Origin of the sequence: Paenibacillus sp. JSM ZJ436 (genome assembly GCF_044383795.1) — a bacterium.
GTDB classification, from domain to species: Bacteria; Bacillota; Bacilli; order Paenibacillales; family Paenibacillaceae; genus Paenibacillus_AQ; species Paenibacillus_AQ algicola.
Genome location: NZ_JBISEO010000023.1, coordinates 1 through 48,261 on the forward strand (window position 1 = coordinate 1; position 48,261 = coordinate 48,261).

Genomic DNA, 48,261 nt, shown 5'->3' on the forward strand with positions numbered 1-48,261 from the left:
GCTCAGCGGCTTTCTTTGGTCCAATTTCATCACTTCATCTTACCGCTTCTTCTTTGAATGCTTTGTCGTACCGGTTCATTGCTTCTCATCCCCTCGTCAACTTTCATTTTATTTCATACGAGGGTGTTTTTCGACTGCATTTTTATCGTAGCACTCCAGATCGATTTCAATCCACGCACCCGCGTGGGGTGCGACGTGGAAGAAGGGGACGAGGATGCTCTTGTCTATATTTCAATCCACGCACCTGCGTGGGGTGCGACGACCTACACCATTGAGCGGCTTTGGCTTTTTTCACATTTCAATCCACGCACCCGCTTGGGGTGCGACGGACATGACGCCACTGATAATAATTTAGTGATCCTAATTTCAATCCACGCACCCGCTTGGGGTGCGACTTTCTCTCCGATTCGCGATGTGAAATCTCCGAAATTTCAATCCACGCACCCGCGTGGGGTGCGACTGTAACCTCATCCAGCATAGGTTGATACTTTGCAATTTCAATCCACGCACCCGCGTGGGGTGCGACTCGCCACGGGGAGCACCCAGGTATTGAGCTGCCTGCCATTTCAATCCACGCACCCGCATGGGGTGCGACCTCCTTTGGTTTTGCGGCTTGCCGCCATCGAGTCATTTCAATCCACGCACCCGCATGGGGTGCGACTCTTTAGTGCTTGTTTGCGTTCCCAGATACTTTTGAATTTCAATCCACGCACCCGCATGGGGTGCGACACAGGGGGAGCTGCTCCCGATTATCAGAGCAAAATTTCAATCCACGCACCCGCATGGGGTGCGACCACTACAGTGTTCAATGCTATCTCGGCTGTTGTATTTCAATCCACGCACCCGCATGGGGTGCGACTGGACTGTGTAACCGTGTATCCGTACTCGCGCAAATTTCAATCCACGCACCCGCATGGGGTGCGACGTGCACCCATATCATACAACCCGAATGACTGTTTTTGATTTCAATCCACGCACCCGCATGGGGTGCGACGCGGAGGATCTGGCGCTGTGCGAGGCGGCAACATTTCAATCCACGCACCCGCATGGGGTGCGACTGCCGTTCACGCTTTTTTTACACATAACCTACTGATTTCAATCCACGCACCCGCATGGGGTGCGACAACAGACAATTGCTTTTGTATGTCCCAGGGGATGCTATTTCAATCCACGCACCCGCATGGGGTGCGACAGTTTTGGCTTTATCGTAATCCTCTCTGTTATAATTTCAATCCACGCACCCGCATGGGGTGCGACATGAATATTGGTGTAGGGTTGTCTATTTATAACAATTTCAATCCACGCACCCGCATGGGGTGCGACTTAACCAGGCTTGGAACATTCAAAACCAAGGAGATTTCAATCCACGCACCCGCATGGGGTGCGACCTATTTCACTTGCCAACATTTTAGGTGGCTCCGAATTTCAATCCACGCACCCGCATGGGGTGCGACGTGAGCCGATTAATCCGGTACCTGTTAATATTCTCGCCTTCCAATATCGAGAAACCGCATGGGGTGCGACGTGAGCCGATTAATCCGGTACCTTTGTTCAGCCTATTTCAATCCACGCACCCGCATGGGGTGCGACCGGCGGGCTATATTCTGCATCCGGAATTCAATTTCATTTCAATCCACGCACCCGCATGGGGTGCGACCTGCTACTGTTTGGGTTATCGCTGCATCCATTTTGGATTTCAATCCACGCACCCGCATGGGGTGCGACCGCTATGAGTTATGTAAATTTATGAATCTTTTACAAATTTCAATCCACGCACCCGCATGGGGTGCGACCTACTTTGATAGTTATAATCGGCCTGGGCAATCTATTTCAATCCACGCACCCGCATGGGGTGCGACACGGATAGCGAACGCACTATGATTTTAGAGGTGCAGGATTTCAATCCACGCACCCGCATGGGGTGCGACGATGTGCAACCTCTAATCCGGACCGGGGATGATATTTCAATCCACGCACCCGCATGGGGTGCGACCAGGGTAATGCAGGAAAAAATGAACAGGTATGAATTTCAATCCACGCACCCGCATGGGGTGCGACCTTTTTTAGTGTGTTTATAAGTGTTCATAAGCAAAATTTCAATCCACGCACCCGCATGGGGTGCGACTTATCCGGCGCACCGCCGGATCATGCCCACGATATTTCAATCCACGCACCCGCATGGGGTGCGACGTTTATCCACGTTACATACCTCCCATTACGACCAATTCATTTCAATCCACGCACCCGCATGGGGTGCGACCGTCAGATACACGTTTTCATCGTAGGCGATTACGCATTTCAATCCACGCACCCGCATGGGGTGCGACTTAGTGCCATATCAAACGCCTCCTATCCGGTCGAATTTCAATCCACGCACCCGCATGGGGTGCGACGAATAAGGAGGCGGCTAACGTGCCGGATCAAGACATTTCAATCCACGCACCCGCATGGGGTGCGACAAATAATTTCATGGTGTCATATCGCCTGGCATTATTTCAATCCACGCACCCGCATGGGGTGCGACTTCCTGATCGGCTTGATCTGCGGAATCGTGTTTTTATTTCAATCCACGCACCCGCATGGGGTGCGACGCATGCAGTGATTGCGGCAAAGCATGATAGAGAGCAATTTCAATCCACGCACCCGCATGGGGTGCGACTTGAACGCCATTTTGAAGAGAGCGGAGGGGCGCATAATTTCAATCCACGCACCCGCATGGGGTGCGACCCGTACTGCGATTTAATAGTAAGTTTGCCGTTCATTTCAATCCACGCACCCGCATGGGGTGCGACGCGCTTCGGGTGACGACACCTTGGTACTGTACATCATTTCAATCCACGCACCCGCATGGGGTGCGACAGCCTTCGCTCAAGCCCTTGAATATAAGTTTGATTAATTTCAATCCACGCACCCGCATGGGGTGCGACGCGGTTCTGTCTGGTTTTTGATGCAAGACATTCATTTCAATCCACGCACCCGCATGGGGTGCGACCGTCCAAGGCCAATTAATTCTCCGGTTTCTCGTTGCATTTCAATCCACGCACCCGCATGGGGTGCGACGACAGCCAAGAATTGCCGCGCAGAGCCATTTGGATTTCAATCCACGCACCCGCATGGGGTGCGACGCGAGTGTTTGAAGTCGGGACAGAGGTAAATCGCAGAATTTCAATCCACGCACCCGCATGGGGTGCGACATCACACCAGTAATCAATGGGGTTAAGCATAAGATTTCAATCCACGCACCCGCATGGGGTGCGACTCAGGATTGTTTAATGATAGCACAATACTAGTTATTTCAATCCACGCACCCGCATGGGGTGCGACCACCTGCTACAAAATTTCTGTCAAAATTAACCTTTGATTTCAATCCACGCACCCGCATGGGGTGCGACACGGCGCCGTATACGTACCATTGCGCGCGGTCGGCATTTCAATCCACGCACCCGCATGGGGTGCGACAAATACAAACTTTGGTAACAATGATTTAGTCTGATTTCAATCCACGCACCCGCATGGGGTGCGACGTTCATGATTTCGCTTTACTCTTCTCTTTCGGAGATTTCAATCCACGCACCCGCATGGGGTGCGACATGGCGAGGATGTTCCTCAGTCTTATGCAGAAAAATTTCAATCCACGCACCCGCATGGGGTGCGACTCCGTCCCACCTACAATATAATCCTATTTCAAATTATTTCAATCCACGCACCCGCATGGGGTGCGACTCGAGCTGGCCCTGAGTGACCGCAAGGGGAGTACATTTCAATCCACGCACCCGCATGGGGTGCGACTCCGGCGGTGAACTGGCCGTGATCGAGGGGCCCATTTCAATCCACGCACCCGCATGGGGTGCGACTCATTACACCCTATCAACCAAACTGGTGTTCCAGTATTTCAATCCACGCACCCGCATGGGGTGCGACGGAAAACAACCGCGAAGAAACGCGCCGTAGGGTCATTTCAATCCACGCACCCGCATGGGGTGCGACGAAGTGTATGTGACGGATGAAACGGCATAGGAGATTTCAATCCACGCACCCGCATGGGGTGCGACGTATATCCCATAAAAGTAGTAGTCGTATTTGGAATTTCAATCCACGCACCCGCATGGGGTGCGACTGATCCAACAGAAAAACGGTATGAGGATATGCCGATTTCAATCCACGCACCCGCATGGGGTGCGACTAGGAGCTGCCCATTCAGCTATAGATAGTCTGATTTCAATCCACGCACCCGCATGGGGTGCGACCGGTGGATATTGAGGTGACAAGTCATGTTTAGCTTATTTCAATCCACGCACCCGCATGGGGTGCGACCCCCTAAATGTGGTATGCCCCACGTCTTCAAGTGAATTTCAATCCACGCACCCGCATGGGGTGCGACAAAGCAGCAACATTCGTACCTTCATCAAAAAAAATTTCAATCCACGCACCCGCATGGGGTGCGACACGGTACCAGGCCGGGCGCAGCGATTACCCGGGAGATTTCAATCCACGCACCCGCATGGGGTGCGACGGATTACCTGACCCGGATGAACATCAAGCAGGAAATTTCAATCCACGCACCCGCATGGGGTGCGACAAGAGTATGCGTTATCGGGTATGAGGGTAACGGGTATTTCAATCCACGCACCCGCATGGGGTGCGACTTATAATCCCACAAGATAAGCGCAAAGGTTTAAATATTTCAATCCACGCACCCGCATGGGGTGCGACCGTATTCTGAAATTGATTTATGTAATCAATGGTTGATTTCAATCCACGCACCCGCATGGGGTGCGACTAATGCTGCCTATATTGATCCCCCATTTTGGAATAAATTTCAATCCACGCACCCGCATGGGGTGCGACGGTTTTACACTTTCTTTGATTGTGCCCGATATTATTTCAATCCACGCACCCGCATGGGGTGCGACATGGAGCAATCAGTGATAGTTATGCTTTACCGTCTATTTCAATCCACGCACCCGCATGGGGTGCGACTAGTCCAGGGGTATGCTAGTTGAGATAGTTGAAATATTTCAATCCACGCACCCGCATGGGGTGCGACCGCGATTTTTGGTCAAATCAACCATAAATCGACTTCTAATGCTACATAAATTAAATTAAAAACTAATTATAGTATTTTTTTTACAGTTAAAATATGGATAAAGATGATTTAATATGGATATTTACAGGTGCGAATGTCTTGGGGAAATCATGTTCACTTGAGGTTCGCACCTGTTACAACTACCCGTTAAATAATGAGAGGTCCCTCCAGATCTATGGATTCCTTCACGCCAATGTGCTCCACTTTGTTCTTGTATTGGTTTCCGAGCTGGTAAAATCGTAGACTATCTTGTTTCTGATCAATAACTTCGATCAGCTTGTACCTAAGTGCTGTAAACTCCGCCGCATCGACAAGACACTCGAACACAGAGTTTTGAACACGTTGTCCATAGTTTTGGCATATCTTTGATACTTGCCTCAATCTTTTCTGACCCGCACTTGACTTGGTACTTACATCATACGTAATGATAAGCAGCACACTCTACACCTACTTCCATAAGAATGGAGGATACTCGTCAAGATCATTGCGAAGATGCCTGGCTAATAGCAAAGCTTGTACATGAGGTACTAATCCCCACGATATTTTTTCACCAAGGTAAGGATGAGTCATTTTCTCCTGCTTTTTGGTCTGCCATGCTGTAAAAAACTTTTTGCGTCCCGCATCCGTCATCAATACCGCGCCGTTTTCTTTGACATAGAAATCGTCTGGCTGGATCACTTTTTTGTTGATTAGCGATAACACGAATTTATCTGCATACACTCCTCGTAATTCTTCCATCATATCCAGGGCCAAGGAGGCTCTTCCTGGACGATCACGATGAAGAAAACCTACATACGCATCTAATCCCACGCCTTCAATTGCTGATGTCATGTCTTGTGACAGTAGTGTATATGCTAAAGACAGCATTGCGTTTACTTTATCCAGAGGCGGTCTTCGAGAACGCGAGCGAAAATAAAAATCTTCTTTCTGCTGAAGAATCATCTCGTCAAAAACCTGATTATAGCTTAATGCCGCTTGTCCTTCTAACCCTCTCAGCCTATCCAAGTCAGAACATTGCCGAATTTCCTTAATTAAGGAAGATAGATGGTTAGAAATGTGTTTAAATCTCTCAATATCCACTCTCAATGGATAATCTCGAGTCATTCGTTCTAATATCCACTTGTTGTTATACAGCTTTCCCACAATAAAATTCCGGGCAATCAAAGCAGATTGCGTTACATCATGAGAAAGTAAGTACTGCTTCTTTCTTAAAATAACGTTTCCTTTACTCGCACCTATAACTCTGGCAAGAAATCGTCCATTCATACTCATAAACACAAGCGAAATATGCCTGTCTGCACAGTATGCCATAAGTGCCGGACTTGCTCCGGTGTACCCGAATGCAATGATGGATTCAAGATTATGTAATGGAAGTCTACCCAGCTGATCCTCTTTTCGAGTAAGCACGATGTTATCTCCATCCAGTGAAAGATACACATCCGGTTGAGTAACAAAGACTGTATTTAACAGCTTCTTCATTCCCGAATCTTCCCTTCAATGTAGCTTTTAACTGTTTTCTTGCTCATGACCTCTGGAAGACAAATGGATTGAAGCGAGCAGCTCTGACAATAGGAACCTGTCTTCACCTTCGGGGTGTTCCTCTGTACATACAAGGCATACATCTCTTCTACGATACGCTTTACCCGATCTCTCATTTCCAAAGTAAACGAGATTTCGATGCGGCGCCGTATCTCATGATAAAACAAGTACCCTCTGGGAATTGAACATAGCAGCATCTCTTCCAAACAAATCGCTTGTGCAGTAAGCTGGAGAAGATCGGCATCATTCCACTTTGGCTTTCCTCGTTTATATTCAACAGGACAGGCTAAGTACGTTCCGTCAGCTCCATGAATTTGAACACCAGCTTCGTCTTTCATAAATTCCACAACGTCACAGATCCCGGAAATCTTCAATGACTCTGACTTCACAGGCATTGCTCTAACGATCAATTGATTCCCTCGTTGCTCTTTAATGAAAGGCATGTCCACCTTTTCGTGCACATGCTGACCTTGTATGGTTTTAACATTCTCTTCCCATTGCTGTTCAATATGGATCAACGCCCATTGTCTTTTACAAAATTGATAGTGTTGAATGCCTGACAGCATTAAATACTCATCATCAGATTCCATCAATGACATCAACGCGCAGTCCTTCAAGCTCATAAATTTCAATGGAATAATCCTCAAACTGTCTCGGTTCTTCCGTTTTAGACTTTACGACCAGAGAACGGTGAACCTTGGCCGATGAATACTGCCCCATTTTGGAGTTATGTGTCCACCAATACACTTTATGAACTTCCATGCTTCCTTCCGGTCTTGCTGCAGAGGCATCGTTTTCAAATAAGGTTACAAGTGCCTGCTTGATCTTATCGGCATCTTCTGGAGTAAAGCCTGTCTTCTCAGCCAGCTGTGTGTTAATAGATCCGTAGAATACATATACGCCAAAGTCAACGCGATGCTTCATGCCCATCGTATCAGAGCCTCTGTCTTTGCCCGGCTCGGAGTTAACGCTCTTCGTAATTTGCATACTTGTAATATCGATGGGATCAACGCTGCGTGCCGTATGAATGGAGACCGGCCCTCTCACGCCTACAGATACTGACCCGGATTTATCGGAACTCTTGAACGCGAACACTTGCCCGAAGCTGCGGACATCCATCCATTCACGGCAAGCAGCCGCTGCAAAATCCTCCTGCTGGCTGCTACTCTTGGCCTTAATAACTTCACGTAATTCCACACTAGCATCCGCCCGCTCCCGCAAGCTGTTATATTCGTCGGATTTTCGATCATTGGATTGCACAAAAATCGTTTCACCCATGTCTTGCAGACGATTTCTGATTTTACGCTTGATGGCTACATCAGAAATCTCTCCGTACCCATCATAATTCTGTCTCGGCCTGTTGCCATTCAGAGGATCTCCATTAGGATTAGCACTACGCACGGACAATACAACCGCAAAATCAATTTTGGAATCTAATGTTCTCATCTTTATCTCTCCTATTCGTTGGATGCTTCTTCAGCATCGTTCAGTTTATCTTTCTTTTGATAAAGCTCATGCCGCTGGCTGTAGAAACCTAGCAAATATAACCCTGACAACGGCTTATTTGTAAAATCATCCACCGGAATTCTTGACGCTACTTCGTCAATAATCTTTGAATAATAAACGGCCTGAGACCCCAAACGCGCTTGATAGGGCTGGAGATTATCTTGTATCGTCTTCCATGTTCTTGCAGGATGCCTCGAAAATGAATTCATGTAACGCAGTGCATTGCTTGCTCGGGATTCGGAGGATCCAAGCGCCCTTCTCTCTAGTACATCCGCGACAGCAAGCAGCCGGCCAAACAAATAATCGCGATGGTTATAATCTTGATCTAATGCCAAATGTATCTTCTCCTTTCGGTTGATTAATGCACAGGTGATGCTTAACGTTTTCTCCCATTCCCATTTCTCCATGCCCGCTGGATTAGAGGCGCGATGAAATGCACTTGTAACAATATCTCTCGGAATGGGGGCGCAGTCTATAATGCATGGCAGTACTCGTTCCATAAGCCCCTTCACGACCTTATCGTTAGCTTTCGTACCATACGCTGCGACCGCGATGTCTTTCGTGGCTGGGGCGCCATAGAATTGAATAAACTCGCCTTCATCATTTTTACGATAGCGGTGAAGCCATGCACATTCTGTATGCCATTTCTTCAGACGGTCCAAGTAAATTTCTTTATTCATATTACGATAGTAAAGAACAGCCATCCTTCCGGTTGTTGCAGAATCGAGTACTAGAATGTTCACGTCCGCTTCAAAGGACAAATCATTCTTATAGCCTTCTAATGCCTTGGAAACCTCTTGTGCAATAGCTTGATGGGTATTAGATATTGCCCTTTGTGCAGGCAGCGGAGAAGGATTCAGCGCAAATGTGTCTTCTGCCGGATGAGGAAGATCTATAGTGTCATTTCCCCATACTAAGAACACTCGCTGCTCAATCACTTCACCTTGTCGTTGAATCAACCATTTTAAAGCGTTGTGAGCTTTCTGGGACACTTCGTAGCTAATGCCGGCTATCTCGCTGGCAATCTGAAATCGCCCTCTAAATGTAAAACCTGTGGTGTCGTTTGCCGAGATTAATTTAGCTTTATCCGCAGCATTTCTGATTTTGTTCGCATGCCTCTCGGTTATTGGCAATCTCTTTCCGGTCACATAGCAAAGATCTTCTCCGCTCAAGAGTTCACTGTAAAAATGTATAAAAGATTCATACATCGCTGTATCCTTCCACACATCCTCCAGGATCTCGTGCGGCGAGTACACATTGAAGCGAACAAACGCACTCTCCGGTGTTCCTTGTAACACCGTAAAAATCTCCGGCTTGTCAGGGTACAGACTTTCATACTTCTTATCCCATTTTTCGATTAACCGATTATTCGCATCTACAGCTACAACTCGATGTTTGATTAAATCCTGCATCAGCTGCCCTTTGCGCAGGTATTGATAGATGCTTTTTACCTTGCTGGTGGCGTAGGAAGATTCAGCCCATTCCTTGAGTTGATCAATATAGCCTTGATACGATTCATCATCTTTCACATCATCACTGTACAGACTCAAATCACCAGCCACATAACTAAGCTTGTCATGAAGAGGATAAGGTGAGATCACCTTTCCTGCTCGGCTTGCGGATTTCTCCGTGCACGGAATCAGCGTGTTAGCATCATTTTTACTTATCACTTCAGCGGAATGAAATCGCCCGTCTTCTGTGATATTTACCTGAATATGAGCATTTTGCGTAGTATGAGAAACAGGGAGAAGAGTGTAGCTTCGATTGAATCTGGAAGCTGATACGCCGACAAGATCGGTATTCGATTCATAGGTTTGATAGAGATTCAACAGCCAGCTCATTCCTGCCCCTCCTTCAATGTCTCATACAAATCATGGACAGATTCAATGGAAGAGGCCCCGAACGGTTTGGGCTGCATCTCACGCAAGACGCGCGTTTGCGAGCATTTCTCCGGTCGAGTAAAGGTAATTACCCCATCCTTCATGACGGGATTCCACAGCCTAACTTTCATATTCCGTTCCCCGGTTTCATCGGGGTAGCTAAGCCCGTGTACCATGGTACCGAAATGCAGCTCTTTACACTCGTCATAAAATCCTGGTCCGGAACCGAAATCACAAGGCTCTACGTATCCTTGACACTCCCGGGTACCCAAAAAAATATCCCGACGGCCTCCCGCTTTAAGCGCTCTCTTCATAATGTTGTGATGCTTCTCTTCGTTACGGTCATACTCCAGGTCTGGACGATGGAGATTAAACTCAAAATATGCCCTCACCTGATAGCGTACATCTTTCAAATATGTATAGTTTGCAAGAGTGTTCCCTCCACTGTAATCAATTGGCCGAACGCCCTTGGACTCCATACAAATCGGATTCAGCACACGTACAGCATCTACATAAACCGTTAACGTCGGCTTCCAATATATGCTTTCGACAATCCCTTTCAAAGCTTGATAGGTTGGCACTTGATAGGAGAGCTTCTCACCTCCGAGCTTGGTTAACGGATCCGTGAACAACGCGTAGTGTCCGTGTACAACGAACTCAATCGAATTCCTCATAGTATGGTTTTCACCTTCTTTCTCTCAATATATTATTTTACTCAAGTTCCAGTATAAACCAAATATTATCAAAAGTAAATATCGTTATACATTATATGAATGTATTTTGTCTATTTGGCAGTTTGTGATACGATGAAGTGGTCTTCCTGCTTCTGCTATTGAAGCAGGATGTGGATTGAAATATATATTGTATGACGTGAAAAGCCTATCTATATAGATAGGTTTTTTAATATAACTGGATTTCAAACCCACTATCATTACTTACGTCTAGTCCAAATTTCTCGTGATAAGCACTCTCTTTAAGTACGAGTACCTTGCCGTCAAGGTAGCTCACGAGACCCCCGTACTGATTGAGCTGGCGTAGTTCTTGATCATACACTTGTATGCTATAACGTTGAGCTAGGCGGAGCATGAGTGATAATTCATTGATGTTTCGGTCTCCATTCAAATCAGCAACTAGTTCTTTTCCCTTTTGATCATAGGGTACAATGACAGATGTCGTCTGATTATCAATAACGTCGAAATGCTGCCCTGCCGTCCTGCAGCTATTTAATAGAAATAAAGATGGGTAACACTTGTGTTTACTATAATAGCCTTCAGCAAATAGATTTTGAGTTCGAGGCGCTGCCAACAGCGTCATCATCGTTGTATTATGTTGGGGTACAGGATAGTCCAGTTGTCCACTCATTTCTTTGTAAAACTCCCGAAAGTATCGTGTCATTGCTGCGGCTGAAAGAATACTTCCCCCATGATAAGCAGGATCTTCCTTCATATCGATCAAAATACGTTGAGAAATCTCTCTCCCTTTTCGTATTTCCGGGAGATTATCCAGCTTCTCCTCCAGATGATGTATGATATATACTTCGCCCTTATCGTTCTCGCCATGGCGGTTACATCTGCCTGCTGCTTGAGCCAGTGAGTCTAATCCTGATAAAGAGCGAATCACACGTTCAAAGCTAATATCTACCCCCGCTTCAATTAAAGGGGTGCTAATACATATCACTTTGTCTTTGCTCCTCAGCCGTTCCTTAATCTCAGATAGAATTTCTGTTCGATGAGCCGGACACATTGAAGTGCTGAGATGATAAACATAAACCGAAGGCCTCAAGGATTGCAGCAACAGAAACAGCTTCTTGACTGCTGATTTCGTATTAAGAATGACGAGTGTGCTATTACAATGGATCATCATTTCCTCAACAAATGCGTACAGCCTATCATTAGTCATCGCCTCTGATGTACGATCTATAACTTCTACTCTCTTGAAGGCGACAGCTATACGATTCAAATCCGGGATTATTTCTGCATGGGCACCGATAGAGAGCTTATGCTCTACGAAATCCAGGGCAGGTTGTGTTGCAGTACACAACACAAGGCTGGATCGCCCATAGTCCCGAAGAAAATGAAGCGCTTGATTAAACAATGACACACAGGTAACCGGAACTTTCTGAACTTCATCGAACACAATGACAGACTCGCTTAATTGGTGAAGCCTTCGAATGCTCCGGCTGCCCGAATCATAAAAGACGTTGAGAAATTGCACCATCGTTGTAAAAATAACAGGAACATCCCAGTTGTCCTTAGCCAGCTTCCATTTTTGCTTGATATCGATTCGTCCTTCGACATCCTCATCATCCGCCAGATCTTGTTCAATGACATTAGAGTGGTGTTCCAGAACATTCGCGTCATCCTCTAGAATTCGCCTTACTTCAGCAGCATTCTGTTCAATAATTGTCGTGTACGGAAGCACATATATAATCCGTCGTTTGGAGTGAGTAAACGCATGCTTGAGAGCATATCTCAAGCTCGCCAGCGTTTTCCCTCCGCCAGTAGGAATTGACAATGTATATATGCTCGAAGCTTGTTCCGCCGCACGGTCACAATGCTCCGACATCTCACGTCTGAGATTATGGATAGTTCCATCAAGCATGGAGAATGAGCTCAGCCTATGTTGTAACCGTTCATAGTACCCCTTAAATAATGTTGAATACTGAATCGTTGCAGATTCGGCCTCATCTTCTTCAAATCTCCGAGTATCGGTGCGGTCTGCATCAATTAATACGCTGAATACATACTTGGTTAAAAACATAAGTCTGGCTTCCACAGTTAACGTAGATGTCACAGCCAGGTAATCCTCCAACTCTTTAGCTGCGCAGTCCACGTAAGAGGTAAAGGCCTCTCGAGTCATTACGCGCTCAAAAAACAAGGATTCGCTAAGCTCGTATTCTTCCAAGCTCTTCTCTTTGACACGCTTTAAATAATCCGATTCCAGATTGGGCGTCAAGAAATCATGAAGATCAGAATGGTGACTTATAATTGCGTTGCCTACGATTTCTGCCAGTATGCCGGTAAATTGATGAATATGTTGCTCATGATACAATTTGTAAAGAAGCTTTCCACCTGCAGTAGAATGATCTACACTACCTCTTCTTGGAGGCGTGTCTGGATGTTCAAACGCATTTTGCAGGTAAAGCCGAAACGCTTCACTGAACTTCCCCATGTCATGCAGCATGCCAGCCAGCCCGGTGATATGACGAACACCGATTTTCTCACCCATCATTTCTGCCAATCGCTGCACACCCCGCAAATGTTCTTCTACCGACTGGTGTGCACCATCCCGAGCTCGAAAATGAGCAGCATAATTCATTGTACTCTCCCTCCTGACCAGACCCATCCCTCTCTCGTCTCCCTATATCCTAACTTTATCCATTCGCCGCACCTTGTCACCAAACACATGTTCCCCTCACTCCCCATACAGCCCGCGCCAGCGCGACAGCTTCTCCTGCATCATCTTGCGGTAGCTACGGGGCTCCAGGATTTCGGCGTCCGGGCCGTATTGGTTGACCCAGTTCAGGAATTCACGGTCGTGGTTCAGGGTGACCTCAAACAGCAGGCTGCCATCCGGCAGGTCTGTCATTTTGGGCCGGACGAACATTTCTTCCTCTTTGATGTAACGGGCAACCTCGCGCGAAAATTTGACTTTGAAGGTGATCTGCCCGGTTCCGCGCTCAATGGACCAGGTGTGCTTCATGTAGTTGGCCAGATTGAAGTCTCCTTTTTCAAAAGAACGCGCGGTGACCTCCAGTTTACGGAACCGGCTGAGCCGGAAGGTGCGGATCTGCCCTGCTAAATGGCAATAGCCAATGAGGTAAAACCGCTGATCCCGCGGAATCAGATAATAAGGATCAATCTCCCGCTCAGTCAGCTCATTCCGGCTTTGAGTATGGTAGGTCACGCTTAACGTCTGCTCTGCCAGTATGGCCTGAATCACAGGGAGCAGGTGGTTGGGGCTGTCCTCCCGGTAGGCCGGGGAGCCCATCTGAATAATGTCTGTCACATGCTTCAAAATGTCCTGATTCCGCCGCTTCTCCCGGGTCCGGGCAGCCATTATTTTGTCATAGGCGCTCTCAAAGCCCGGCGGAAGCTGGGTGTGATCCAGGATTGATGGAAGCATCGTAAACACCAGCTCCTCCTGCGGCGTCCAGTTCAGAGGATACATGGCGAAATCCCCGGCAAAGGTATAGCCTTTGCCATAACCGTCATTGACGATGGGAGCGAGGGTGTCCAGAGAACGAAGATCACGGTAAATGGTGCGGACATCGACATCACATTTTTGAGCCAGCTCCGGAGCTGTAATTCCAGGCCTTGCCTGAATCGCGTAAATAATATTGAACCAACGATAAAGTTTGTCAGACATACTTCGAATCTCCTATGGTTTTGGATATATGTTTAATCTAGGTAATTCGACACTCCTACACGACATCCTCCTAAAGAACTAGAAAAACCGTTCCGAAATCGGAACGGTTCCTCCATTGCATTATCCTTTAGCCTGCTTCAGCCGGGATCGAAATGCCTCAACGGAGGGCATCCACTCCACGATAGGAAACGGGTAATCCTTCCCCAATTCCAGGCCAAACTCCTGCTGCTCAAACCACGTCCATTCAGGCACATCATAGACCTGTTCTCCAGGAACGGCGGCAAGCTCAGGAAGCCAGTGCTTGGCATAGTCGCCAGCAGGATCATAATCACGCCCTTGCTTGCTGACATTAAAAATCCGGTACGGCCGCGTATCATTTCCTACTGCCGCATTGTAGCACCAGTTGCCGTAATTGACCGATACGTCGTAATCCAGCAGCTGAGACTCAAACCACTGGGCGCCGGCACGCCAGTCGATCCCCAGATTTTTTGCCAAAAAGCTGGCCGTATTCTGCCGGCCCCGATTCGACATCCACCCGGTCTGCCGCAGCTCTCTCATATTGGCATCCACCAGCGGATACCCGGTTTCGCCTTCAGTCCATGCCTGCAGCAGCGCAGGGTCGCTGGACCACTCCAGGCGCTTGCCGTCCAAGCCCCCCGCTGCAAAAATCCGGCTCCCATGCTTGCGATGCACATAGATGAAGTATTCTCTCCACAGCAGCTCATCCAGGAACCCCTGCGTCGATTCATTCACCGACCGGGCGGCCTCTGCCTCCTTAAGGCTCCAATAGACAAAGCGCGGCGACAGACAGCCCAGGGCCAGATAAGGTGACAGCTTCGAGGAGGCGTCCGGCTCCAGCATTCCGTTGCGGGTTTCACTGTAGCGGCTAATATTGTCCTGCTCGTGAAAATAATACGTCAAACGCTTGCGGCCTGCGGAGGAGCCGCCGGTAAATACCGGCTGCGGCGGCAGCTCATCATCGGCAAGCCCCAGCGCGGCAAGCTCTGGCAGGTCTCCTTCCTCGACAGCCAGTGAAACGCTTTGACGCTCCGGCAGTGGAAGCATGCTGCGAATGCAGCGCTCCTGCGACTTCAAGATCCGCTGCTTGAACGGCGTATACAGCTTCGGCAGCTCTTCGAGCGGGAAAGGAAGATCCTCCGGGTGAACCAGGCTATGCCCGAAGTACGTGTACAGCTCCGCTTCTCCTAAGCTGTCCTTCACCTGCTGCTGCACATAGGACTCCTCCGTGCCCAGCTCGTCATGAGCATGGACCTCCACCAGATCGAGGCCGCTCTGATTAAGCTCCGGTATGACCTCCTCGGGCTTACCCAGCCGAACCAGCAGCGGAATGCCAAGCTTGTTCAGGTTGTCCCGCAGCTCGGCCACACTTTCAAGAATGAAGCGTGCCCGGTGTGCCCCGGTTTTGGGATATCCAAAGCCGGTCACCCCGTATTCCCGGGGGTCCAGGCAGTATAATCCAACGACCGGCAGACCGGACGCGGATGCCGATAACAGCGGCTGGTTATCGTGTACACGCAGATCCCGCCGAAACCAGACTAAGGCGCATTTCATCAAGCGCCCTCCTCTCTTTTTTTTACAACGACGATATTCATCGTTTACAATGAAATTGAAATGCTGCGCATTCCTGTTTATATTTACCCCAAACACCGAAATCTGATGATTTAAGCTTATCGGGGAGGAATTTTACATGCACTCAACAAGAAGTCTGAAGCACTACATGCTGCCAGCCGTACTGGCCGGAACACTGGCGGGCATATTTCTGGGCTTACTGCTGAAGGCTGCAGAGGCTCTTACCTCGCTCAAGGTGTATACGCTGCTCTTGAATGTAGACTACATTCCGGTCCTGAATCAGCTGCCGCTGCCTGAAGCCGCCGAGTTCGGCCTGCATTTGATTGTATCGGCGGGGCTCAGTCTGGTTCTCGCTTACTTGCTGTACATCCGCCCTAATCCTGCTTCGGCGCGGCAGCGCCTGGGGATCTATGCTCTTGTAAACACCGTCGTGGGCCTGCTGCTATACCCTACCACTGCCTTGTCGGACCGAACCCCTGAACTGTTCGACGTTCCGGCGCTTCTGGTCTGGCTGCTGGGTCATGTCCTGTATGGCCTCCTCCTCGGCTGGCTGATGGAGAAGCTGAAGCCGCGGGCTTGAAGCAGGATGGACGGCAGCAGTCACATTTTACACTGGCTTAATTCTCTCTTTATCTATGTAGAGTATAGTCATGGATAACTCTATATTAAAGGATGATGACCTGGATGGGCATTCACACGTACTTTCGTTCTCTCAACGACCTGGAGCGGATTATCCGCACCCCCGGCAAATTCAAATTCGAAGAGCACAGCGTCTCCGCCCACTCCTGGAAGGTGGTACAGTATGCAAAGACGCTCGCAGATATTGAGGAGCTGAATGGGGTACCCATCAATTGGAAGAAGCTGTATGAGATTACGAGCAGCCACGATTATGGCGAAATTTTTATCGGGGATATCAAGACTCCGGTGAAGCACTCCTCCCTGGAGCTCCGCTCTATGCTGCAGCAGGTGGAGGAAGGAATGATCCGGCATTTTATTGAGGAGAACATTCCGGAGGAGTTCCAGAGCATTTTCCGCCGGCAGCTGCGGGAGGGCAAGGATGGCTCGCTTGAAGGGCTGATCCTGGAGGTTGCGGACAAGATGGACCAGGTGTATGAGGCTTTTGCAGAGCTGCAGCGGGGAAATACAGAGAAGGAATTTGTGCTCATGTACCGCCACGCGCTGATCAAGATCAAGAATATCGACCTCCACTGCGTCCGTTATTTCCTGGGACATATTTTGCCGGATATTATAGAAGAAAGTCAGATTTCCCCCATTGATATCAAGGGCATTACCGAAGAAGCCTTGGCGCAGCAATGAATAAAGCTGTACGTGCACTCTCCACTTGGCGGAGAGTTTTTTAATGCCGGATACTAAGAATAGCCTCCTTCACGTCGAAGCAGGCTAAGATTGAACGATATAAGTGCACTCGGGCTTTCTCACACGTCGGTGCTCCCGCCGCTCACGTACGCGGTCTGCTCCGACTTCACCCATTTGATCTCCCGGCCTAAAGCCTCGGAGGCAAAGCGAAGCGGCACCATGGTCTTGCCTTCATGGATAAAGGGCTCGGCATCCATCTCCAGCTGCTCCTCATCCTTAATGACAGTGCTCTTGCCGACCGTAATGACGAGATACGTCTTGGACCCGGTAATCTCAATCTCCTTATTTACATGGTTCCATTCCATGTCCAATCCCTCGCGGAGCTGAACCAGGTCCGTAAAGGCAATAAAGATCCGGTTATCCTTCATGACCACATGCTCCTGCTGGAGTCTCACATCGTCTATATATACGTCCGGCGTACTGCCGGCATAGGCCTCGTCCCAGGGAAGAACCGTATACCAGAGGACAGCAGCCAGCAGTCCCAGCAGCACACGGAAGGGATACTTCATCACAATTCCTCCTCACTTTCACTGTAAAGTCTTATCTATTAAACGTTTGAAATGGATGAAAGTTGCTCTTTAACGCTTTTTCCTTGCATAAAAGCACAAAAAAGCCTTTGTTAGATGAAGCTCACCTAATCAAGGCTTCGTTGTGTTCTTTCGGAACGGGTTCAGTCCTTATTCAAAAGCTCTTCCGGCGTTTCTCCACTGTAAATGAAGACCGGGCTTGCTACTTGAACAAAAAATACCGCGAGCAGCGTCAGGCATGTGGCGGTTGCCGTAAATGCAGCGTGTTTAGCTTTGCTGAGCAGGGTCAGGGTCAGGGTTCTCACCTCCTTTCAAGCGGATCAAGGTCATAGCCTGAACCAGAAAAGAAGCGGCAATAATATCCGATTGGATGACAAAGTTAGTCATGATGAGCATACAGCTGATGAAGGTAAGCGTTCTGTAGAATGTGCGGGGGATCCGGGATTGATATTCAATCCGGCTTGGAGCGTACATAGCCGTCAGGATGAAGGCCCCGGCGGTAAAGCCATGAGTCCATATCTGAGGCAGGTGGACCCAGGAAATCAGAGTCAGAAGCAGTGTTGTCAGGAGGATGCAGGCGGCACCGGTCTTCAGATGAACACCGCCGGATACCTGCCTCAGGAGGGCGAAGCTGATCATCGCCGTCAACGCCTCTGCCGTAGTGCCGGCTGCCCAGGAGATGAGCAGCACAGCGGATACAATACCTGTCATATTGAGCAGAATAGCCATACCGTGCTTCAGAACAGCGATGGAAGACGGATGCTCGGGCACTTCTTTTTTAATAGCTTGGGCTATTCTTAAGGCGGCGTGTTCAATCTTCATCAACCTCAAACTCCTCCGAATGATAAGCATAATACAGGAAAATCCCGAAGGTCAGGCTGAAGAACAGGATGAGCAGCCACAGCTGTGCCATGTAAAACAGGATAGCCAGCAGCAGCAATACGATCGCCATCAGGACCATAAGGATCACGTATTCATATTTCAGACGAAGACGTTCCAGCTCCAGGGCAATGCCGATCTTGAAGCGGTGCAGAAGCCAGGCGAGAAGGAATCCGGCTGCCGCACTGAGAATCTGGGTGAGGTAGGCATTCTCCGGCAGCTGTGCAGCTTCGATAGATCCGAAAATAGCCATAATCAGCAGTCCCTGCATGATCGCGTAGCCGAAATAACCGAGTACTGTGCCGATCAAAGACCAGATCACCGGAATCTTGACGACCGCTGCGTAGAAGAACACAAAAATGACTACGGTGGTCATCGGTGCCAGATAATCCAGCTCCAGTGAATTCCTCAGCAGATAGCTCTGCAGGCTGGACAGCAGCATCACGACAACAGCCTGTCCGGCATATCTGGAGGCCTTCAGCTTCAGCAGCGACATCGTGAGCGCATAAATCGCCAGCGTCTCCAGGGTGGACAGCAGTAAAAACAAAACAACATCCATAAACAGTAACCCCTTACACCTTGTAATATTCTGTTATCAATCCTCCGATGATGAGGGCTCGGGTAGGAGAAACAGCTCTGCTATTAACATACGAGAAGAGCGCGGATTGTACAATACCTCAGGATCGGTTTTTTGCAAAAAAAAACGCTGCCCGGCTTCCTATCCTGACGCCTTGCGCCCGGTCTGCGCCGCAGCAGCAAAAAGGCTTGCCGGCATCAAGTCCGGCAAGCCTTTCATTGTGGTGCTCTCGCTGCAGCGGTGTACCCGCCGGAAAGAGAGGTCCGGGCGGGCGGCATGCTAGCTGCGCGGCTGTGCTGGCTGGCGCCGAGCCAGGCGACGCTGGTACGCCCAGTGATTGGTCGGCCCGTGGCCTCCCCCGAGTCCCAGGCTGTCCTCAATGGCAGCCTGGATAAATGCCCGGCCCTCCGTCATAGCTTGCAGCGGATCAGCTCCCTTGGCGAGCCATGCTGTCACGGCTGCCGAGAAGGTGCAGCCGGTTCCATGCGTATGCACCGTGTGGATTCTTCGCCCCGAGAGCTCGGTGAAGACGTCTCCGTCATAAATCAGGTCCGTCACCTGCCCGCTGTCCTCTTCGTCATGTCCGCCCTTGATCACGACGAACGCCGGACCCAGGCTGTGAATACGGCGGGCAGCTTCCTTCCGGTCCTCCGGCGTCCGGATCTCGATGCCGGCCAGCGCCTCGGCCTCCGGAATGTTCGGCGTTACGATCCGGGCAAGCGGCAAGAGCTTGTGCTTCAAGGCGTACACCGCTTCGGCTTGGAGCAACTCTGCTCCGCCCTTTGCAATCATGACGGGATCGACCACCACGGAGCTCCATTTATATCGTCCTATGACCTCGGCGGCCGCTTCAATAATGGGAGCATTAAACAGCATGCCTGTCTTTACCGCATCTACTCCGAGATCCTGCGATACGGCCTCAATCTGGGCAGCGCATGCTTCCGGCGGGAGAGGATAGACTCCCGTCACGCCCAGTGTGTTCTGCACGGTCACGGCCGTAATGGCGGACATGCCGAAGACCTCCAGCTCCTGAAACGTCTTCAAGTCAGCCTGAATGCCGGCACCGCCCCCGCTATCCGAGCCGGCAATCGTCAAGGCGCGGGGAATATGTACCTGCTCATCTTGCAGCCTGTTGTGTATCGTGTCACTCATTAGTGTTGTCTGCTCCTTTATATGCTTCTATGGAAATATCCTAAACGACTGCTGCGGGCTGCGGAACCGGCCACTCTTCCAGGCGGAAAGCCATATCCCAGAACATATACTCCAGTTGGCAGCTGAGCATAAAGTACTCCTTCATGCGCTTCTTCTCTTCTTCTCCGGCTTGAAGCGCCCAGGCATCCAGCCGCTGACACAGCTTCGTCGTGACGCCCTCGCCCCGTGTACCATAGAAGGTAATCCAGTCATAGAACGGATGGGACGGATCGGGCTGCAGCTCTTCCATCAGCTTCGCGCCAATCTCCACATACGTCCAAGGGCAAGGCAGCAGGACAGCCATAATCTCGCCCAAGGTGCCCTCGTGCGCGACAGTCAGCATATGGCGGATGTAGTGATGTGCCGATGGCGACAGCGGGAAGCCCTGCAGCTCCTCGTAGGTGACGCCAGCCACATCGCAGAAATTGTTGTGCGGATGAATCTCGCTGTGCAGCACGAAGGAAATCTGTTCATTGAACATTGCGATCTCTTCGCGGTCACTGCACTTGGAGATGGCAATGCCGTAAATGCGCATAAATGCGTTCAAATATTCAAAATCCTGCTTTACATAATGCATCAGCTGCTCCCGGTCTAACCGGCCTTCCGCAATACCGCGGACAAAGGGATGATTAAAGATTGCCTCAAAAATAGGGTCCGCCTCTTGGCGGAGCTGTTGTGAAAAGCTCATGAGTCCCACCTCCAAATGAATTGAAGAGCAGGAAGTCCGTGCAGGCCTGTACAAGAAGGTGAACCTGATCCCGCCGTGACGCTCTTGCGGACAAGAGCTCACACCCGCCGCCCGGATCTAATTATAAAAGCCGCTCCCGTAAGCGGGAGCGGCTGTGTATCCATGCTGTGTCTGCCGCGTGTTCTCTCGATCAAAGGCACACTGCAGACCGGACGGCCGGCTCCACTTTCCTACGCTAGTGCGAACTAGATCAGGTTCAAAGGGTCCAGGATATGCTCCTGTCTCAGCCGCTGACGGCTCCCCTAGTGGACTTCCTATTCTATTGCCTCTACTCTACCCAGAAATAGCCATCCTGTCAATTCCCGGATGAATATCCCTCGCCTTGTTCAGGAGGAACATTTGAACGCAGCTCCTTCCAGGCGATATACTAGGCTTGTCTATCACGTTAGAAGGAGAGGATTGTATGCAGAGCAGAAGACTTGGCAGCAGCGGGCTGCACGTATCTGTACTGGGCCTAGGCACGAATGCTTTTGGCAAAAGAGCGGACAAGAACACCTCCATCTCCACCATTCACTGTGCGCTGGATCACGGAATCACCTTCCTAGATACCGCTAATATTTATGCGGGCACCGAATCCGAAGCCATCATCGGCGCTGCCTTGACAGGGCGGCGTCAGGACGCCGTCCTGACGACCAAGGCAGGCCTTCCCCGCGGAGCAGGTCCCGGAGAACGCGGCTCCTCGCGGCATCATCTGATGAGGGAGCTGGAGGGCAGCTTGAAGCGGCTGCAAACTGATTATGTCGATCTTTATCAAATTCATACCTTTGATCCGGACACCCCGCTGGATGAGACACTGCGCACATTGGATGATATGGTATCCTCCGGCAAGGTTCGCTATATCGGGGCATCCAATTATGCAGCCTGGGAGCTGATGAAGGCACTCGGCATCAGTGATCAGAGGGGATATCTTCGCTACAGCTCTATTCAGACCAGCTACTCTCTTGCAGACCGCACACCGGAGCGGGAGCTGGTGCCGCTCTGCCTCGATCAGGGGCTGGGCATCATTCCATATTTCCCGCTGGCCGGAGGCATATTGACCGGGAAATATAATGACGGCGGGGCGCCATCCGGCTCCAGAGCCGACACCGATCCCAACTTCAAACGGTTTCTGCAGGAGCGTAATTTGAATCTCGGGCAGCAGGTGAGCCGGCTGGCAGAGGAGCATGGTGTCACGCCGAGCGCGCTGTCTCTGGCCTGGCTTATGGCGCGCCCTGCGGTATCAAGCGTGATCGTTGGTGCAACCTCTCCCGCCCAGGTAGAGCGTAACCTGGACAGCCTGGAGCTGCAGCTTGAACCCCAGCTGTCAGAGCAGCTGGACCAGCTCAGCCAGCCGTTCGTCTATGGCGAGCCGTTCGCCTCGTACCGGCTGTCCTAGCGGCGATGCCGTCTGAAAGGCAGCCGCCCCGCAAAGCATAGATGCTTTGCGGGGCGGCTGTTCATTCAGAATTTCCAGACAGGTTCTTACTTTTCTAAGCCGTGTAAACGTTGGCCGGGTTCATGCTTTAAATGATCTATAACCTTCTGTCGCGGGATGCGTTTTGCATTCTTAGAGACCGTAAGACTTTCACTCATAACAATTGGAGCTTGTGCGTAAAATAAAGCCTTCTGTTTATGTTTTCGATAACGCTGCTTTGCTGCTTCAGCTTGAGCAAGCATTCGAAGTTTATATTCATTTGTTTGCGGATGCATCCAATTCGCCATGTCAGGACTTATTTGAACGACGATAGGAGCCTTTTCCTTTTTGGGGTTGCTCATGTCATTCGCCTCCATGCTTAGAAATAATTTCGAATTCCGTTTGATCGCTATGGCTAATACAAACTGATTCATATTCTAGATTCTCTCCATTTATTATAGCAAAAGTGTACGATGATCTTGAAGCGGCAACGACATTCCTAACTGAATATCTTCCCACCAACCCGGTCGTTGATTTCATCCGAATCCTCTGTACAACATCAAGGCATGGACTTTTTTGAGACGCAATATTTTTTGCGTAACTTCATAAATCGCCTTTACCGCTTCAACTTCATTGTTATCCAAAACACAAGTATGAATAAATTCCGTGTCATAGTGCCGATGAGGGATCTCCAGCATCTCTGCAACTTGCTTTTCCATCGCTAAAGACTTAGGTGAATTGGCATCAATTGCCCACTCCGTACGAAGTGTAATCGTGTGCTCAACGACTTCGTCCGAAGAAAGATACATTTGTTGAATTAAATAGTCCTCAAACTCATCGCCATATAGACCATTTGTAAGATGCTCAATCCCTTCAATGCCTTCAATAGGATCTGTAATTGATATGTTATGCTGAGGCGGCACGGCATGTAACCTCCTAAATTTCATTTAGCCTTATCATTTTTTCTCAGATTAAGATCGTATAAAGCTTGTTACATTCCTATCTCTCATATTTAATTTCCCTATCCTGTGTTATAAGTGTAAATCTTGTATTTTACTAACAAATTATGACTAAACAAATACATATAGCTGAAAAAGCCCCTTCTATCAAGGAGCCTTTTCAGCTACGATTCAGCTTACTATCTTTATGATTGCTGGACCACTCTGCGTTTACCTACCCGATCTCTTCCACCGGCTCATCCAGCACCTGAAGCTGCAGCTGTCTCAGCTCCTGCTTCAGCTTCACAGTAATGTCCCGGTACTTCTCTTGTCCATACACATTGTTCAGCTCGTAAGGGTCCTCGTGCAGATCGAACAGCTCCCACTCCGGCGGCCGGTTCTCCTCCACCGAGCCTGTCGTTCCCAGCGCCTCGGCGTAATAATAAATCAGCTTGTAGCGCTCGGTACGAATGCCGTAATGGGAATACACCTCATGATGCTTGTCTAAATGCATCCAGTATCTGTAATACATGGAGGTGCGCCAGTTCTCAGGAGTTTCTCCCTCCAGGATCTTGCGCAGGCTGACGCCCTGCATATCCTCAGGGATGTCAATACCGGCCAGGTCCAGGAATGTGCATGGAAAATCGACATTGAGCGCCATCGAGGACGTTACGCTGCCGGGCTGGATCATGGCCGGATAGCGGACGACAAATGGCATACGCAGTGATTCTTCGTACATAAACCGTTTGTCATACCAGCCATGATCCCCCAGGAAAAAGCCTTGGTCCGACGTGTAAATGACGAGCGTATTCTCCGCCAGGCCTTCGGCCTCCAGGTAATCCAGCAGCCGCCCCACGCTCTCGTCAATCGAGGCAACACAGCGTAAATAATCCTTGATGTATCTTTGGTATCTCCATCTTTTCTGTTCCACAGGACTCAGATCCTCAGGCGGAAGCTCCTTTAGATCCTCCTCATCCTTCAGATCCCGATCAATTCGCATCTTCGCTTCTTTGGCCGCCTGCGAGCGGGTTTCGTAATCATCATAGAAGGTTGCCGGCTCCGGGATGTCGATATCTTCATAGAGATCCTTATACTTCTCCGCCGGCTGCCACGGACGGTGCGGCGCCTTGTGGTGGCACATCAGCATGAACGGCTGTGTGTCATCGCGCTGCTCCAGCCAGTTCAGGCTGAAATCTGTAATCAAGTCCGTCACATAGCCCTTGAAGCGCTTCGGCTCTCCCATCTCCAGGAACATCGGGTCATGATACTCTCCCTGGTCCGGCACTACACTCCAGTGATCGAAGCCGGTGGGGTCGGCCTCCTGGCCGTGCCCCAGATGCCACTTGCCGATAATCGCAGTCTGATAGCCATTCGCCTTCAGCATCTTGGCGACATTCGGCTGCCTGCCGTCAAAACGGTCGTGAATCGACTTGACCCCGTTTAGATGATTGTATGTTCCGCTCAGAATTGCTGCACGGCTTGGGGAGCAGATTGAATTGGTGCAAAAGCAGTTGTCAAACCGCATTCCCTCATGGGCAATCCGGTCAATATTCGGCGTTTCATTGATGCGGCTGCCGTAGCAGCTCATCGCGTGGGACGCATGATCGTCCGACATGATAAACAATAGGTTTGGCTGAGCCTGTTTCATATTCATCACCTCGCATTGAGTATATCGGAATCCATTGTTGGCGTTGAGGTAAAATGTTACGATTATTGTATATACTCACACTGGATCTGAAGGAGCTGAGATGCGTGCTGACCGTGATGAATACCACCTTTGACGACTTCACCCCGTGCTGGAGAAATCGGCTCGTTCAGGTGGAATCCAACATTTTTGTGCTGATTACGGCAGGCAGGCTTCACTATCGGCTGAATGGAGAGCCCTACACCGCGCAGAAGGGAGATCTGCTCTTCATTCCCAAAGGTACGCTGCGGGAAGCCTACAATGCCGCAGACACGCTGCATCAGAAATACGCGGTGTTCTTCAGCGGCACCCTCCCCGGCTTTGAGCTGCCCTTTCTGATCCGCTCCCGGTATCATGTACAGTCCGTGGAGCCGCTGGATCCCTTTAAAGCCTGCTTTCACTCCATGTACCGCTGCAGCCTGGACCGCAGCGAAGGCAGCCGGATCATGCAGCTTGGCTTGTTTATTCAGTTTCTAGGTATGCTGGACCGCAGGCTTAAGGCGCCACCCCTCCCCAAGCGCAAAAAAATCTTCGCCGCTCACATCGAAGACTACATTGCCGCCCATTACCGGGAAAGCATCCCGCTTGCACAGCTGGCCCGCCTGATTGGACGCTCTCCGAACTATACCCTGGCCTTGTTTAAAGAGGCTACTGGCGTGACCCCGCTCGATTTTCAAATTCGGCTGCGCCTGAAGGCGGCTAAGGATTTGCTGGAGAACACTTCGATGAGCGTCAGCGCAATCGCCGACGAGCTGGGCTACTGTGACAGCTCTTACTTCAACAAAGCCTTCACCCGGCATGTCGGGCTATCGCCTGCCGCCTTCCGCGCCCGCGTTAGTCCCGGTGCTGAACCGGGAGAGAGCTGGCATGGCGATGAAATGCATCGTCCCTGGGGGTAAGGGGGAGGGGTGACACCGTTTTGGGACCACGTCAAAAAAAGCATTTCCTGCGGGCTAGTGCAGAAAATGCTTGCATATAGAGCACGGTGTACAGCTACATGCTGCTGTAATAACGGATCAGCGCCTGAGTCCCTTGATCCTGATAGCCCTTCTCCGCCAGCTGGCGGTACAGCGCTTCTGCCAGCGACAGCCCCGGCGTGCTCAGGTTCATCTCCTTCGCGGATTCCAGGGCGATGCCCATATCCTTGATAAAATGCTTGATGTAGAAGCCCGGCGCCAGATCTCCTGCGATGATGCGGGGGGCCAGATTGCTCAGAGACCAGCTGCCTGCGGCCCCGCTCTCAATGCTCTTCAGCACGGTCTGCGGATCCAACCCGGCGCTTTCGGCATACGCCATAGCCTCACACACGCCCATCATGTTGGAGGCAATCGCAATCTGATTGCACATCTTCGTATGCTGTCCCGCTCCTGCCGGCCCCTGATGTACAATCTGCCGCCCCATCAAGGACAGGATCGGGCGCAGCGCCTCTACATCCTCTGCTTCACCGCCGATCATAATAGACAGGCGGCCTTCGCGGGCACCGATATCGCCGCCGGATACCGGCGCATCCAGCGCATGCAGGCCGCGCTTGTCCGCCGCTTCCCCGATCCGGCGGGCCAGTGCGGGACTCGACGTGGTCATATCCAGCAAATAAGCTCCGTGACGGGCATTGGCAATCAAGCCATCTTCCCCTAAATACAGCTCCTCGACATCCTGCGGATAGCCTACCATTGTAAGGATGATGTCACAGGCCTGCGCCAGCTTGGCCGGTGTCTCCTGCCAGACAGCGCCGCGCCCTGTCAGCTCTTCGGCCTTGGATGCGGTTCGGGTGTACACATGCAGATCATAGCCGCCTGCTAAGATATGCCCAGCCATACTGTGACCCATAACGCCCAGGCCAATAAAGCCGACGGAAGCTTGTCCCGGTGAAATAACCATGATGTATCCTCTCCTTGTTTGCGTGTACAGCGGACCTTATCGAGGGCGATGTCCCGCTGCCAGAACTCTTGCCTCCATTCTAGCACCCGCCGCAGCAACTCTTCAATTTCCTAGCGCCTCTCTCGATGAGGTTATCCCTTGACGAGCTTAGCCCGAAGCTGATTCGACAAGAGCTCGATGATCAGAATAAGGACAACCAGCCCGATCAGAATGGAGCCCACCTGATCCCATTTGTACCCCCGCATCGCAAAAATTAACGGAGCCCCGATGCCGCCGGCACCGACCAGACCCAATATCGAGGCTTCCCGCATGTTCATATCAAAGCGGTAAATCATGACGGAGGCGAATACAGATAACAGCTGCGGCATCACGCCGAAGCGAATCTTGTCCAGAGTGCTGCAGCCGACCGAGGTCATGGACTCCAACACCCGCTTGTCGAGCTCTTCTATGGCATCCACATACAGCTTTGCAAGCATACCGATTGAGGTTAACCCGACTGTCAGCACACCGGCAAAGGGACCGGGCCCCGTGACGCGGATAAACATCAGGCCATACACAAGCGCAGGAAGCGTGCGGATCATGATCAGCAGCAGACGGGTGATCCAGGATACCGGCTTGGGCACCAGATTTGATGCCGCGAGAAAGGCGAGCGGCACCGCCAGAAAGGCACCGACGATCGTGCCCAGAAACGCAATCGCCAGCGTCTCTGCCAGCAGAAACAGCACACTTTGCCTGGACACGTTAAATAACAGCTCGGTGTCGGGATGCGTGAGTCCGTACAGAATATTTCGGGCGATGGCAAGGCCGCCCTCTTCAATGTTGCTGACATTCACAGCCGTCAGAGACCACAGGAACAGCCCGATCACGATCGCGGCGATGAAGGAAAGATACAGATGGTTTCGAGGTGCTGTCAACAGCTGTTTTTCAATATGATTCATGAGCGTTCATGTCTCCCTTAGATCAGCTTTTTGCGGAAATGCTCGCTGGCTCGTTCGATCAGATAGACCGTCCCGATTAGCACGAGAACAATCATCCCGACCGCCGGATAATCGCGCCAGCCCAGACCTTCGTTGATCAGCAGTCCGATGCCGCCGGCACCTACAAAGCCCAGGATGGCTGCATAGCGGACGTTGCCCTCAAAGCAGTACAGCGATGTTGAAATATATCCTGGCAGCACCTGTGGAAGGACTGCGAAGCGGAAGGCTTGAATTCTTGTCATCCCGACCGACTCCATCGCCTCGAAGGGGCTCATATCGACATTCTCGATCTGTTCATACAGCAGCTTGCCGACATAGGAGATGGTGAACAGCGTAATCGCTACCGTTCCTGCCATCGGTCCCAGGCCGAACACGAATGTGGCGATCAGGGCCGAGACCAGGGTCGGCAGGGTGCGCAGCAGACTGAGCACAATTTTGCTGATCAACGTGAGCAGCTTGGAGGGAATAATGTTGGATGAAGCCGTAAGAGCCACCGGCAGAGCCACCAGAGAGCCGATGATCGAGCCCAGCAGCGACATTTTGATCGTATCCAGCAATGGGCCCCAGATGCTGGGCAGGCTGCTCCAATCCGGTGGAATCATGTTCAGAAGAATGGTAAAAAACTCGTGAAACCGGGTCGCCAGCACACGGAAGCTGAAGCCTGTAAACTCAGCAGACCATACAGTCAGCACCAGCAGCACCAGGGCGATCAGCGGCAGGCGGGACGCTTTTTGCTGGACGGTTTTGCCGCTGGGCAAGGTGATGGTGCGGGGAGGAAAGATTTTATCAAACATAGGCTGCCTGCTCCTCCATACTGGCTTTCTCCGCCTCCCATTTACCGCCGTAAATCTCCTGAAGGATGCTCTGCGTCACCATGGACGCCGGACCGTCGAACACAACCTCACCCTTGCGGATGCCAATGATGCGGTCTGCATACTCCAGCGCGATTTCGACGTGGTGAATGTTCATGATGACAGAAATGTCCAGGTCGCGGTTAATGTTCTTGAAGTCATCCATCACAATGCGCGCCGTAACCGGGTCCAGCGAAGCGATCGGCTCATCCGCCAGGATAATATCAGGGCTCTGGGCCAGGGTGCGCGCCAGTGCCACCCGCTGCTGCTGCCCGCCGGACAGCTGATCCACCCGGATAAAGGCCTTGTCCAGAATGCCGACCTTGTCGAGCGCCTCCAGTGCCTTCACCTTTTGCAGCTTTGTAAACACGCCGGTCAGCTTGCGCCACATCGGAAGCTCTGGAACAAAGGACACGAGAACATTATTCAGCACCGTCGTCCGCGTCACCAGATTAAAAGACTGGAAGATCATGCCGATGCGGCGCCGGAATTTGCGGATATGGCGTCCTTTTAGCCTCGACACGTCCACATTATCGACTAGCAGTGTTCCTTGGCTAATCTCGTGAATACGGTTGATGCAGCGGATCAATGTTGATTTGCCCGCACCGGAGAGACCGATTACGGCCACGAATTCCCCCTGCTCAATCGTCAAATGAATGTTGCTGAGCGCAATGGTGCCGTTGGGATACGTTTTACTGACATCCATGAATTGAATCATAGGTATACTCAATCCTTTAGCCGTTATTTTGGAATTTCACGGTTTACGAAAAAAGAGAGAACATCATGATTCACGATGTCCTCCATAACGATATTCTTCCTTCTCATTGTGCTTGCTGCTTTATTTCATGCTGCGGATCAGCTCTTGAGCCTCACGTTCCCCGTCGTAATCGGAGGATTGGGCCACTTGATAGCCTTCGTGAGAATAGATCGCAATGACCTGCTTGCCTTCCTCTGTTCCCGCGATCGCCATGAATGCATCCTGAAGCGCCTTCTTCAGCTCCTCGTTCATAATCGGAGAATTCTTGCTCACGCTTACGGTATCGTTAAAAATCGGCTGGGTCACGCCAATCACATTCGTGTCTTCCCAAATGCTTGCTTTGCCGCCGTACTCGCTGGTCCACTTCTCTTCATTGTCGCGGCGTCCGTCCGCATATACGACAATAATGTCAGCTTGTCCAACCGCAAGCCGGGAGAAGGAGGTGCCGTAGGAGTCCGCTTGGTTTGCTTTTGCAAGGTCGGTCAGCTTCTTGCCGTACTTCTCCTGCAGCCACAGCGTCGGATAGATATAACCGGCTGATGAAGAGGTAGACATGATGGACCAGCTGGCGCTGTTCAAATCTTCCCAGGTCAGCTCTTCTCCGTTATTGACCTTTGCTGCGAGCTCCTTTCCCTTCTCGGAAGGACCTGCCAGAATAAGAGAACGGTAATAGGAGGCCTGCTCGTTGTCCAGCCCTTGAGTCGGCTTGTTATCATTCCATTCCTTCGCAACGTCCGAGTCGATCGAGAGTGCTTTCCGGGTTGCTGTCAGAATCACTTCTGCTCCGTCATCATACAGGGTATAGGTTCCGCCTGGAATCAGGCCGACATCTGTCGTCCCGGCGCTCAGCGCTTCGCCGACTGCTTCGTACGTAGTCCCTACGTCAATCTGCACCTCACCTACATTGTAGCCCTGTTCCGCCAGCTGACTCTTCAGCAGCTCCTTAAGCGGCTCTGTAGCGGTAATAATCTCGCCCGGATCCTTGGAAGGCACAAAGCTGACCTTGAGCGTATCTATGGACTTGCCTTCATCCTGCTTCGTAGTATCTTCAGCATTCTCTGTCTGCGTCTCTGTCGTTCCTGCTCCGTTCGAGGTACTGCCTGTGCCACTGTTCCCGCTGTTATTTCCGCCGCTGCAGGCTGTCAGCAAGCTGAAGGTCAGTATCATGCTCAGAAGCACCATCCATTTGTTCTTCACGCGAAGTCCCCCACCTTTGTATAAATTTGGTTGAATACTCTAGCAGTATACCTCCCGATTATTAAGCATTCGTCATTCAATTGTTACGAGAATGTAAAAAATGGAATGATTTTGTAGAAAAAAAGTATTCATATGATAGTATGTCGTTAGCTACAGCTCTAGCGGCTCTTGCGAGAGCGCTTTTAGATTCTATTTTTTCCACCGTTATTCTATGGGTAAAGGAGAGAAAGGTATGGAAGATCATCGCTGTGAGGTCATCCTGCTGCAAACGAGTGATGTTCATGGCTGTTTGCTGCCGCGAAGCTATGCAGATCAAAGCGAGGTATGCTACGGACTTGCCCGGGTAGCGAGCATCATCAAGGAAGAGCGCCGCAAGCACAAGCAGGTTCTGCTCATGGACAGCGGCGACAGTCTGCAGGGCACGCCACTGACCTATTATCACGCCAGAGTGAACTCCACGCCGGCCCATCCGGTGATCGCCTGTATGAATGAGCTCGGCTATGATGCGGCAGGGATCGGTAATCACGAATTCAACTATGGCCTGCCCTATTTGGAGCGTACGATGAAGGAAGCCCGCTTCCCCTGGTTGTCCGCCAATATCCTGGATACGGCAACAGGCCAGCCGAAATTCGGCCCGCCGTACCTGATTAAGGAACTGCCGCTCGGATTGCGGATCGGCATTCTGGGCCTGACCACCTCGTACATTCCTAACTGGGAGCGCCCGGAGCATATCACAGGCCTTACCTTTAGTGATCCGGTGGAGGCGGCACGTACCTGGGTGCACCATATGAAGGAGCATGAGCGCGCCGATGTGATCGTTGTCGCTTACCACGGCGGCTTGGAACGGGATGTCAAGACTGGAGTGCCTACCGAGCCCTTGACCGGTGAAAATGTCGGGATTGCCCTGTGTCAGCAGGTTCCGGGGATTGACGTGCTGCTGACAGGCCATCAGCACCGAAGCCTTGCCGGGTGTGAGGTGAACGGCGTCTGTGTCGTGCAGCCCGGGTACGAAGGGCGCGCTCTTGGAAAAGTAACCCTGCAGCTGGCTAATGAGGGGGAAGGCTGGAAGCTGCTTTACAAGCAGTCCGAGCTGGTGGGGGCAGATGATTATGAGCCGGATCCCGTGATAGAGGATAAGGTCCGCGAGGTGGAAACCTTGACCCAGGCGTGGCTGGATCAGCCGATTGGCGAGGTGGACGGGGATCTGTCTATTCATGCTCCGGCTGAGGTCCGCCTGAGCGAGCATCCACTCATCGAATGGATCAACCGGGTGCAGATGGACGTCTCCGGCGCTGACGTGTCGTGCACAGCATTGTTCGATAACCGCTCCTCCGGCTTCGGTGCAGTGATCACGATGCGGGACCTTGTCACCTTTTACGTATATCCGAACACCTTGAAGGTGCTCCGGATCTCCGGCCGTGACCTGCGGGAGGCGTTGGAGCAATCAGCACAATATTTCACCCTGGACGACACAGGGGCAATCATCGTCCACCCTGCCTATCTTGCGCCCAAGCCGCAGCACTACAATTACGATATGTGGGAAGGCATAGAGTACACGCTCGACATTTCCAGGCCTGCCGGGCAGCGGGTCACCCGCCTGGAGCATAACGGCCGCCCCGTCGCAGATCAGCAAGCTTTTGACGTCGTCATGAACAACTATCGCGCGAGCGGTGGAGGCAACTTCGAAATGTTCCGGGACAAGCCCGTGGTCAAGGATATTCCGATGGATATGGTGGAGCTGCTGGCTGATTACATCACCAGCCACGGCCGCATCACCGCCAGCGTGAACCACAACTGGCTAGTGGTCGGCGGGCACTCCCCCGCGCCGGACTTGGCGCGGACGAGTGCGGAAACCCGCACTCGTGCCGGGCGCTGATCAAATGCGGAAACCTGAACTCGTTGCGCCGCTGGGACGGTTCTGGAGCCAATGAATGCGAAAATCCGAACTCGTTGCGCCGCTGTGGCGGGTCTGGAGTAAATGAACATGAAAATCCGAACTTGTCGCGCCACTGCAGCGGATCTGGAGCCAACGAATGCGAAAAACCGAACTCATTCTGCCACTGTGGCGGTTCTGGAGCCAACGAACACGAAAATTCGAACTCGTTGCGCCACTGTGACAGGTCTGGAGTAAATGAACGCGAAAAAACGAACTCATTCTGCCACTGTGGCCGGTCTGGAGTAAATGAACACGAAAAAACGAACTCGTTGCGCCACTTTGGCCGGTCTGGAGTAAATGAACACGAAAATCCGAACTCGTTGCGCTGCTGGGACGGTTCTGGAGCCAATGAATGCGAAAATCCGAATTCGTTGCGCCACTTTGGCCGGTCTGGAGTAAATGAACGCGAAAAACCGAACTCATTGAGCCGCTGTGGCCGGTCTGGAGTAAACGAACTCGAAAAACCGAACTCGTTGCGCCGCTGTGGCGGGTCTGGAGCCAACGAACACGAAAAACCACACTCATCGCGCCACTGAAGCGGCTCCAAAACCAGCGAACGCGAAAAACCACACTCATTCCAGCCGCTGATCGCTCGCGCCGCGCGCCCCAGCGCCCGCGAACATGGCCGCATGGCGCGCGTCAGCTTCTTTTTTTCCTAAGCCTATGGAGTACAGACAGCACGATGCCAACCACCAGCGCGCCGAAGCTGGCGTAGATTAGACACCACTTGATTAGTGTAAAGATGGGCGTCATCTCGGCAATGACGGGAGTCCGGGCAGGATAGCGGTACATCACCAGCGAGGAGCCGAGATTCTCCAGCCAGTCAAACCCCCAGCCGCCCAGCGGCAGCAGATTGACAGCCCTCCACCGGCTGCCCGAGGACAGAAAGACATATGCGGCAGTCAAAGCAATCGTCAGGAAGCCCAGGTATACCAGCGGCCAGATCACATCAAAGGTAAAGCGCGCCTCAATGTAATGTGCTCGTCCCTCCTCCCCATAGATCTCTGCAATCCGGTACAAGTCTGCCGAGGTGTACCACAGCGAGGAATCCGGAGATTCCCCGCTCCCCGATGCGGACTCCGACAAGCTTGCCTGCCTTGGCAGGACCCATGCGATAAAGCCCGCGAACACCAGTACCGCCACAGCAACCCACTTCCAATTCACCATCTGGTACAGACGCTCTGTAAAAAATATAACCCACCGACGCATTCCCCGGCCTCCTCATCCCTGTTAGAATCACCCGGCACAATCCCGGACTGAGCATGACATCAATTTGTCCCTCACAACTCCTCACGACTCCTCACGACTTCAAACGCATCCAGAATATCAACCCTTCGCTTAAACCTGTACTGCGCGTTGCTCCCAGCGCGCGGTTGTGCGAAACGGGTGTCACACGCCAATCTATAATCATCCCGAAATCCAAGCGAACTGCGCGGAGCGCGAAACCTGTCTCAACCGCTCACTCTCTATCCATACCCATATCCCCGTCCATTGTCCCTGCACCTGGCTTACATCAGCACTCTATATAAAAAAACAACCCCGCGTCCTTTTCCTGCCCTCAGGCATTCCAGGAGATGACGGGGCTGTAAGCCGCTCAGGCCTAAACCTGCATGTTGTTCAGTCTTTGATCCGCCTGCCGCAGACTCCGCACACTTCGTTCATTACTGTATAGCAGTTCATCCACGGAAGCCTTCAGCTCCTCCATGGTCGCCGCCGTTTGCTGAGAAATCGAAATAAATTCATGGGTCACATCATAAGTGGACTGATTGGCTTCCGTTACACCGGTAATCATCCTTTCCATTTCCTCCGCCTTACCATTCAAATTCCCAATGTCCGCGTCGATTTGCTGGAAGGCTGCCCGGGCGCTTGAAGTCGTCTCCGAGCTGCCTGCGACTCTGGACACAACCTCATTCAGGCGGTGCAGCGTGTTCTGGGAGTACATCGTAATATCCGATAAATTGTTCGAAATCCGTTTGGCAGAATCACCGGCAGATTCTGAAAGCTTGCGAATCTCGCTGGCAATGATTGAAAAGCCTGCTCCATACTGCCCTGACCTGGCGGCCTCAATGCTCGCATTGACCGACAACAGATTCGTCTGGTCCGCGATAGCACGAATGACCTGATTGAAGCCCTCCGTTTCCGTAATTCGCCCATCCAGCTCCTTCATGCTCTGGGAAAGGGTGAGCAGTACCGTTTCCAGCTCCTTCATGAGCATATCCATCTCCGTGATCCGGAGACCGCCTTCACGGGAAGTCACCTTGGCTTGCGCCGCTTGCTGATTCAGCATATGCACAGCCTCCGTCATCGCTGTAAGCTGCTGGGAGGTTTTGTGGATGTTGTCGGTGATCGTTTGGGTGGAAGCGGCCTGCTCGTTCGCTCCCTCCGTCATTTCTTCAAAGGCAGTTCCCATACGGCGGAACGCTTCCAAATTGTCAGTGCTCGCTGCCGTGATCGAGGTCAGCTCCGTGGAAATGCCGGAGGTTTCCTGGAGGAGATGCTCTTTTTGCTGGGACATTTGTTCATATAAGGTCTGGCTTTGAGAGGAAGACGCCGCAATATCCTTCACCAGGCTTCCCGTAACCTTGGAGAAGAAGAGCAGGATGACCGATCCGAGAATGTAGAGATAGATTGCCGAGCTGGAAGCGTATTTTTCCAATCCGAGGACTTCACTTTGCCCAAACAAAATATACAGTATTAACACCAAACCACAGATAATCCCGGTCAACAAATAAGAGCGATACATGTATACCATGGACAAGATCAGAATCACAAAAACTGCGAACACATTAACGAAATCCGGCTTTAACATGGACACGCCAAACGTAATTAACGTATAGCCAACAATAGGTATGAACGGAATATAGGTCACAGCCCGATGCCGAAAATGAAAAAATGCAAAGGAGCCTAGCATCACCACATTGCCGATGAGGTTCATCAGGATTATGTCCAGGCTTGCTCCAAGACCAACCAGACTTCCAATCGATAATAGCCCGTTCATCGCCAAAATTTTAAAAATCCAACCGTTCTTCCGCCGAAGGTCATCGCGTAAATGCTGCTGCAGATGTGTCATGCCTGAAGTCCCCTCACTCGATGTCGAATATTGTCGTAAATTGCTATAAATGATTGTACATGGTGACGCCTCTTTTCAACAGGATAATTTTTCATGAATAGGTTTACGATTTGAAGACGGTTGTAAAAAAAACGCCTCCCGCTCCCCCTAGAGGGCCAGCGAAAGGCGTTCCTTCCATTCTGTGTATAGCTTTGTGTACGACTTCTCTTTCTTTAATCCCGCCCGTATACCTCAATTTGTGTTAATGCCGGGAACGGAGACGGATCGTTCGAGGGGATTAGCTCGCTCAAGGTTACCCACTCGATGCTTTTGGGCTCTACGGCAAAGGACTGCGGCTCCCCGCTCTTTTCCAGATGAACCACCTGCTTGCTGCCATCGGAGAAGGTCAGTGTCGCTTGTGTCCAATAGTTATCATGCGGGAAATCTGCACGCAGGGTCAAAGCTACGCTCTCCACCTCCACCGTTCGGCCAAAATGCACGGTAATCGCTGCATCCGCCCGCTGATTGATGCCCCAGGATTCGAACGGCCAAGGTCCATGAGAGTGGGAAATGGTATTGCCGTTAATCGCGTTTCGTGGAGCAAATACGGACTCGCCCCGGGTCTGCACATTCGCTGAAGCATGCGGGAAGCACTGCTCATTGTCCGATTGATCAAAGCTGTTGTACGCGAGGTTCTTGGTCGCTGCCCGCTCGTCCTCAGTAGCCAGCCGCGCCTGAAGCACATGCACACCGCCCGTAAAGGATTTTGGCGAATAGGATACCCGCTTCTCACTTGGAGGTACAGGATAACGATATGTATTCCCTTTCAGATAAACATACGCTGGTGGAATCGTATCCTCCAGCTGAATAACGAGATAGACGCCAGACTCCGAGCTGTTCAATACAATGACATCGCCTTCTTCATAAGCCTGCTTGTACACCAGTACCGCCTTGTCCTCACCCTGGTGCTCTGCCTTTACTGTGCCGTCTGCCTGTTCAATGGAAAGTGATAACTGTGTCATCTGCAAAACCTCCGTTGTAATAAGTATGCCAAGCTGAAAGCGCCTTCGATTCCTTGCACGAAAACACCACTCTCCTTATTGTATTGGAATTGCCCTATAAAATCTCCCCTTTTGCCATAATTTATTGAAAAGTAAAAAAAGACAGAGGTCCGTTCCAGCCGGCGCCTCTGTCGGTCGCCTTGCTCCGCCACAATTTGGTCTCCAGCCCTTATGAGCAACATATGCTAACGACGCAGGCATTACCCGCCCAGTATTCAGAAATAAAACGGTCTGTGGCTATTATCGAATGTTTCTTTCCATATAAAAAAGCCCCGGCTGCAACAACCGGGACTGACTTACTTTATTCTTATTTAAGATTACTTCGTTAATGTAATGGCATGCGTATCTTTGTCATAGCTGACCTTCCAGTCCAGCAGCTCAGCCATAAAGCGAAGCGGTACCTGAACACGGCCGTCACGAATCATGACATCTTTACCAATGTTCAGCTTTTGTGTATTCAGCTCAACGTAATCCACTCCTGGCCAGAATGCAGCCTTGTCTTCGCCAATCATCACCCAGGCCGTCTTGGTCTTGTTGTTCCAGCTGACGTCAGCTTGAATGGCTTCACTCAAGAAACGAAGCGGTACATAGGTCGTGCCTTTTTCTACGAACGGTGTTACGTCCATCTTGATCTGTTTGTCATCGACTTTGATGACATGATCATTAATGCCGAGCCAGATCTTCATCGGACCCATCGGCTCCGGTGTCACGGTACCACCAAATTTCTCCGGCATTTGCGTCACAATGGCTCCCGACAGGGCCGCACCAATGTCAAACATACGCCCATGGCCTTCCTCAAAAGCTTGATAAGCTTGTGCATACTGCTTGTTCTTGAAGTTGTTCACTACATTAATAACATCCTGCTCATGTGCCATAAGCACCTTGGTTGCAGTGGCAGCTGGAAGATTATTCTCTGTTGCTGCCGCCAGGAAACCGCCAAGCTCCATTGGGAAATCCTTCAGAACGTTGTCCTGCGCTTCCTGGATGTCATTCATGTTACCACTGCGGATAGCTTCACCAATACTGGTGCTGTCTTTGTACTGGCTGGAGAAGATTTTCGCGAACTGGTCTGCACCCGCCTTACCGTACAGCGACTGGATGGCCGGCACCATTTCATTCGCATTGGCTTCCAGCATGTCTGCTGCCACGCCTGCATCCGCAGCCTGCTGATACTGCTTCAACGAAGTGAAGACCTGATAGTTAAAGTGTGCGCCGAGAAGCTGACTGAATGTCGCACGCAAATCAGCAGCCGGTGTATCGACCTTCGTATGATCAAACTTCTCCGGCATCTGCTTCACAATGGCACTCGATAAAGCTTCACCGATTATGAACATGCGCTTGTAGCCTTCATCATATGCTTGGTACGCTTCTTCATAGTTACCGTTGATATAGTTATAAAAGACGTCCTGTACATCCTTCTCATGTGCCATCAACACTTGGGTCGCCGTACCAGCCGGCAGGTTTCCTCCTGTAGCGGTACTCAGAAAGCTCCCCAGTTCCGATGGAAAGTCTTGAAGCATCTCATCCTTCACTCTTTTCTCTTCATTCATATTTTTGTTGCGAACAGCCATTCCGAGACCCGCACTGTCCTCATATTGGGAGGAGAAAATCTCTTCAAACTGCTTCGCGCCTTCCGCTCCATACAGAGACATGACCGCTTTGACCATTTCCTCTGCGTTAGCCTCCAGCATGTCCTGGGCCAGATCGGCGTCTTCCGCATTCTGGTATTCCTTGAGCGTCGTCATCACCTGATATTCAAAGTGTGCCGCCAGCAGTTCGCTGAACGTCATCCGCAAATCCGCCGCGGGTGTCTTAATCGTAGGTGTAACCGATGCTACAGACGCGCTTGGTGCAGGAGCAGCCATGGCCATCGAGGGAACCAGCAGCACCGCTGCCATGCATGTACCTAATACTTTTTTTAGCTTCATCTATTCTCATCTCCTTAGTGTGTGGTGATCTTGTCCTAACTTACGAAGCTTTCTGATGTTTGGATCACCCTAAGGAAAAAACTTTTGATGTTTCAAGTTCTCCTCCCGTTTTACATGCAATTTTAGCCTATGATATTTCGTCACACAGCTGATTCGGCCATATGAAAAGTGGAGGCCTGCTGCTCAGGCCTCCACTTTTCATATGGCTAATCGTTAAATAGTAGAGCTCCAGCATTCACAAGATCAATTCTAAGATATTATCCGCGCGGAGGGAATTCGCCCTGCAGGCAAATAATAAAGTTCTGCGCAATGAACGGCTGCATGTTGTTATGAGGCTGGGATCCTCCTGTAACATTAAGAGCGACTGGGGACATTGGCACGTTAGGCGTCGAATCATAGAGAGCCGGACTTCTCCGCCGTATTGAACACCGAGGATAGAGAACAGTGCCAAAACCGCCGGCCTGCCCGCTGTCTATACCTTCCTCACCGCGAAATTTTTTAGTTGTTTCCCGTGTAAGAATCTCCACCGCCCGCAAACATGTACGCGCCCACGTCTAATCGAATACTTCACAACTCACAACACGTTCACCCTTTAATCTTTCCCCTTAAGATCAAGTTTCGGATGGGTTACGGATGTTTTGGCTTTACCCGATTGATGAAATCGAATAATCCAATCTGTGGACAAATCGAAAAATAAAAAAACAGAGGCCCGTTCCAGCCGGCGCCTCTGTCGGTTGACTCTTATTCACTAGACATGCTCGATAATTTCAGCCACATCCAGTCTGGATTTCGGCAGTGCTGCGTTAAAATCGGATGGTGCCCGGTAGCCCAGCGCAACCACGACACAGGAGCTGAATCCTTTTTCATGCAGGCTGAATTCATCGTCGAGCGCCTGAAGATCCATACCTTCCATTGCGACAGCATCAATGTCCAGTGCCGCCACCCCGAGCAGGAAGCTGCCCAGATTGAGGTATACCTGCTTCTCCGCCCACTGCTGAACATCCTTGTAGTCAAATTTATGGAAGTCCACGAACATTTTTCGGCCGTTATGGTTATCCGTCTTGAAATTCCCTTGAGCAAAGCGACCGTCCTGATCTTCTCGATCTGTAAGATGCTGCAGATACTCTTCTGAAATATCTGTTTTGGTTGCGAACACCACCACTGCCGCAGCATTCAACACCTTGGATTTGTTAAAAATGAACAGCCCCTCTGCTGCACGAGCCATTCTTTTCTTGCCCTCGTCGGTTTGAGCAATGATAAAATGCCACGGCTGCAAATTGGTCGATGACGGGGCCAGCTGCAGCAAAGCCTCAATGTTCCTCATATTCTCACTTGAAATGCTTTTTGACGGATCAAACTCTTTGGCGGAATAACGCTTTTTCATAGCCTCCATGACATCCACGTGTGCACACTTCCTTTACTCTTGATTATGACCGGATTTGCCCTTGGTCAGTATGCACATGTGGAGATGGCGCTATTCGCGGCGTCTACTCCTCAAAATCCTCCAGAAAGTCTCCGTCTTCCTCGCTGTGAAAATCTCCTATATACTTTGCACGATCAAGCGGAGATGCTTTTTTTCGGTCAAGCCATACTATTTTGAGAATTTGACTCTGTAGAATCGTAACCACTTTTCCATCAGACTTTTTAATATCTACGTAGTCTGTTCCTACCTGACTTAAAAACCCTCGGATGTTCTCAGACTTCTCCCCGGACACAACTTCAATGATAACCATGCTGCCTTTGTGCCGGAACAACTCAAAATTCAGATTGCTGTTGATCCCGGCCAGCCGAAGCTGAATTAGCGGTTTTACTCCTTTAATGATTTTGAAACAACGGTTACGATTGAATTTTTGCCTGGAAACAGGCTTATGACAGGCACAATCCTTCGGATGCTTTATGACTTTGAGGTGACAGTCTTTTTTTACCCACGCTTTCGACCTCTTTGGGGTCCTATTCATGTTAAACCTCCGCATCATTTTTGTATTTACGGTATGTATATGCCTATACAAAGAGGTGTGCTTGAGTCAAATGCCCATCGCTTAAACATTTAAATCCTTAAAACATAGGCATGCAACCAGACCCATAAAGGCGAAAACCCATATACTGTTCTAAACTCTTCTAGGAGGTTCCCGATCGGTGCAAAAATTAAAAACACGTGAAAGAATTGGGATTAGTTCGCCAACGACGTCTTTACCTGAACAACAATTTATTGAACTTCGAGCATGCATAGAAGAAGCCAATCATATTCTGCGGTCTCTTGGCAATCCAAAACAACCTGAAAATCCAAGACAGCTGCAGTTAAAGCTGGCTTCATTAATAAACAAGCATGTGAAATTGAACATTGCTTATCAAGGAATGTTCAAATCTTTGCAAGGTATACTCGTTCAGGCGGGGCGTAATTATGTGCAGTTATGTACGGGGAGTCATCAACGATATGTTATGTTTGATGACCTGATTTCGGTCACCATGAGTCAACGCAGCTCTAAATTTCCTCATCATACGGATAACCCTTATTTAAGTAACAAGCTAAATTGCCAACTTTTATACAATTACTCAGACACGGTTTCTGGAAATGTGAGATTGCTGAATCGGTTTTATGGCATTCCATTAAGCGTCGCTCTGCTGGAGCAGGTCGGCAGGAAAATCAGAGTGCGTCATGCCCCGAATGTTGAAGTGTCTGGAATTTTGTTAGATACGACAGAGCAAGCGATTTTCATTCGAACGGCAAAGAAGAGAAGAACCATCGAACGGGTCCCTTTTGAGAAGATAGAGATTGTTTGCGTGGATCAATAGCATGAATACCCTCTTTGGCAGCATATATATAGCATCGGAATATGTTAAGTGATATCACAATCGTCAAGGAGGGGTGATTCGATTGAACGTCCAACATTCTCATTATCCATCATCCGATGAGGCAAATATAAATGGTATCTTTACTGATCTGCTCGGACAGGACATTATCCTTGTTCTAAACGCTTCCCAGCTCAACATTTTGGGTCAAACCTTCAGACCCATTTTCACCGGGACGCTGGAAGAAGTGAGAGGCGGATCCGTGCAGCTTAATCCCGCCATTATCAAGATGCCCAATGCGCCCAATTTTGTATTTCCGACACCGTTAAGCTTCCCGATCGAGCAAATTGCCATCTTTGCACCTTTTGATCTTAATACGAAACTTACACTTACCTAAGGAGGATGAAAAATCATGCCACCATCTGCGGATCAACAAAACTTAAATGATCTTCGCCATCAATCACTTGTCGCTGAGTTTAGACGGAACATTGGAAACCGCATCCTGGTATTGATCGCGTCGTTCCCTTTTTTCTATGTGGGTGAGCTTGTAGATGTTGAATCGGATACAGTCTTTGTACAAGCAGAGTTTTCTAACGTCCCTGTGCTCGACAACGTTATACTGCGCACACATATTGATAATATTAAGGTGTATTTTATTGAGGCTCCCGGCACTCCGATTCCTGAAATACGACTATAAGAGGTGAACCGTGAAAAGACGATTTCATATTGTAGCGATCTCCGTCCGGATCGTCATCAACGACTTCGGAGATCACGACCCTGAAGGCAAAATGTATGTCCTGAAAGAGAATGAAGACAAGGTCAGAAGGCTGATAGCCAAAAACCCTTTCACTACCGTTGACTTGGTTCAACCCTTGATCATTCGGGCCAACGCCGGAGATGATATTGAAATATTATTTGAAAACAGGCTGAACGCTCCCGCCTCCATGCATATTCAGGATGTCGAATACAATGTCATGACCTCAGATGGAGCAGCTGTTGGATTTAACAGCAACACTACGGTCCAGCCGGGAGATACCATAACCTATTCATGGCATGCCACCCGTGAGAGTATCTGCTTATTTAATGATTTTGGCAACACGCTTTCCAGTGAGCTGGGAACGCAGGTTCATGGTCTTTTCGGCGCACTCATTGTTGAACCCCGAGGCTCCAGCTGGACCGACCCCGAGACGGGAAAATTTATAGATTCCGGGATTTACGCGGATGTACATAATCCTTTTCTTCCCTCATTTCGTGAATATGCCTGGGTTTTTCATGATGAAATGGAGATTAATGATTTGACCGGGGATACACCTTTCAGTCCTCACACGTTACAGCCTGAAGCAACCCACACGGTAAATTATCGGGGAGAACCGATGCGAAACCGTCAACGACTTATTCTGAACGGAGTGGTTTCTCCCGATACGGAGGGCGAAGAGGTTCATCACGATTCGTGGATGTTCGGAGATCCAGCTACGCCCGTATTGCGTGCCTATGTGGGAGATCCAGTAAAAATCAGGCTCATTCACGGCGGAGTCAAAGAAACTCATGTTTTCCACTACCATGTTCACCAGTGGTTGTTTGAACCCACCGACGTGGAATCTGAACTTAAAGACTCGCAAGCGATATCGCCTCAGGCTTCCTACACCATCTCTCCACTTTATGGAGCAGGCAGTCTGCAAGAGGCTTTTGGCGATGTTATTATTCACTGCCATTTGTACCCTCACTTCGATGAGGGAATGTGGGGGATGCAGCGCATATTTAATACACTTCAAGACGGAAGGGGCAAATATCCTAACGGGAAACCGATTAAAGCGCTGAAACCACTCCTGGACCGCCCAAGACCCCCTGAACCGACAAAAGCAAAGCCTGGTTTTCCTAATTTTATTCCCGGGATTGTGGGCAAAAAAGCTCCCAGACCCCCCCTTGGAATTGAAGGCGGCCGTCCATCAACGCGACTCGAAATCAACCAGTTTGCTCCCAATGCAGTGCCAGGAGCCGTATTTGTAAATCCGTGCGAGCCTGACATAAACCCTGACCGGGAATTTCATATTGTCGCTGTTCAGCTCCCTGTCGTTTACAACACTCATGGCTGGCATGATCCACAAGCCCGCATTTTTGTGCTGGCCGAAGATGAAGAAGCTGTATGCTCGGGGCGTAAAAAGCCTGAGCCGCTAACTATTAGAGCAAACGCCGGTGACTGTATCCGATTGAAATTTACAAATAAATTACCGGAGGTCATCGGAGGCAATGCTTTTCAACTGGTAAATCGGACCTATGAAGCCGGCCTTCATGTTCACTTCGTCAAGTTCGATCCTCTCGTTTCAGATGGTGCCAATGTAGGCTGGAACTATGATTCCGGTATATTACCCGGCCAGACTATTCAATATCAATGGTTTGCGGATGCGGAGCTTAAGGCGACGTTTTTTCATGATCATCTTTTTGCTAATCAACATCAGAATCACGGTTTGTTTGCAGCTATAAACATAGAGCCTAGAGGATCTCTGTTTGTATCTTCAGAAACAGGTAAAGAAATTAAGGCAGGCACACAGGCGACTATTGTCAATCCGTTTATCCCTGACTTTAGAGAATTCACTCTGCTCGTTCATGATTTTGCCTTTTTGTTTGATAAAGATGGAGATCCATTAAATCAGCCTCCGTTCCCTAGCTCCCATGATGACCCAGGAGCTATGGGGATTAATTACAGTAACGAACCCCTTCAGTTCCGGCTGACCCATCCCGACAGCGACCCCGCATATGTCTTTAGTTCTTGGGTGCATGGAGATCCCGCAACGCCGATGCTTAATACGTATAATGGGGATCCCGTCCGTATTCGGCTGCTCCAAGGATCTCATGAGGAATCTCATTCTTTTAATTTGCATCGCCAGCGGTGGAGAATGGAAAGAGGCGACCTGGATTCCGATCTTGTAGATCAGCAGCATATCGGATTATCAGAATCTTTTACACTGGAGTTTTCCATTGAAGGAATTGGCGACTTTGATATGTTATATCATTTTGGTTCCATCGATGACATTTGGCTCGGAAATTGGGGAATTCTGCGCACGTTCGAAGAACGCGTTCCCCATCTTATTCCTTTGCCTGATCGCCAAATGCCTAGACGACGAACGAAAGCCTTGCCTGAACCGAATGGAAAACGACCGCCTAAACCATCAGGTGAAGAAAATGTACCTGCGCCACCAGGAGCACCGGTCCGCAAATATGAAGTTGTCGCCTTACAAACGCCAGTTATTTATAACGATTTCGGCGATCAGGATCCGTTCAGCATCATATTCGCTTTGAAGGAAAATGTCGAAGAGATTATTGACAGCAGCCTTAATCCGGAGCCGCTGATCATCAGAGGAAACGTAGGTGAAATCATTGAGGTTACTTTATTTAATACACTGGATGATTTAAAGTTTCCACCTGATGATCAGCTGTACCCAGGTGTCCCGATCAACGTACTTCATAGACCGTCCAAACGAATATCGCTCCATACCCAGTTGCTCCAATACGACGTTCGTTTTTCTGATGGTGCCACGGTTGGTTTTAATCCAGATCAAACGATTGCACCTGGTGAACAAATTACGTATCGGTGGTATATTGACCAGCAGATTGGTGCCGTAGGGCTTGTTGATATGGCAGACATTCGAAACCATCGTCATCATGGAGCTTTTGGCATGCTAATCACCGAGCCCCGGGGTTCTGCCTACCTCCACCATGTTACCAGGGAACCTCTCAGCACAGGGAGTCAAGCGATTATTCTCAACGGCGGAAACAGCTTCAGGGAATACTGTATACTGATGCACGATGGTGTGCGGCTTTATAATAAAGACGGTGTGCTCATCCTTGATCCTGAGCCGGTTATTCGAGTGGACGCGGAGGAAGAGACGGAGGATTTTGAAGACCAAGGCTCTCGAGGCTTTAATTATAGAACTGAACGATTCAAGAACCGTCTTATTGCCAACCCCGATATTTCATTAGTGTTCAGCTCCACTGTTCATGGGGATCCAGCTACTCCGCTATTTTTGGCTTACCCGGGAGATCCGGTCGTCATTCGCTTTATTTTTATGTCCGATCGTGCTCGTGCACACACTTTTGTCTTGCATGGGCATCAATGGCTGCGAAGCGATGATGATATTAATTCACAGCTTGTATCCTTCCAAGGTCAGATAAGTGTCGGTCATACGGATGACTTTCCTATTCAGTATGGTGCAGGCGGCTTTCTGGGAAAACCCGGTGATTATTTATACCGTTCAGGAAATATACGTTGGGATATCGAGCTGGGAGTATGGGGGATTTTCAGAGTATTGGAGAAAATGAGCCCCGAATTAGCACCACTCATATTAAAGAACATATAAATTCATTCTAGGAATACAAAGAAGACACCTTCACTTTGAGCGGGTGTCTTCTACATAAAATGAAAGAGCTGCTAACTAAATCTTTGTTTCTCTATACTGACGATATCCTTCCATGGGGCAAATGACTCTTTTCCCTGATGTAACATTGTAATTCCCTTTGTACCTACTTCCGTCAATTTAACTTTCTCTCGTTGAGTATCTGTTTCCACCGTCAGTCGGTTGTTCAACAATACTTTAAGATGTCCGGCGAAGGTTTGATCAAAAAATTGTTGCTTTAGAAACTCTTTCTGCCCTACCGTCTTCCCAAAGCAAAGCATAATTTTTTGCTTCAACTCGTCATCATACACTACCTGCTGATGCGGCTGATGGGGAACATTCGCTTGGTCGAACGGCTGCTCAGCGGAGACGATCGCTTGGAATGGGAGCCAGTATCTCCTGAGCAAGGTTGTCAGGATGACAAAATCTCTCCCTACAGCTTCCGTTTTCGCGATCAGCCCCTGATCTCCAAGGAGCGAGCTTTTTCTAATGACCTTTACCGTTTGAGTTTTATGAGTTTTAAAAAACTGGGAAAGCATAATATCCTTTCTTCGTTTTGGATTGACATTGCCAATGATCTGGATATTCTGTTGGTGAATGTATTCCTGGAGAACTTTCAATTCATGCAGAGGCAAAGGACTTGAGGAAGAACTGAAATTGGACGTTACAGAAACCATCATTTAATCCCCCCTAATTAATCATAAGCCATTTTATGTAGTGAGTACGATTCGTATGCAATGACAGGAGGGTACCTAATGAACCTTATTTTATTTATTTGCATCAATGCTTTGATGGCTGTTGGATTGGTAACAACTTATGTCTATCTAAAAAAACTGAAGAACCTCATTGGCTATCATCTGGGGATGAATATTTCAATGACGATCAGTACCGTAAGCGCATTGTCTTTAGGCCCATTATGGGCATTTCAGTTTCACCATCATTCCAGCTGGATCACCATGATCGTCACCTTAGCAGCAATGACAATCGGGATGCTCTTTGGTGCGTTAGTCGACTACCAAACCGTCGTCACAGGCATTTCAAGCGGAATCATGGCAGGACTGATGGGACCTATGATCATTATGCACAGTTTTGATCCTATTCCTCTCCTGTGCTTTACTCTCTTTTTATTTTTCTTTTCGCTTATCATGCTATGCACTTCGGTCAAAGTGTGAAATCCGTCACTCATAAGCACAGCTCTACTGCACCAGCCTTTACTTTTTACGCTCAAAATGAACCTGCAGCCCAATGATTCCATTTACTCTAGAAACGATCAATTTACTCAGTTTTCCGTGTAATTTTGATAATCATCTGACTTGGCTGCTCGCACCATCTTCTTCCACAATCGTTGCTACTATTCTAATAGATGAGCTTCAATAGCCTCATCTAGAGTCATTGCTTTTTCCAGATCATCATCAACCAATATAAGCAATGGACCTTCCATAACGTGCCCTTCTGAAGTTATAACCTCAAATGTAGCGGACCAATATTTATGTGAGATTCTAGACACTTCTATATCAATCATTGCTAAGTAGTAGTGGTTGCTCTTATCTTTATTCACATAATCAATGGCTAATTGCTTGGCTTTTTCTTTAGTTAGCTTCATTAACTAATTCCCCCTTTAAGCTGGTTATCGCATACCTAAAATGCCGTGAATCGAAGCGTCACTTAAAGTTTGACTTTGAACAAAAAGCTCTACCTACTCATAGATCAAGTAGAAAGAGCTTTATCAAGTATTTCAATGGTTTATGTTTGGTTTGTTGATTCATTTTCTATACTCTTAACTTCTTCAACTTTTTGCTCAATCCAGTTCATTACCATTTCTGCCTCTTCTTCATCAATGACCTTTTTTTCTTTTTTATATTTATAATTTTCATAAGCCCACACTAATATAATTTTCACAAATTCAACTGTCTCTAGCTTACAAATTGGTTCTACTTCATCTTCTTCTTCATCGTAAAATGGATCTTCAATTATTGTATAATTTTTATGAGATATAACGCTGGATGCATTCCCTCCATGTCTATATTCAGGAATAATGTAATGCCCCCCATTGTCAAGACATGAATTTCCGAGAAATAAGTTAATCCTCCTTGTCTTGTGAGATCTTGTGATTTAAGACGCGATTTGTTCAACAGAATGCGTATAGAATTGAGCCGGCTTGGC

42 protein-coding genes, 2 CRISPR repeat arrays and 1 riboswitch are annotated in these 48,261 nt (G+C 49.7%); of the genes, 10 read left to right on the forward strand and 32 right to left on the reverse strand.

The window, feature by feature from the left end:
* Positions 1–163 precede the first annotated feature (163 nt).
* Positions 164–1,455: a CRISPR direct-repeat array (repeat unit 32 nt; unit sequence ATTTCAATCCACGCACCCGCATGGGGTGCGAC).
* Between the two features lie 103 nt (positions 1,456–1,558).
* Positions 1,559–5,047: a CRISPR direct-repeat array (repeat unit 32 nt; unit sequence ATTTCAATCCACGCACCCGCATGGGGTGCGAC).
* Between the two features lie 186 nt (positions 5,048–5,233).
* From cas2 to ACH6EH_RS18800, 9 genes are all read right to left on the reverse strand, one after another.
* Positions 5,234–5,524, reverse strand: a complete 291-nt coding sequence (gene cas2 / locus ACH6EH_RS18760) for a CRISPR-associated endonuclease Cas2 (protein ID WP_208204685.1) — start codon at positions 5,522–5,524, stop codon at positions 5,234–5,236.
* A gap of 9 nt (positions 5,525–5,533) precedes the next feature.
* Positions 5,534–6,565 (reverse strand): type I-C CRISPR-associated endonuclease Cas1c, encoded by a 1,032-nt coding sequence (cas1c, locus tag ACH6EH_RS18765; protein ID WP_397333394.1) that lies wholly within the window; start codon positions 6,563–6,565, stop codon positions 5,534–5,536.
* Positions 6,562–7,224, reverse strand: a complete 663-nt coding sequence (gene cas4 / locus ACH6EH_RS18770) for a CRISPR-associated protein Cas4 (protein ID WP_397333395.1) — start codon at positions 7,222–7,224, stop codon at positions 6,562–6,564. Before cas4 ends, cas1c begins: the two co-directional genes overlap by 4 nt.
* Complete coding sequence (gene cas7c / locus ACH6EH_RS18775) at positions 7,205–8,071, reverse strand: type I-C CRISPR-associated protein Cas7/Csd2 (RefSeq protein WP_397333396.1); 867 nt, start codon at positions 8,069–8,071, stop codon at positions 7,205–7,207. Before cas7c ends, cas4 begins: the two co-directional genes overlap by 20 nt.
* Before the next feature lie 11 nt (positions 8,072–8,082).
* The gene (gene cas8c / locus ACH6EH_RS18780; protein ID WP_397333397.1) at positions 8,083–9,972 is read right to left on the reverse strand and encodes a type I-C CRISPR-associated protein Cas8c/Csd1; all 1,890 of its coding nucleotides are present in this window, start codon (positions 9,970–9,972) and stop codon (positions 8,083–8,085) included.
* Entirely contained in the window at positions 9,969–10,685 is a 717-nt protein-coding gene (cas5c, locus tag ACH6EH_RS18785) for a type I-C CRISPR-associated protein Cas5c (RefSeq protein ID WP_208204689.1), read from the reverse strand. Before cas5c ends, cas8c begins: the two co-directional genes overlap by 4 nt.
* 226 nt (positions 10,686–10,911) lie before the next feature.
* Positions 10,912–13,329 carry a CRISPR-associated helicase Cas3' gene (gene cas3 / locus ACH6EH_RS18790; RefSeq protein WP_397333398.1) on the reverse strand — a complete coding sequence of 806 codons (2,418 nt, stop codon included), beginning with the start codon at positions 13,327–13,329 and terminating at the stop codon, positions 10,912–10,914.
* 96 nt (positions 13,330–13,425) lie between these two features.
* Positions 13,426–14,379: a helix-turn-helix transcriptional regulator gene (locus ACH6EH_RS18795; RefSeq protein ID WP_138224806.1), complete on the reverse strand. Its 954-nt coding sequence runs from the start codon at positions 14,377–14,379 to the stop codon at positions 13,426–13,428.
* A 120-nt stretch (positions 14,380–14,499) separates the two neighbouring features.
* Positions 14,500–15,951 carry a DASH family cryptochrome gene (locus ACH6EH_RS18800; RefSeq protein ID WP_397333399.1) on the reverse strand — a complete coding sequence of 484 codons (1,452 nt, stop codon included), beginning with the start codon at positions 15,949–15,951 and terminating at the stop codon, positions 14,500–14,502.
* A 136-nt stretch (positions 15,952–16,087) separates the two neighbouring features.
* Here ACH6EH_RS18800 and ACH6EH_RS18805 point away from each other — a divergent pair, with 136 nt between their 5' ends.
* Together ACH6EH_RS18805 and ACH6EH_RS18810 are read left to right on the forward strand one after the other, a co-directional pair.
* Positions 16,088–16,549 carry a hypothetical protein gene (locus ACH6EH_RS18805; RefSeq protein WP_397333400.1) on the forward strand — a complete coding sequence of 154 codons (462 nt, stop codon included), beginning with the start codon at positions 16,088–16,090 and terminating at the stop codon, positions 16,547–16,549.
* A 104-nt stretch (positions 16,550–16,653) separates the two neighbouring features.
* Positions 16,654–17,286, forward strand: a complete 633-nt coding sequence (locus ACH6EH_RS18810; RefSeq protein ID WP_397333423.1) for a YfbR-like 5'-deoxynucleotidase — start codon at positions 16,654–16,656, stop codon at positions 17,284–17,286.
* 119 nt (positions 17,287–17,405) lie between these two features.
* Here the strand turns inward: ACH6EH_RS18810 and ACH6EH_RS18815 are convergent, their stop codons facing one another.
* The 6 genes from ACH6EH_RS18815 to tenA form a co-directional block, all read right to left on the reverse strand.
* Complete coding sequence (locus ACH6EH_RS18815; RefSeq protein WP_397333401.1) at positions 17,406–17,855, reverse strand: copper amine oxidase N-terminal domain-containing protein; 450 nt, start codon at positions 17,853–17,855, stop codon at positions 17,406–17,408.
* A gap of 161 nt (positions 17,856–18,016) precedes the next feature.
* Positions 18,017–18,178 (reverse strand): AgrD family cyclic lactone autoinducer peptide, encoded by a 162-nt coding sequence (locus ACH6EH_RS18820; RefSeq protein WP_233281149.1) that lies wholly within the window; start codon positions 18,176–18,178, stop codon positions 18,017–18,019.
* Complete coding sequence (locus tag ACH6EH_RS18825; RefSeq protein ID WP_397333402.1) at positions 18,141–18,695, reverse strand: accessory gene regulator ArgB-like protein; 555 nt, start codon at positions 18,693–18,695, stop codon at positions 18,141–18,143. The genes ACH6EH_RS18820 and ACH6EH_RS18825 overlap by 38 nt, the downstream gene beginning before the upstream one ends.
* Positions 18,685–19,311 (reverse strand): hypothetical protein, encoded by a 627-nt coding sequence (locus ACH6EH_RS18830; RefSeq protein ID WP_208204694.1) that lies wholly within the window; start codon positions 19,309–19,311, stop codon positions 18,685–18,687. Before ACH6EH_RS18830 ends, ACH6EH_RS18825 begins: the two co-directional genes overlap by 11 nt.
* Positions 19,312–19,608: 297 nt before the next feature.
* Positions 19,609–20,481, reverse strand: coding sequence for a bifunctional hydroxymethylpyrimidine kinase/phosphomethylpyrimidine kinase (thiD, locus tag ACH6EH_RS18835; RefSeq protein WP_397333403.1), 873 nt, complete (start codon positions 20,479–20,481; stop codon positions 19,609–19,611).
* Positions 20,482–20,521: 40 nt separating this feature from the next.
* Positions 20,522–21,208, reverse strand: coding sequence for a thiaminase II (gene tenA, locus ACH6EH_RS18840; protein WP_208204697.1), 687 nt, complete (start codon positions 21,206–21,208; stop codon positions 20,522–20,524).
* A 210-nt stretch (positions 21,209–21,418) separates the two neighbouring features.
* Positions 21,419–21,522: riboswitch (TPP riboswitch) on the reverse strand.
* A gap of 149 nt (positions 21,523–21,671) precedes the next feature.
* Between tenA and ACH6EH_RS18845 the strand changes: the two genes are divergently transcribed.
* Positions 21,672–22,643: an aldo/keto reductase gene (locus ACH6EH_RS18845; protein WP_397333404.1), complete on the forward strand. Its 972-nt coding sequence runs from the start codon at positions 21,672–21,674 to the stop codon at positions 22,641–22,643.
* An 86-nt stretch (positions 22,644–22,729) separates the two neighbouring features.
* Here ACH6EH_RS18845 and ACH6EH_RS18850 read toward each other — a convergent pair whose 3' ends face one another.
* From ACH6EH_RS18850 to ACH6EH_RS18860, 3 genes are all read right to left on the reverse strand, one after another.
* Positions 22,730–23,023, reverse strand: coding sequence for a hypothetical protein (locus ACH6EH_RS18850; RefSeq protein ID WP_397333405.1), 294 nt, complete (start codon positions 23,021–23,023; stop codon positions 22,730–22,732).
* Positions 23,024–23,197: 174 nt separating this feature from the next.
* A complete protein-coding gene (locus ACH6EH_RS18855; protein WP_397333406.1) occupies positions 23,198–23,584 on the reverse strand; it encodes a hypothetical protein in 387 nt (128 codons plus the stop codon).
* 250 nt (positions 23,585–23,834) lie between these two features.
* Positions 23,835–25,253: a sulfatase family protein gene (locus ACH6EH_RS18860; protein ID WP_397333424.1), complete on the reverse strand. Its 1,419-nt coding sequence runs from the start codon at positions 25,251–25,253 to the stop codon at positions 23,835–23,837.
* Between the two features lie 47 nt (positions 25,254–25,300).
* Between ACH6EH_RS18860 and ACH6EH_RS18865 the strand changes: the two genes are divergently transcribed.
* Complete coding sequence (locus tag ACH6EH_RS18865; RefSeq protein WP_397333407.1) at positions 25,301–26,182, forward strand: AraC family transcriptional regulator; 882 nt, start codon at positions 25,301–25,303, stop codon at positions 26,180–26,182.
* A gap of 94 nt (positions 26,183–26,276) precedes the next feature.
* Here ACH6EH_RS18865 and ACH6EH_RS18870 read toward each other — a convergent pair whose 3' ends face one another.
* The 5 genes from ACH6EH_RS18870 to ACH6EH_RS18890 all read right to left on the reverse strand — a co-directional run bounded on the left by ACH6EH_RS18870 (position 26,277) and on the right by ACH6EH_RS18890 (position 30,943).
* Positions 26,277–27,161, reverse strand: coding sequence for an NAD(P)-dependent oxidoreductase (locus ACH6EH_RS18870; RefSeq protein WP_397333408.1), 885 nt, complete (start codon positions 27,159–27,161; stop codon positions 26,277–26,279).
* Positions 27,162–27,292: 131 nt separating this feature from the next.
* Positions 27,293–28,099 (reverse strand): phosphonate ABC transporter, permease protein PhnE, encoded by an 807-nt coding sequence (gene phnE / locus ACH6EH_RS18875; RefSeq protein WP_138224794.1) that lies wholly within the window; start codon positions 28,097–28,099, stop codon positions 27,293–27,295.
* A 17-nt stretch (positions 28,100–28,116) separates the two neighbouring features.
* Complete coding sequence (gene phnE / locus ACH6EH_RS18880) at positions 28,117–28,932, reverse strand: phosphonate ABC transporter, permease protein PhnE (protein WP_397333409.1); 816 nt, start codon at positions 28,930–28,932, stop codon at positions 28,117–28,119.
* Positions 28,925–29,707, reverse strand: a complete 783-nt coding sequence (gene phnC / locus ACH6EH_RS18885) for a phosphonate ABC transporter ATP-binding protein (RefSeq protein ID WP_138224792.1) — start codon at positions 29,705–29,707, stop codon at positions 28,925–28,927. The genes phnE (ACH6EH_RS18880) and phnC overlap by 8 nt, the downstream gene beginning before the upstream one ends.
* A gap of 120 nt (positions 29,708–29,827) precedes the next feature.
* Positions 29,828–30,943, reverse strand: coding sequence for a phosphate/phosphite/phosphonate ABC transporter substrate-binding protein (locus tag ACH6EH_RS18890; RefSeq protein WP_347880779.1), 1,116 nt, complete (start codon positions 30,941–30,943; stop codon positions 29,828–29,830).
* A gap of 232 nt (positions 30,944–31,175) precedes the next feature.
* On the opposite strand from ACH6EH_RS18890, the gene ACH6EH_RS18895 reads away from it, so the two are divergent.
* On the forward strand, positions 31,176–32,819 hold the full coding sequence (locus tag ACH6EH_RS18895; RefSeq protein ID WP_397333410.1) for a bifunctional metallophosphatase/5'-nucleotidase: 1,644 nt from the start codon (positions 31,176–31,178) through the stop codon (positions 32,817–32,819).
* A 699-nt stretch (positions 32,820–33,518) separates the two neighbouring features.
* Here ACH6EH_RS18895 and ACH6EH_RS18900 read toward each other — a convergent pair.
* The 6 genes from ACH6EH_RS18900 to ACH6EH_RS18925 form a co-directional block, all read right to left on the reverse strand.
* Positions 33,519–34,088 (reverse strand): hypothetical protein, encoded by a 570-nt coding sequence (locus ACH6EH_RS18900; RefSeq protein WP_397333411.1) that lies wholly within the window; start codon positions 34,086–34,088, stop codon positions 33,519–33,521.
* A 391-nt stretch (positions 34,089–34,479) separates the two neighbouring features.
* The gene (locus tag ACH6EH_RS18905; protein ID WP_397333412.1) at positions 34,480–35,949 is read right to left on the reverse strand and encodes a methyl-accepting chemotaxis protein; all 1,470 of its coding nucleotides are present in this window, start codon (positions 35,947–35,949) and stop codon (positions 34,480–34,482) included.
* Positions 35,950–36,161: 212 nt separating this feature from the next.
* A complete protein-coding gene (locus ACH6EH_RS18910; protein ID WP_397333413.1) occupies positions 36,162–36,950 on the reverse strand; it encodes a carbohydrate-binding protein in 789 nt (262 codons plus the stop codon).
* 356 nt (positions 36,951–37,306) lie between these two features.
* Positions 37,307–38,917 (reverse strand): copper amine oxidase N-terminal domain-containing protein, encoded by a 1,611-nt coding sequence (locus tag ACH6EH_RS18915; RefSeq protein ID WP_397333414.1) that lies wholly within the window; start codon positions 38,915–38,917, stop codon positions 37,307–37,309.
* 748 nt (positions 38,918–39,665) lie between these two features.
* Positions 39,666–40,310, reverse strand: a complete 645-nt coding sequence (nfsB, locus tag ACH6EH_RS18920; RefSeq protein WP_279591747.1) for an oxygen-insensitive NAD(P)H nitroreductase — start codon at positions 40,308–40,310, stop codon at positions 39,666–39,668.
* 94 nt (positions 40,311–40,404) lie between these two features.
* The gene (locus tag ACH6EH_RS18925) at positions 40,405–40,875 is read right to left on the reverse strand and encodes a hypothetical protein (protein WP_397333415.1); all 471 of its coding nucleotides are present in this window, start codon (positions 40,873–40,875) and stop codon (positions 40,405–40,407) included.
* A 178-nt stretch (positions 40,876–41,053) separates the two neighbouring features.
* Here ACH6EH_RS18925 and ACH6EH_RS18930 point away from each other — a divergent pair, with 178 nt between their 5' ends.
* From ACH6EH_RS18930 to ACH6EH_RS18945, 4 genes are all read left to right on the forward strand, one after another.
* Positions 41,054–41,710: a hypothetical protein gene (locus tag ACH6EH_RS18930; protein ID WP_397333416.1), complete on the forward strand. Its 657-nt coding sequence runs from the start codon at positions 41,054–41,056 to the stop codon at positions 41,708–41,710.
* 82 nt (positions 41,711–41,792) lie between these two features.
* On the forward strand, positions 41,793–42,104 hold the full coding sequence (locus ACH6EH_RS18935; RefSeq protein ID WP_233281145.1) for a hypothetical protein: 312 nt from the start codon (positions 41,793–41,795) through the stop codon (positions 42,102–42,104).
* Between the two features lie 15 nt (positions 42,105–42,119).
* Positions 42,120–42,404: a hypothetical protein gene (locus ACH6EH_RS18940; protein WP_397333417.1), complete on the forward strand. Its 285-nt coding sequence runs from the start codon at positions 42,120–42,122 to the stop codon at positions 42,402–42,404.
* 10 nt (positions 42,405–42,414) lie between these two features.
* Complete coding sequence (locus ACH6EH_RS18945) at positions 42,415–46,062, forward strand: multicopper oxidase domain-containing protein (RefSeq protein WP_397333418.1); 3,648 nt, start codon at positions 42,415–42,417, stop codon at positions 46,060–46,062.
* A 71-nt stretch (positions 46,063–46,133) separates the two neighbouring features.
* Here the strand turns inward: ACH6EH_RS18945 and ACH6EH_RS18950 are convergent, their stop codons facing one another.
* Positions 46,134–46,778 carry a hypothetical protein gene (locus tag ACH6EH_RS18950; RefSeq protein ID WP_397333419.1) on the reverse strand — a complete coding sequence of 215 codons (645 nt, stop codon included), beginning with the start codon at positions 46,776–46,778 and terminating at the stop codon, positions 46,134–46,136.
* 75 nt (positions 46,779–46,853) lie between these two features.
* Here ACH6EH_RS18950 and ACH6EH_RS18955 point away from each other — a divergent pair, with 75 nt between their 5' ends.
* Complete coding sequence (locus ACH6EH_RS18955; protein WP_397333420.1) at positions 46,854–47,270, forward strand: hypothetical protein; 417 nt, start codon at positions 46,854–46,856, stop codon at positions 47,268–47,270.
* 179 nt (positions 47,271–47,449) lie between these two features.
* Here the strand turns inward: ACH6EH_RS18955 and ACH6EH_RS18960 are convergent, their stop codons facing one another.
* Positions 47,450–47,701 carry a hypothetical protein gene (locus tag ACH6EH_RS18960; protein WP_397333421.1) on the reverse strand — a complete coding sequence of 84 codons (252 nt, stop codon included), beginning with the start codon at positions 47,699–47,701 and terminating at the stop codon, positions 47,450–47,452.
* A 140-nt stretch (positions 47,702–47,841) separates the two neighbouring features.
* Positions 47,842–47,997 (reverse strand): hypothetical protein, encoded by a 156-nt coding sequence (locus ACH6EH_RS18965; protein WP_397333422.1) that lies wholly within the window; start codon positions 47,995–47,997, stop codon positions 47,842–47,844.
* Positions 47,998–48,261: the final 264 nt, after the last annotated feature.

Excerpts from the sequence above, each read along its gene's own strand:
- ACH6EH_RS18950 (WP_397333419.1), bottom strand. The coding sequence starts at position 46,778 with ATGATGGTTTCTGTAACGTCCAATTTCAGTTCTTCCTCAAGTCCTTTG.
- cas4 (WP_397333395.1), bottom strand. The coding sequence starts at position 7,224 with ATGTCATTGATGGAATCTGATGATGAGTATTTAATGCTGTCAGGCATT.
- ACH6EH_RS18940 (WP_397333417.1), top strand. The coding sequence starts at position 42,120 with ATGCCACCATCTGCGGATCAACAAAACTTAAATGATCTTCGCCATCAA.
- ACH6EH_RS18830 (WP_208204694.1), bottom strand. The coding sequence starts at position 19,311 with ATGGATGTTGTTTTGTTTTTACTGCTGTCCACCCTGGAGACGCTGGCG.
- ACH6EH_RS18915 (WP_397333414.1), bottom strand. The coding sequence starts at position 38,917 with ATGAAGCTAAAAAAAGTATTAGGTACATGCATGGCAGCGGTGCTGCTG.
- ACH6EH_RS18895 (WP_397333410.1), top strand. The coding sequence starts at position 31,176 with ATGGAAGATCATCGCTGTGAGGTCATCCTGCTGCAAACGAGTGATGTT.
- ACH6EH_RS18865 (WP_397333407.1), top strand. The coding sequence starts at position 25,301 with ATGTTACGATTATTGTATATACTCACACTGGATCTGAAGGAGCTGAGA.
- cas7c (WP_397333396.1), bottom strand. The coding sequence starts at position 8,071 with ATGAGAACATTAGATTCCAAAATTGATTTTGCGGTTGTATTGTCCGTG.
- ACH6EH_RS18905 (WP_397333412.1), bottom strand. The coding sequence starts at position 35,949 with ATGACACATCTGCAGCAGCATTTACGCGATGACCTTCGGCGGAAGAAC.
- phnC (WP_138224792.1), bottom strand. The coding sequence starts at position 29,707 with ATGATTCAATTCATGGATGTCAGTAAAACGTATCCCAACGGCACCATT.
- thiD (WP_397333403.1), bottom strand. The coding sequence starts at position 20,481 with ATGAGTGACACGATACACAACAGGCTGCAAGATGAGCAGGTACATATT.
- ACH6EH_RS18960 (WP_397333421.1), bottom strand. The coding sequence starts at position 47,701 with ATGAAGCTAACTAAAGAAAAAGCCAAGCAATTAGCCATTGATTATGTG.
- ACH6EH_RS18810 (WP_397333423.1), top strand. The coding sequence starts at position 16,654 with ATGGGCATTCACACGTACTTTCGTTCTCTCAACGACCTGGAGCGGATT.
- phnE (WP_138224794.1), bottom strand. The coding sequence starts at position 28,099 with ATGAATCATATTGAAAAACAGCTGTTGACAGCACCTCGAAACCATCTG.
- ACH6EH_RS18925 (WP_397333415.1), bottom strand. The coding sequence starts at position 40,875 with ATGAATAGGACCCCAAAGAGGTCGAAAGCGTGGGTAAAAAAAGACTGT.
- ACH6EH_RS18845 (WP_397333404.1), top strand. The coding sequence starts at position 21,672 with ATGCAGAGCAGAAGACTTGGCAGCAGCGGGCTGCACGTATCTGTACTG.
- ACH6EH_RS18955 (WP_397333420.1), top strand. The coding sequence starts at position 46,854 with ATGAACCTTATTTTATTTATTTGCATCAATGCTTTGATGGCTGTTGGA.
- ACH6EH_RS18815 (WP_397333401.1), bottom strand. The coding sequence starts at position 17,855 with ATGAAGTATCCCTTCCGTGTGCTGCTGGGACTGCTGGCTGCTGTCCTC.
- ACH6EH_RS18900 (WP_397333411.1), bottom strand. The coding sequence starts at position 34,088 with ATGCGTCGGTGGGTTATATTTTTTACAGAGCGTCTGTACCAGATGGTG.
- ACH6EH_RS18910 (WP_397333413.1), bottom strand. The coding sequence starts at position 36,950 with ATGACACAGTTATCACTTTCCATTGAACAGGCAGACGGCACAGTAAAG.
- ACH6EH_RS18805 (WP_397333400.1), top strand. The coding sequence starts at position 16,088 with ATGCACTCAACAAGAAGTCTGAAGCACTACATGCTGCCAGCCGTACTG.
- cas1c (WP_397333394.1), bottom strand. The coding sequence starts at position 6,565 with ATGAAGAAGCTGTTAAATACAGTCTTTGTTACTCAACCGGATGTGTAT.
- cas3 (WP_397333398.1), bottom strand. The coding sequence starts at position 13,329 with ATGAATTATGCTGCTCATTTTCGAGCTCGGGATGGTGCACACCAGTCG.
- ACH6EH_RS18870 (WP_397333408.1), bottom strand. The coding sequence starts at position 27,161 with ATGGTTATTTCACCGGGACAAGCTTCCGTCGGCTTTATTGGCCTGGGC.
- ACH6EH_RS18850 (WP_397333405.1), bottom strand. The coding sequence starts at position 23,023 with ATGAGCAACCCCAAAAAGGAAAAGGCTCCTATCGTCGTTCAAATAAGT.
- cas5c (WP_208204689.1), bottom strand. The coding sequence starts at position 10,685 with ATGAGGAATTCGATTGAGTTCGTTGTACACGGACACTACGCGTTGTTC.
- phnE (WP_397333409.1), bottom strand. The coding sequence starts at position 28,932 with ATGTTTGATAAAATCTTTCCTCCCCGCACCATCACCTTGCCCAGCGGC.
- ACH6EH_RS18860 (WP_397333424.1), bottom strand. The coding sequence starts at position 25,253 with ATGAATATGAAACAGGCTCAGCCAAACCTATTGTTTATCATGTCGGAC.
- ACH6EH_RS18795 (WP_138224806.1), bottom strand. The coding sequence starts at position 14,379 with ATGTCTGACAAACTTTATCGTTGGTTCAATATTATTTACGCGATTCAG.
- tenA (WP_208204697.1), bottom strand. The coding sequence starts at position 21,208 with ATGAGCTTTTCACAACAGCTCCGCCAAGAGGCGGACCCTATTTTTGAG.
- ACH6EH_RS18800 (WP_397333399.1), bottom strand. The coding sequence starts at position 15,951 with ATGAAATGCGCCTTAGTCTGGTTTCGGCGGGATCTGCGTGTACACGAT.
- ACH6EH_RS18825 (WP_397333402.1), bottom strand. The coding sequence starts at position 18,695 with ATGAAGATTGAACACGCCGCCTTAAGAATAGCCCAAGCTATTAAAAAA.
- nfsB (WP_279591747.1), bottom strand. The coding sequence starts at position 40,310 with ATGGAGGCTATGAAAAAGCGTTATTCCGCCAAAGAGTTTGATCCGTCA.
- cas8c (WP_397333397.1), bottom strand. The coding sequence starts at position 9,972 with ATGAGCTGGCTGTTGAATCTCTATCAAACCTATGAATCGAATACCGAT.